Origin of the sequence: Pseudomonas sp. HY2-MNA-CIBAN-0224 (assembly GCF_040310285.1) — a bacterium.
GTDB lineage: Bacteria > Pseudomonadota > Gammaproteobacteria > Pseudomonadales > Pseudomonadaceae > Aquipseudomonas > Aquipseudomonas helleri.
This window is the reverse complement of sequence record NZ_JBEOPQ010000033.1, coordinates 1-55,515: the sequence shown is the minus strand read 5'-3', so window position 1 is coordinate 55,515 and position 55,515 is coordinate 1. Positions and strand designations below refer to the sequence as shown.

Annotated in this window: 50 protein-coding genes; 15 read left to right on the top strand and 35 right to left on the bottom strand. The window is 58.2% G+C overall.

Annotated elements, in window-relative coordinates; translation table 11 throughout:
* Positions 1 to 77 precede the first annotated feature (77 nt).
* The 5 genes from AAEZ03_RS15835 to AAEZ03_RS15815 all read right to left on the bottom strand — a co-directional run bounded on the left by AAEZ03_RS15835 (position 78) and on the right by AAEZ03_RS15815 (position 6,891).
* Positions 78 to 1,502, bottom strand: coding sequence for a gamma-aminobutyraldehyde dehydrogenase (locus AAEZ03_RS15835; protein ID WP_350579842.1), 1,425 nt, complete (start codon positions 1,500 to 1,502; stop codon positions 78 to 80).
* 111 nt (positions 1,503 to 1,613) lie between these two features.
* The gene (locus tag AAEZ03_RS15830; protein ID WP_123751431.1) at positions 1,614 to 2,945 is read right to left on the bottom strand and encodes an APC family permease; all 1,332 of its coding nucleotides are present in this window, start codon (positions 2,943 to 2,945) and stop codon (positions 1,614 to 1,616) included.
* A 10-nt stretch (positions 2,946 to 2,955) separates the two neighbouring features.
* Positions 2,956 to 4,113, bottom strand: coding sequence for an iron-containing alcohol dehydrogenase (locus tag AAEZ03_RS15825; RefSeq protein WP_350579839.1), 1,158 nt, complete (start codon positions 4,111 to 4,113; stop codon positions 2,956 to 2,958).
* 288 nt (positions 4,114 to 4,401) lie between these two features.
* The gene (locus AAEZ03_RS15820; RefSeq protein WP_350579836.1) at positions 4,402 to 5,859 is read right to left on the bottom strand and encodes a gamma-aminobutyraldehyde dehydrogenase; all 1,458 of its coding nucleotides are present in this window, start codon (positions 5,857 to 5,859) and stop codon (positions 4,402 to 4,404) included.
* 117 nt (positions 5,860 to 5,976) lie between these two features.
* Complete coding sequence (locus AAEZ03_RS15815; protein ID WP_278938929.1) at positions 5,977 to 6,891, bottom strand: LysR family transcriptional regulator; 915 nt, start codon at positions 6,889 to 6,891, stop codon at positions 5,977 to 5,979.
* Between the two features lie 182 nt (positions 6,892 to 7,073).
* Between AAEZ03_RS15815 and AAEZ03_RS15810 the strand changes: the two genes are divergently transcribed.
* From AAEZ03_RS15810 to AAEZ03_RS15780, 7 genes are all read left to right on the top strand, one after another.
* Positions 7,074 to 8,570, top strand: a complete 1,497-nt coding sequence (locus tag AAEZ03_RS15810; RefSeq protein WP_278938926.1) for an MFS transporter — start codon at positions 7,074 to 7,076, stop codon at positions 8,568 to 8,570.
* A gap of 254 nt (positions 8,571 to 8,824) precedes the next feature.
* Positions 8,825 to 9,247, top strand: coding sequence for a nuclear transport factor 2 family protein (locus AAEZ03_RS15805; RefSeq protein WP_350579833.1), 423 nt, complete (start codon positions 8,825 to 8,827; stop codon positions 9,245 to 9,247).
* The gene (locus AAEZ03_RS15800) at positions 9,244 to 10,005 is read left to right on the top strand and encodes an SDR family NAD(P)-dependent oxidoreductase (protein ID WP_350579831.1); all 762 of its coding nucleotides are present in this window, start codon (positions 9,244 to 9,246) and stop codon (positions 10,003 to 10,005) included. The genes AAEZ03_RS15805 and AAEZ03_RS15800 overlap by 4 nt, the downstream gene beginning before the upstream one ends.
* Positions 10,002 to 11,249: an NAD(P)/FAD-dependent oxidoreductase gene (locus AAEZ03_RS15795; protein ID WP_350579830.1), complete on the top strand. Its 1,248-nt coding sequence runs from the start codon at positions 10,002 to 10,004 to the stop codon at positions 11,247 to 11,249. Before AAEZ03_RS15800 ends, AAEZ03_RS15795 begins: the two co-directional genes overlap by 4 nt.
* Positions 11,246 to 12,037: a DUF1365 domain-containing protein gene (locus AAEZ03_RS15790; protein WP_123751424.1), complete on the top strand. Its 792-nt coding sequence runs from the start codon at positions 11,246 to 11,248 to the stop codon at positions 12,035 to 12,037. The genes AAEZ03_RS15795 and AAEZ03_RS15790 overlap by 4 nt, the downstream gene beginning before the upstream one ends.
* Positions 12,024 to 13,292, top strand: coding sequence for an SAM-dependent methyltransferase (locus tag AAEZ03_RS15785; protein WP_278938917.1), 1,269 nt, complete (start codon positions 12,024 to 12,026; stop codon positions 13,290 to 13,292). Before AAEZ03_RS15790 ends, AAEZ03_RS15785 begins: the two co-directional genes overlap by 14 nt.
* Positions 13,289 to 13,801: a DUF2878 domain-containing protein gene (locus AAEZ03_RS15780; RefSeq protein WP_350579851.1), complete on the top strand. Its 513-nt coding sequence runs from the start codon at positions 13,289 to 13,291 to the stop codon at positions 13,799 to 13,801. Before AAEZ03_RS15785 ends, AAEZ03_RS15780 begins: the two co-directional genes overlap by 4 nt.
* A 31-nt stretch (positions 13,802 to 13,832) precedes the next feature.
* Here the strand turns inward: AAEZ03_RS15780 and AAEZ03_RS15775 are convergent, their stop codons facing one another.
* Together AAEZ03_RS15775 and AAEZ03_RS15770 are read right to left on the bottom strand one after the other, a co-directional pair.
* The gene (locus tag AAEZ03_RS15775) at positions 13,833 to 14,366 is read right to left on the bottom strand and encodes a chalcone isomerase family protein (protein ID WP_350579848.1); all 534 of its coding nucleotides are present in this window, start codon (positions 14,364 to 14,366) and stop codon (positions 13,833 to 13,835) included.
* 161 nt (positions 14,367 to 14,527) lie between these two features.
* Positions 14,528 to 15,085, bottom strand: a complete 558-nt coding sequence (locus AAEZ03_RS15770) for a putative periplasmic lipoprotein (protein ID WP_123751422.1) — start codon at positions 15,083 to 15,085, stop codon at positions 14,528 to 14,530.
* A 117-nt stretch (positions 15,086 to 15,202) separates the two neighbouring features.
* On the opposite strand from AAEZ03_RS15770, the gene AAEZ03_RS15765 reads away from it, so the two are divergent.
* Complete coding sequence (locus AAEZ03_RS15765) at positions 15,203 to 15,514, top strand: hypothetical protein (RefSeq protein WP_123751421.1); 312 nt, start codon at positions 15,203 to 15,205, stop codon at positions 15,512 to 15,514.
* A gap of 29 nt (positions 15,515 to 15,543) precedes the next feature.
* On the opposite strand, the gene AAEZ03_RS15760 is transcribed toward AAEZ03_RS15765, so the two are convergent.
* Together AAEZ03_RS15760 and lldD are read right to left on the bottom strand one after the other, a co-directional pair.
* Positions 15,544 to 16,572 (bottom strand): FUSC family protein, encoded by a 1,029-nt coding sequence (locus AAEZ03_RS15760; RefSeq protein WP_123751420.1) that lies wholly within the window; start codon positions 16,570 to 16,572, stop codon positions 15,544 to 15,546.
* Positions 16,573 to 16,585: 13 nt separating this feature from the next.
* A complete protein-coding gene (gene lldD / locus AAEZ03_RS15755; protein ID WP_350579824.1) occupies positions 16,586 to 17,725 on the bottom strand; it encodes an FMN-dependent L-lactate dehydrogenase LldD in 1,140 nt (379 codons plus the stop codon).
* A gap of 132 nt (positions 17,726 to 17,857) precedes the next feature.
* Between lldD and AAEZ03_RS15750 the strand changes: the two genes are divergently transcribed.
* The gene (locus AAEZ03_RS15750) at positions 17,858 to 18,733 is read left to right on the top strand and encodes a LysR family transcriptional regulator (protein ID WP_350579821.1); all 876 of its coding nucleotides are present in this window, start codon (positions 17,858 to 17,860) and stop codon (positions 18,731 to 18,733) included.
* A 161-nt stretch (positions 18,734 to 18,894) separates the two neighbouring features.
* A complete protein-coding gene (locus AAEZ03_RS15745) occupies positions 18,895 to 21,306 on the top strand; it encodes a TonB-dependent siderophore receptor (RefSeq protein WP_350579818.1) in 2,412 nt (803 codons plus the stop codon).
* Positions 21,307 to 21,596: 290 nt separating this feature from the next.
* Here AAEZ03_RS15745 and guaA read toward each other — a convergent pair whose 3' ends face one another.
* The 4 genes from guaA to AAEZ03_RS15725 form a co-directional block, all read right to left on the bottom strand.
* Complete coding sequence (gene guaA, locus AAEZ03_RS15740) at positions 21,597 to 23,174, bottom strand: glutamine-hydrolyzing GMP synthase (protein ID WP_048367063.1); 1,578 nt, start codon at positions 23,172 to 23,174, stop codon at positions 21,597 to 21,599.
* Positions 23,175 to 23,277: 103 nt separating this feature from the next.
* The gene (guaB, locus tag AAEZ03_RS15735) at positions 23,278 to 24,747 is read right to left on the bottom strand and encodes an IMP dehydrogenase (RefSeq protein WP_048367064.1); all 1,470 of its coding nucleotides are present in this window, start codon (positions 24,745 to 24,747) and stop codon (positions 23,278 to 23,280) included.
* Between the two features lie 131 nt (positions 24,748 to 24,878).
* A complete protein-coding gene (locus AAEZ03_RS15730; RefSeq protein WP_123751416.1) occupies positions 24,879 to 25,427 on the bottom strand; it encodes a sugar ABC transporter ATPase in 549 nt (182 codons plus the stop codon).
* A 150-nt stretch (positions 25,428 to 25,577) separates the two neighbouring features.
* On the bottom strand, positions 25,578 to 26,324 hold the full coding sequence (locus tag AAEZ03_RS15725) for a sulfite exporter TauE/SafE family protein (RefSeq protein WP_123751415.1): 747 nt from the start codon (positions 26,322 to 26,324) through the stop codon (positions 25,578 to 25,580).
* Positions 26,325 to 26,403: 79 nt separating this feature from the next.
* Here AAEZ03_RS15725 and xseA point away from each other — a divergent pair, with 79 nt between their 5' ends.
* The 4 genes from xseA to leuA all read left to right on the top strand — a co-directional run bounded on the left by xseA (position 26,404) and on the right by leuA (position 35,029).
* Entirely contained in the window at positions 26,404 to 27,783 is a 1,380-nt protein-coding gene (gene xseA, locus AAEZ03_RS15720) for an exodeoxyribonuclease VII large subunit (protein WP_350579813.1), read from the top strand.
* A gap of 4 nt (positions 27,784 to 27,787) precedes the next feature.
* The gene (locus AAEZ03_RS15715; RefSeq protein WP_350579811.1) at positions 27,788 to 28,612 is read left to right on the top strand and encodes a peptidoglycan DD-metalloendopeptidase family protein; all 825 of its coding nucleotides are present in this window, start codon (positions 27,788 to 27,790) and stop codon (positions 28,610 to 28,612) included.
* Between the two features lie 119 nt (positions 28,613 to 28,731).
* On the top strand, positions 28,732 to 32,967 hold the full coding sequence (locus AAEZ03_RS15710) for a dermonecrotic toxin domain-containing protein (RefSeq protein ID WP_350579808.1): 4,236 nt from the start codon (positions 28,732 to 28,734) through the stop codon (positions 32,965 to 32,967).
* 382 nt (positions 32,968 to 33,349) lie between these two features.
* A complete protein-coding gene (gene leuA, locus AAEZ03_RS15705) occupies positions 33,350 to 35,029 on the top strand; it encodes a 2-isopropylmalate synthase (RefSeq protein ID WP_350579805.1) in 1,680 nt (559 codons plus the stop codon).
* A gap of 241 nt (positions 35,030 to 35,270) precedes the next feature.
* Here leuA and AAEZ03_RS15700 read toward each other — a convergent pair whose 3' ends face one another.
* The 21 genes from AAEZ03_RS15700 to trmJ all read right to left on the bottom strand — a co-directional run bounded on the left by AAEZ03_RS15700 (position 35,271) and on the right by trmJ (position 54,181).
* On the bottom strand, positions 35,271 to 36,065 hold the full coding sequence (locus AAEZ03_RS15700) for an amidohydrolase (RefSeq protein ID WP_350579802.1): 795 nt from the start codon (positions 36,063 to 36,065) through the stop codon (positions 35,271 to 35,273).
* Entirely contained in the window at positions 36,053 to 37,201 is a 1,149-nt protein-coding gene (locus AAEZ03_RS15695; RefSeq protein ID WP_123751405.1) for a pyridoxal phosphate-dependent aminotransferase, read from the bottom strand. Before AAEZ03_RS15695 ends, AAEZ03_RS15700 begins: the two co-directional genes overlap by 13 nt.
* 232 nt (positions 37,202 to 37,433) lie before the next feature.
* Positions 37,434 to 38,903, bottom strand: a complete 1,470-nt coding sequence (gene der / locus AAEZ03_RS15690; RefSeq protein WP_153336030.1) for a ribosome biogenesis GTPase Der — start codon at positions 38,901 to 38,903, stop codon at positions 37,434 to 37,436.
* A gap of 138 nt (positions 38,904 to 39,041) precedes the next feature.
* Entirely contained in the window at positions 39,042 to 40,193 is a 1,152-nt protein-coding gene (bamB, locus tag AAEZ03_RS15685) for an outer membrane protein assembly factor BamB (RefSeq protein WP_350579845.1), read from the bottom strand.
* Positions 40,186 to 40,827, bottom strand: coding sequence for a tetratricopeptide repeat protein (locus tag AAEZ03_RS15680; protein WP_350579798.1), 642 nt, complete (start codon positions 40,825 to 40,827; stop codon positions 40,186 to 40,188). The genes bamB and AAEZ03_RS15680 overlap by 8 nt, the downstream gene beginning before the upstream one ends.
* 40 nt (positions 40,828 to 40,867) lie before the next feature.
* Positions 40,868 to 42,157 (bottom strand): histidine--tRNA ligase, encoded by a 1,290-nt coding sequence (hisS, locus tag AAEZ03_RS15675; protein WP_123751403.1) that lies wholly within the window; start codon positions 42,155 to 42,157, stop codon positions 40,868 to 40,870.
* A 22-nt stretch (positions 42,158 to 42,179) separates the two neighbouring features.
* Complete coding sequence (ispG, locus tag AAEZ03_RS15670; protein ID WP_019408672.1) at positions 42,180 to 43,289, bottom strand: flavodoxin-dependent (E)-4-hydroxy-3-methylbut-2-enyl-diphosphate synthase; 1,110 nt, start codon at positions 43,287 to 43,289, stop codon at positions 42,180 to 42,182.
* Between the two features lie 3 nt (positions 43,290 to 43,292).
* Entirely contained in the window at positions 43,293 to 44,276 is a 984-nt protein-coding gene (locus AAEZ03_RS15665) for a RodZ domain-containing protein (protein WP_350579794.1), read from the bottom strand.
* On the bottom strand, positions 44,276 to 45,034 hold the full coding sequence (gene pilW / locus AAEZ03_RS15660; RefSeq protein WP_350579791.1) for a type IV pilus biogenesis/stability protein PilW: 759 nt from the start codon (positions 45,032 to 45,034) through the stop codon (positions 44,276 to 44,278). The genes AAEZ03_RS15665 and pilW overlap by 1 nt, the downstream gene beginning before the upstream one ends.
* 12 nt (positions 45,035 to 45,046) lie before the next feature.
* Positions 45,047 to 46,195, bottom strand: coding sequence for a dual-specificity RNA methyltransferase RlmN (gene rlmN, locus AAEZ03_RS15655; protein WP_048367086.1), 1,149 nt, complete (start codon positions 46,193 to 46,195; stop codon positions 45,047 to 45,049).
* A 28-nt stretch (positions 46,196 to 46,223) separates the two neighbouring features.
* Complete coding sequence (ndk, locus tag AAEZ03_RS15650) at positions 46,224 to 46,649, bottom strand: nucleoside-diphosphate kinase (protein ID WP_048367087.1); 426 nt, start codon at positions 46,647 to 46,649, stop codon at positions 46,224 to 46,226.
* A 94-nt stretch (positions 46,650 to 46,743) separates the two neighbouring features.
* Positions 46,744 to 46,944 carry a Fe-S cluster assembly protein IscX gene (gene iscX, locus AAEZ03_RS15645; RefSeq protein WP_048385877.1) on the bottom strand — a complete coding sequence of 67 codons (201 nt, stop codon included), beginning with the start codon at positions 46,942 to 46,944 and terminating at the stop codon, positions 46,744 to 46,746.
* Between the two features lie 14 nt (positions 46,945 to 46,958).
* Positions 46,959 to 47,300: an ISC system 2Fe-2S type ferredoxin gene (gene fdx, locus AAEZ03_RS15640; RefSeq protein WP_048367090.1), complete on the bottom strand. Its 342-nt coding sequence runs from the start codon at positions 47,298 to 47,300 to the stop codon at positions 46,959 to 46,961.
* A gap of 2 nt (positions 47,301 to 47,302) precedes the next feature.
* A complete protein-coding gene (gene hscA / locus AAEZ03_RS15635; RefSeq protein WP_350579786.1) occupies positions 47,303 to 49,165 on the bottom strand; it encodes a Fe-S protein assembly chaperone HscA in 1,863 nt (620 codons plus the stop codon).
* Positions 49,166 to 49,216: 51 nt separating this feature from the next.
* Positions 49,217 to 49,738, bottom strand: coding sequence for a co-chaperone HscB (hscB, locus tag AAEZ03_RS15630; RefSeq protein ID WP_123751400.1), 522 nt, complete (start codon positions 49,736 to 49,738; stop codon positions 49,217 to 49,219).
* A gap of 8 nt (positions 49,739 to 49,746) precedes the next feature.
* Positions 49,747 to 50,070, bottom strand: coding sequence for an iron-sulfur cluster assembly protein IscA (gene iscA / locus AAEZ03_RS15625; RefSeq protein WP_048367093.1), 324 nt, complete (start codon positions 50,068 to 50,070; stop codon positions 49,747 to 49,749).
* 66 nt (positions 50,071 to 50,136) lie between these two features.
* Positions 50,137 to 50,523 (bottom strand): Fe-S cluster assembly scaffold IscU, encoded by a 387-nt coding sequence (iscU, locus tag AAEZ03_RS15620; RefSeq protein WP_003443374.1) that lies wholly within the window; start codon positions 50,521 to 50,523, stop codon positions 50,137 to 50,139.
* A gap of 94 nt (positions 50,524 to 50,617) precedes the next feature.
* Positions 50,618 to 51,832: an IscS subfamily cysteine desulfurase gene (locus AAEZ03_RS15615; protein WP_048367095.1), complete on the bottom strand. Its 1,215-nt coding sequence runs from the start codon at positions 51,830 to 51,832 to the stop codon at positions 50,618 to 50,620.
* 49 nt (positions 51,833 to 51,881) lie between these two features.
* Complete coding sequence (gene iscR, locus AAEZ03_RS15610; RefSeq protein ID WP_047273839.1) at positions 51,882 to 52,373, bottom strand: Fe-S cluster assembly transcriptional regulator IscR; 492 nt, start codon at positions 52,371 to 52,373, stop codon at positions 51,882 to 51,884.
* 258 nt (positions 52,374 to 52,631) lie between these two features.
* Complete coding sequence (gene cysE / locus AAEZ03_RS15605; RefSeq protein ID WP_048385870.1) at positions 52,632 to 53,408, bottom strand: serine O-acetyltransferase; 777 nt, start codon at positions 53,406 to 53,408, stop codon at positions 52,632 to 52,634.
* A 2-nt stretch (positions 53,409 to 53,410) separates the two neighbouring features.
* Complete coding sequence (gene trmJ / locus AAEZ03_RS15600; RefSeq protein WP_350579778.1) at positions 53,411 to 54,181, bottom strand: tRNA (cytosine(32)/uridine(32)-2'-O)-methyltransferase TrmJ; 771 nt, start codon at positions 54,179 to 54,181, stop codon at positions 53,411 to 53,413.
* A 143-nt stretch (positions 54,182 to 54,324) separates the two neighbouring features.
* Between trmJ and suhB the strand changes: the two genes are divergently transcribed.
* Positions 54,325 to 55,140 carry a type III secretion system regulator SuhB gene (gene suhB, locus AAEZ03_RS15595; RefSeq protein WP_047273836.1) on the top strand — a complete coding sequence of 272 codons (816 nt, stop codon included), beginning with the start codon at positions 54,325 to 54,327 and terminating at the stop codon, positions 55,138 to 55,140.
* 177 nt (positions 55,141 to 55,317) lie between these two features.
* Here the strand turns inward: suhB and AAEZ03_RS15590 are convergent.
* The coding region (locus AAEZ03_RS15590) for an IS3 family transposase (protein WP_350579775.1) at positions 55,318 to 55,515 on the bottom strand (198 nt) is incomplete at its 5' end.

Here is a 55,515-nt window from a genome sequence, read left to right as displayed (position 1 = left end):
GAGCTTGCCTCGCGATCTTTTGACCTTTTAAAAGATCGCGAGGCAAGCTCGCTCCTACCGGTTTTATTTAAACGCTATCAGTGCTTGAACATCACATGCCGAATGGTGGTGTAGTCCTCCAGGCCGTACATCGACATGTCCTTGCCATAGCCCGAGAGCTTGGCGCCGCCGTGGGGCATTTCGCTGACCAGCATGAAGTGCGTGTTGACCCAGGTGCAGCCGTATTGCAGGCGGGCCGCCAACCGATGGGCGCGGCCGACATCGTGAGTCCACACTGAAGACGCAAGGCCATAGTCGGAGTCGTTGGCATACTGCAAAGCCTGCGCTTCGTCGTCGAATTCGGTGACAGATACCACCGGCCCGAAGATCTCATGGCGCACCACTTCATCGTCCTGCCGCGCACCCGCCAAAACGGTCGGTTCAAAGAAGAACCCCGGCCCCGCTACGCGCTTGCCGCCCGTCACCACTTCAATGTGCGACTGCTCACGGGCACGCTGGACAAAGCCCTCGACCCGCTCCAAGTGTTGCAAGGTAATCAACGGCCCGAGTTCTGTCTCAGGGTCGTCCTGCAACCCATGGCGAATAGTGGATACAGCCTCACCGAGTTTTCTTACAAACTCGTGGTACACGCCCTTCTGCACATAAATACGGCAGGCGGCGGTGCAGTCCTGGCCGGCGTTGTAAAAGCCGAAGGTACGGATGCCTTCAACCGCCGCGTCGATGTCGGCATCGTCAAACACGATCACCGGGGCTTTGCCGCCCAGTTCCATGTGCATGCGTTTAACGCTGTCGGCCGTACCGGCGATGATCCGGCTGCCGGTTGCGACCGAACCGGTCAGCGACACCATGCGCACTTTAGGATGACTGGTCAGCGGTTTGCCGACACTTGGGCCACGACCAAAGACCACATTAATGACGCCCGCAGGGAATATCTCCGCCATCAACTGCGCCAGTTTCAACGTGCTCAACGGAGTCTGTTCAGACGGCTTGATCACCACGGTATTACCGGCGGCCAGCGCTGGGGCGAGCTTCCAGGCGGCCATCATCAACGGGTAGTTCCAGGGCGCAATGGACGCCACCACGCCCACCGGATCGCGACGGATCATCGAGGTATGCCCCGCCAGGTATTCGCCTGCTGCACTGCCTTGCAGGCAACGGCTGGCGCCCGCGAAAAAGCGGAACACATCGGCAACGCCGGGCAGTTCGTCGTTGAGCGCGGCGGTGAAGGGTTTGCCGCAGTTATCCGATTCCAGGCGTGCCAGCTCCGGGGCATGGGCGTCGATGGTGTCGGCCAGTTTCAGCAGCAATTGCGAGCGGTCCTTGGGCGTGGTCTGTGACCAGGCGTCGAACGCCGCGTCGGCCGCGCACACTGCTGCATCGACCTGCGCCAGGCTGGCCTCGGGGATTTCTACCAACGTGGCGCCCAACGACGGGTTGAGCACCGGGAGTTTTTCGCCTTCACCGGCGATGAGTTGACCATTGATCAGCAGGCGGGTTTGCATGGTTTCTCCTGTGGGTGGCGTGGGCCACCCCATCAAAAAGGCGCAACCTCCCCGCATGCGCGCAATCAATGCGCACAGGGGGTAGTTACAAGGGCTAAGGGGTCGGGTGCGTCAGAGCGCGGGTTCAGGCACGGCGGTGCTGAACATGCGGGTACGGAAGGCCAGGTACACCAGCCCCAGCACGACCCAGCATGAGCCGAGGATCAGCGCGTCGGCGTCCAGGCTGATGAGCATCCAGCCCGAGGTAATGGCCCCGATCAACGGGAACAACATCCCGCGCAGCACACCGGCTTTGTCGCCCAGCGCACGGTCGAAGGTCAGTTTCAGCGCGCACAGGTTGACGGCGGTAAAGGCCAGGAATGCGCCGAAGTTAACCAAGGACGTAGCGGTGGCGATGGTCAGGCCAAAGCCGACAAAACCAAAGGCACCACACAGCACGATGTTGAACACCGGGGTCTTGTAGCGCGGGTTGAGCACGCCAAACAGCTTTTGCGGCAATTGGTTGTCACGGCCCAGGGCATACAGCAGGCGCCCGACACTGGCCTGGAACGACAGGCCAGCAGCAAAGTGGGCAATGATGATGCCGGTCAGAACCACTGCAAAAAACAGGTCGCCGCCGATGGTCTTGGCGATTTCAAACGCCGCGCCGTCGATGTTTTCGAATACGCCCACCGGATGCGCCAGGTACATGAAGTACGAGGAGCCGACATACAGGCTGCCGCCGATCAAAGCCACCAGCAAAATGGCCCGCGGGATGGTGCGTTCCGGCTCAACGGTTTCTTCGCTCAAAGTCGACAGGGCGTCGAAGCCAAGGAACGAATAAGCGGCAATGGCAGCACCGGCCATGGTCGCCGAGAACGGTACGTCGGCATTGAAGAACGGTTTGACCGACAACAATCCGCCCGGACCATTGATCGCGCTGACGTAGTGCCAGCACAGGGCGATGAACACGGTGATGATGGTGAGCTGGATCAGCATCAAGATGATGTTGAAACGGTTAGCCACCTGGATCCCGAGGATGTTGAGCAACGAGGTGGACACGATAAAGCCGGTGATCCAGACCCACTGCGGTACATCCGGGAACGCCAGGCTCAGGTAGCTCGCCCCCAGCAGCCAGATCAGCATCGGAATAAAGAAGTAATCGAGCAGCGCCGCCCAACCGACCATAAAGCCGATGTTGGGGTTAAGCATTTTACGGGTGTAGGTATAAGCCGAACCCGCTGTCGGAAACACCCGCACCAGTCGCCCGTAGCTCAACGCGGTAAAGATGACGCCGATGGACGCCACCACATAAGACAACGCCACGGTGTTTTGGCTGGCCTGGGCGATCACGCCGTAGGTACCAAACACAATCAGTGGCGCAATAAAGGCAAGACCGAACAGCAACACAGACACCGGACCCAAGGTACGGCGCAGATGCGGAGTCGAAATCGATGCGCTCATGACGATGCCCTCAAGCTGAGTAGTGGTAGGCGGCACGAATCACATCGAGGTAGCTCTCGACGGTCATGTCTTTGATGTTGCTGGCATCGGAAATATTGCTCTTGGACTTCTGCGCGATGGCCGTGAAGTCTTCTTCGCGCACCCCGGCCACGTCGGCGAAACGCGGGATGCCCAGCTCGCGGTTCATGCGAAACAGTTGATCGACGCCCGCTTGGGCCGCGTCCACAGCGCTCAGATTGGGGTCGATCCCCAGGGCATACGCCACATCGGCGTGGCGGCGCAGGTCGGCGTCGCGGTTATGGCTGAACACAAATGGCAGGAAGATCGCGTTGCCGATGCCGTGCGGGGTGTCGTACATGCCGCCGATGGCTTCGGAAATACAGTGCACGCTGGCGATGTCGGCATTACCGAAGGCCATGCCGGCAATCAGGCTGGCAATCAGCATCTGTTCGCGGGCTTCACGATTGTCTGGTTCTTGCACGGCGGGCTTGAGGTGTTGCGCGATCAAACGGATCGCGTGCAGCGCCAGGCCGTCACTGATCGGGTTGGCGGGTTTGCCGGTATAGGCCTCAATGGCGTGGGTCAGCGCGTCCATCCCGGTGGCAGCAGCAATGTGCGGCGGCAACGTGGCGGTGATGTCTGAGTCGAGCAGCGCCAGCACCGGGCCGATGCGGTAGTCGAGCAGGCTCATTTTGAATTGGCGACGGGTGTCGGTGATCACCGAGAAAAAGGTCACTTCACTGCCGGTGCCGGCGGTGGTCGGAATCGCCACAATCGGCAGTACCGCATTTTTGAGGGTAAACGCGCCTTCGTAGTCTTCAACGATGCCGTCATGGGTCAGCAAAACGCTGATGGCCTTGGCGGCGTCCATTGCACTGCCGCCGCCGACCGCCAGTACGCCGTCGATGCCTTTACCGCGATACAGTTGCGCGGCACGGTTAACGTCTTCGCTGCGCGGGTTGGGTTTGACGTCGGCTATTTCGTCATAGCGAATGCCGGCCTGTTCCAGGCTGGCATAGATGCTGTCGAGCAAACCGGCGTTCTTCACGCCCGGGTCGGTGACCAGCAGCACGTGGCTCAAGCCCAGGCCGAGCAGGTGTTCGCCGGTACGCTGGCGCAGGCCAGGTTCCATGACGATTTTGGTGGGTAATAGAAACTGGAATTGCATGGGGACGTTCCTCTCGCTCTGTGGCGCTTTGCAATGTTGTAGTTATGGCAGACGAGTCAGGGAGCCGCAGGGGCGGCCACTATCGGTTTTTATTGTTGAAGGTGCCGCATGGCGGTATGGGTCGAAACACTAAGACACAGGTAGCAGATCAACAAATACTTAAAACTCAAGGGAGCATTCGATTAAATCGAACGCTCTGCGACCACCTGTAGCAGTTGACGAGCCTGCGAGGCTACGATCGATTGCGAAGCGATCGTAAATCCTGAAAAGCAGGTTTGGTGTCGACGATTACAAATGCTGGCCGTGGCGGGCCATGATGTGGCGCACCACGCTGTAGTCCTGCAGCGAATCGCTGGACAGGTCTTTGCCATAGCCCGAACGCTTCAGGCCGCCGTGGGGCATTTCGCTGACCAGCATGAAGTGGCTGTTGATCCAGGTGCAGCCGTACTGCAAGCGCGCTGCCACTTGCATGGCCTTGTCGAGGTTTTGCGTCCAGATCGACGAGGCCAGGCCGTATTCAGAGTCGTTGGCCCAGTCCACGACCTGCGCCAATTCATCAAAACGGGTCACGGTCACCACCGGCCCAAACACTTCGCGCTGGACGATTTCATCGCTTTGTTTACAACCGGCCAGCAGCGTCGGCTGGTAATAGAAGCCCGCTCCCGGATGCGCAGCGCCCCCCGTCACACACTCAATGTGCGGCTGGCCCAGCGCCCGCTCGACAAAACTGGACACGCGATCACGCTGACGGGTGCTGATCAGCGGGCCGATCTCGTTGTCGGCATCGCGCTTGCCGGCAAAGCGGATACGGCTCACGGAATCACCCAGCGCCGCCACCAACTTGTCGTAAATGCCGGCCTGCGCATACACCCGGCACGCCGAGGTGCAATCCTGCCCCGCGTTGTAATAGCCATACGTGCGCACCCCTTCGACTACGGCCTCAAGGTCGGCATCGTCGCAGACGATCACCGGCGCTTTGCCGCCCAGTTCAAGGTGGGTGCGCTTGAGGGTTTTGGCCGCGGTGGAGAGGATTTTCTGCCCGGTGACGATATCGCCGGTCAATGACACCATGCGCACTTTCGGGTGGCTGACCAGATGGCTGCCGACGTTTTCACCGCCGCCACAAATGATGTTCAGCACCCCGCGCGGCAGGATTTCGGCCAGCATCGGCGCCAGGGCCAGAATCGACAGCGGTGTGTGCTCGGAAGGTTTGAACACCAACGTGTTGCCCGCCGCCAGCGCCGGGGCGATTTTCCAGGCGGCCATCATGATCGGGTAGTTCCACGGCGCAATCGAGGCCACCACGCCGATCGGGTCACGCCGCACCATGCTGGTGTAGCCGGGCAGGTATTCGCCACTGAGCTGGCCGGTCTGGCAACGCACGGCACCCGCAAAAAAACGGAACACATCCACCGTGGCACTCAAGTCGTCTTTGCGCGCCAGATGCAGCGGCTTGCCGCAGTTCAGCGCTTCGAGACGAGCGAGGTAGTCGGCGTTTTTTTCAATCGCACTGGCGATTTCCAGCAGCAGGTTAGACCGTTGCTGCGGCGTGGTCCTAGCCCAGCCGTCGAAGGCCCGGTGTGCGGCAAGGATCGCGGCCTCGGTCTGCTCGGCGCTGGCCTCGGCGATCGACGCCAGCACCTCACCCGTGGTCGGGTTAATGATGGGTTCGACAATGCCCTGCCCGGCGACTGATTCACCGTCGATCAACAGTGCGGTGAACAATGGTGTCTGCGCGGCGGGCATGGTAGGGCTCTCTTGTGTGGTGCGGTCGTGGTGCGCCCCGCTCTGTGGGCTGGACCGTTTTATAGAGGCTGCAAGATTAGTCTTGGCGCAGCGCGAACGACAAACACTAAATCCAGATTAAATCGTCAGCTTGCGCCCGCCATGGGGCTGCTCGCGGGCGACGGTCAAAAACGGATCGACTAACGGCGGCCGCGCGGTCCCCCGGCGCCAGGCCAGGCCGACGTCGAGTGTCTGGTTAAGGTCGGCAATGGGCCGGGCCTCGATGATGTCGCCTTCCAGCGACCAGGGCCGGTAGGTCATGTCCGGCTGGATCGAGATCCCCAGCCCCGCCGCGACCAGGCTGCGCACCGCTTCGGTCGATGCCGTGCGCAAGGTAATGCTCGGTTGCAACCCCGCCTGCGCCCACAAGCGCTGGGCATTGCTGTCCATCTCATCGACATTAAGCTGGATCAACGATTCTTTGGCCACGTCGGCCAGGTTGATGCTGTCCAGTTCCAGCAAGGGATGCTGGGCCGGCAGCCACACACGGTGCGGCGAGTGGGTCAGCACCTCGGACTGCAAGGCGTGGCGATCTTCAAGATTGGAAAGGATCAACACCCCGACATCAATCTCGCCACTGACCAGCAAATGCTCGATGTACGGGCGTTCGTCTTCCATCACGCGGATTTCGACGTTGGGGTAGGCGCGCTGAAAACGGGTGAGCAAATCCGCGAGGTAATAACCCGCCACCAGGCTGGTCACGCCGACGATCAACTGCCCGGCTACCTGATCGGTACTCTGCTGCAAGCTGCGCTTGGCGTTGTCCACCGTGGCCAGAATCAAATGCGCCTGGCGCAAAAACTGATGGCCCTGGTGGGTCAGGGTCATGCCCTTGGCGTGGCGATTGAACAGGCTGACGCCGATTTCCTGCTCCAGTTGCTGGATCGCCAGGGTCAAGGTCGATTGAGAGATGTACACCGCTTGGGCGGCAGCCGAGATGGAGCCCGTCTCGGCCACGGCGATGAAGTGACGGATCTGACGCAACGTCATCATGAAAACACCCCTCCAGCGGACTGATTTTTTGTGATGGGCGAGTGTATATCTTTTTTATCGATAGCTCGGCACAAACCTCAGCGCTGCTTTACTGACCGTTACCCTTATTCACATTTGCTTACGACAGTCGCAGGCAGGGATCGCAGTATCATCCTGACACCTGACCACCGAGAACTTTAGTCATGCCCACTGCTGCCTCCAAACGCTGGCTGATCCTGATCGCCGTGATGCTGGCCTTTGTGCCCATCGTGATTGATATGACCATTCTGCATATTGCTGTGCCGTCGCTGACGCTGGCGTTGGGCGCGTCAGGGGCGCAGGTCTTGTGGATCATCGATATCTACCCGCTGCTGATGGCCGGTTTGCTGGTGCCCATGGGCACCCTTGCCGACCGCGTCGGTCATCGGCGCATCCTGCTATATGGCCTGAGCGTGTTCTGGGTGGCTTCGTTGCTCGCCGCGTTCGCGCCGACGCCGGCCATGCTCATCGGTGCGCGGGTGCTGTTGGCGCTGGGCGGCGCGATGATCATGCCGTGTGTGCTGGGCATTATTCGCCGCACGTTCGAGGACGAAAAGGAACGCGCTCTGGCCCTCGGCCTGTGGGGCACCGTCGGCGCGGCGGGCGCCGCGGTGGGCCCGCTGATCGGTGGCGCGCTGCTTGAGCACTTCTGGTGGGGGTCGGTATTTTTGATCAATGTCCCGATCATGGCGGTGGTGATCCCGGTGGTGTTCGTGCTGTTGCCACGCGTCGAGCACACCACACCCGGCAAGTGGGCCGTCGGCCAAGCGCTGGTGCTGATTGCCGGAATCATCGGCGTGGTTTATGGCATCAAGGCCAGCATCGGCGCCACGCAATCGCTGGTGTTCGCCATGCTGGTGCTGATTGCCGGGCTTGCGCTGCTGGTGCTGTTCGCTCGCCAGCAACTGCGCTCTGCCACGCCGATGCTGGACCTGTCGCTGTTCGCCCACCCGGCGCTGCTGGGCGGCATGATCATGGCGCTGGTAACCATCGGCGCGCTGGCAGGTGTGGAACTGACCCTGGCCATGGAGCTGCAATACGTGCTGGACAAGACGCCGTTGCAGGCGGGGATCTTCCTGATCCCGATCATGGCCGCCGCCGCGCTGGGCGGCCCGGTTGCGGGGTATCTGTCCAACCGCTTTGGCTTGCGCGGGGTCGCCAGCCTGTCACTGGCCACGTCTGCCGGGGCGTTGGGGTTTCTGGCTTTTGCCGATTTCAATGCCGCCGGCATTGCGGTGCCGGCCATGCTGGCGGTGTTGGGCTTGGCACTGAGTATCGGCCTGACCGCTTCGTCGATAGCCATCATGGGCTCGGTTGACGCCAGCAAGGGCGGCGCCGCCGGTTCACTGGAAGCCACCGCTTATGAGCTGGGCACCGGCCTGGGCATCACCGTGTTCGGGGTGTTCATGTCCAAAGTGTTTGGCAGCACTCTGTCGCTGCCCGCTGAACTGGCGCCAGCGCAGGCCGAACGGGCCGCCAGATCCATCGGCGACAGTTACGTGGTGGCCGGTGAACTGCCTGCCGCCCAGGGCAATGCCTTGATTGAAGCGGCCAAGCTGGCGTTTTCGAGTACCCACTCGGTCCTGCTCACCACATCGGCCGTGGTCATCGCGCTGCTGGCGGTGGTGGTGTTTGTGCTTTTTGGGCGGCAACGGGGCTAATATCACTGAGCTTTGTAGCCGCTGACGAGGCACGAAGGCTGCGATGGGTTGCGTAGCGACCCTCCCCACCGCACAAATAGTTGTACAAATTAATTGACTTGTACAACACGCTCCCTATTCTCTAAAAACCTGTACAAGATATTTTCTTTGTACAAGAAAAGGAGGGAGTCAGATGCTCGATGCCGCAGACAACGCCCCACTCGGGATCAGCCGCTTAGCCCGGCACGGCAACCTATCGGGTTGCGGGAGGCACTGTGTCTGACTTCCTGCACGATTTCGCCCGCCGTTTTGCCGCACTGGATGCGAGCAATCTGCACACGCTCCAGGAACTGTACAGCGACGATATTCAGTTTCGGGATCCGCTGCATGAGATCCACGGCCTGGCAGCACTGCAAGCCTATTTTGCGCAGCTCTACGCCAACGTCAGCGAGCTGGGCTTCACCTTTCACGGTTATGACCAGGTGCAGGACGGTAGCGGGTATCTGCGCTGGAACTTGCACTATCGGCACCCGCGCCTGAGCCGTGGCCAACGCATAGACGTGGCTGGCTGCTCGCATCTGTTATGGCACGAGAAGGTCTACCAGCATCGCGACTATTTTGATGCGGGCGCCCTGCTCTATGAGCACCTGCCGCTGATGGGCCCCGCGATTGGCTGGTTGAAAGGGAGGCTGGCATGAAGCGTATCTGGCTCACCGGCGCCAGCAGCGGCATTGGCGCTGCTCTGGCAGAGATCCTGTTGAAGCAGGGCCATTTGCTGGCCGTGAGCGCGCGCAATGCCCAGGCCCTGGAGACTTTGCACGCGGCGTTCCCGCAACAGGTCCTTGCGCTACCCGGCGACCTGACGGATCCGCTCCAGGTTCAGGCCATCGGCGAACAGATCGGGCAGGCCTGGGGTTATCTGGATCAGGTCATCTTGAATGCCGGCACTTGCGAATACCTGGACGCAGGCCACTTCGAGGCCAACATGATTGAGCGCGTGATGCGCGCCAATGTGTTCTCTGCGGTCTATTGCGTAGAAGCCGCCCTGCCGCTGTTGCGCAAGGCCAAACGCCCGCATTTGGTGGCCGTGTGCAGCTCGGTGACCTACTTGCCGCTGCCCCGCGCCGAGGCGTATGGCGCCTCCAAGGCGGCGATGCGCTATCTGTTTCAGTCGTTGCGCATCGACGTGGCCCACGAGGGTATCGACGTCACTGTCGTCAGCCCGGGCTTCGTCGATACGCCACTGACCCAACACAATGACTTCCCGATGCCGATGCGCTGGCCAGTGAATAAAGCGGCCACTTACATCGCCACCCGCCTCGACAAACGACCGCTGGAAATCGCCTTCCCCGGCCCCTTTATCGCTGTGCTTCGCTTACTGGCGGCTTTGCCTCAGCGCCTGCAATTGGCCCTGGGCAAACGCATGGCGCGTCCTGACACAGAAGAATCTTCATGAAAATAGCCATCATCGGCAGCGGTATTTCCGGCCTGACCTGCGCCTATCTGCTCAACCGCCAGCACGACATCACTGTGTTCGAGGCCAGTGACTGGGTGGGCGGCCACAGCCACACGGTTGACGTTGAAGTGAAGGGCGAACGCTTTGCCATAGACACCGGTTTTATTGTGTTCAACGACTGGACCTACCCCAATTTCATCCGCCTGCTGGATCAACTGGGCGTGGCCTCACAACCCACCGAGATGAGTTTCTCGGTTCGCGATCCAAAGTCGGGCACCGAATACAACGGCAACAACCTCAACAGCCTGTTTGCCCAGCGGCGCAACCTGCTGTCGCCGGGCTTCTGGGGCATGTTGCGCGACATTTTGCGCTTCAACCGCGAAGCCCTGCGCGACCTGCACGAACAGCGCATCGCCGCCGACACCACCCTCGGCGACTACCTGCAACAGAAGGGCTACGGGCAGCGCTTTATCGATCACTACATCGTCCCGATGGGGTCGGCGATCTGGTCGATGTCGTTGGCCGACATGCAGGGTTTTCCGCTGCAGTTCTTTGTGCGTTTTTTTAAGAATCACGGGTTGCTGTCAGCGACCAACCGCCCGCAATGGCGTGTGGTCTGCGGGGGCTCGCGCAGTTATGTGACGGCGCTGAGCGCCAGCTTTGCCGAGCGCATCCGCCTGAACTGCCCGGTGCAGCGGGTAGAGCGCGACGCGACCGGTGTCACCCTGCACAGCGGCGCAGGCACTGAACGTTTTGACAGCGTGGTGTTCGCCTGCCACAGCGATCAGGCCCTGAGCCTGCTGGCGGCGCCCAACCAGGCCGAGCGCGAGATACTCGGAGCGCTGCACTACGCCGACAACGACGTGGTGCTGCACAGCGACACCCGTGTGTTGCCGAACCGCCGTCTGGCGTGGGCCAGTTGGAACTACCGTCTCGGCGGCTCAACCCGGCAACCCGCCGCGCTCACCTACAACATGAACATCCTGCAAGGGCTGCAGAGCGACACGACCTTCTGCGTCAGCCTCAATCAGAACGAGGCGATTGACCCAAGCACCATCCTCGGCCGCTACCGCTACGCCCACCCGCAATACACCTTGGCAGGCGTAGAGGCGCAGGCACGCTGGGCAGAACTGCAAGGGGTGCAACACAGCTACTTCTGCGGGGCCTACTGGGCCAACGGTTTCCATGAGGACGGCGTGGTCAGCGGCTTGCGCGTGGCTGCGGCGTTCGGAGAACAGCTATGAACAGCGCGCTTTACCGCGGCTGGGTCAGCCACCGTCGGTTGCTGCCGCGCGCCCACGCATTTCGCTATCGCATGGGCATGCTCTACCTCGACCTTGCCGAGCAAGCGCAAGTCCTGGCCCTGTCGCGGCTGGCCGGGCGATCGCGCTGGGGCGCTTTTACCTTCCGCGAAACAGACTACTTGCCCCACGCCACGCGCCAGGGCGTGACGCTCAGCAATGCCGTGCGCGCGGTTGTCGAGAAGGCCTTGGGCCACGCCCCGCAAGGGCGCATCTGCCTGCTCACGCAGCCGCGCAGTTGGGGCTTGTCGTTCAACCCCATCAGCCTGTTTTACTGCTTCGAAGCTGATGGCAGCCTGGCCGCCATCCTCTGCGAAGTCAGCAACACCCCGTGGCGAGAACGCTACCACTACGTGCTGCCGACCCATCCTAGCGGTGAGTCACGCCATCGAGTGGCCAAGAGTTTTCATGTCTCGCCCTTTCTGCCTCGCGACCTGGAGTACCGCATGCGTTTCTCTGCGCCGGAGCAACAGCTGAACGTGACCATGCAGGACTGGCAGGGCGAACAAAAAGTCTTTGAGGCGGGCATGGGCCTGGAGCGCATCGAACTCACGCGCCACAGCCTGCATCGCCACCTGCTGGAGTTCCCCTGGATCACCGGCAAAACCGTACTTGCCATTTACTGGCAGGCCCTGCGCCTGCTGCTCAAACGCACGCCCGTGTTTTCCCATGAAGCCGCCAACGGTGAACAGCGCACCGCCCATTTGGAGTCTCGCCATGACAAACCCTAGTCTGAACCCCACCAGTACCGGTGATTCTGCAGCCAATGGACTAGGCGCACGTCTGCTCAAAAAAGGCGTGTTGCGCAAATTGGCCCAACTGCGCCACGGGCATTTGCTGGTCACGGTCGACGGTGAGCCCCTGAGCTTTGGTCAACCCGGCGCTGAGCTGCACGGCGCACTCGAGGTGCATGACGCGGCCTTCTGGCCCATGGTGGCCTTGAATGGCTCCATCGGTGCGGGCGAGGCGTATATCCATGGGTATTGGAGCAGCCCCGACCTGACGGCGGTGATCCGCATTTTCGTGGCCAACCTTGACGTGCTGGATGACATGGAGCGCGGCCTGGCATTGCTACGCCGCCCGGTGGCAAAAGCCCTGCACTGGCTCAACCGCAACACGCGCCAAGGCTCGCAACGCAACATTTCAGCGCACTACGACTTGGGCAACGCGCTGTTCGAAAAACTGCTCGACCCGACCATGATGTATTCCGCAGCCATGTTCCGCTCCGCCAGCGACACCCTCGAACAGGCCCAACTGAACAAGCTGGCCTGCATCTGCGAAAAACTCGACCTCAAACCCACCGACCACCTGCTGGAAATCGGCACAGGCTGGGGCAGCATGGCCTTGTACGCGGCCACCCACTACGGCTGCAAAGTCACCACCACGACCCTGTCCCATGAGCAGTTTGCGTATACCCAGAACCGGATTGCCGAACTGGGCCTGCAAGACCGCGTCACCCTGCTGTTGCAGGACTACCGTGATCTGACGGGTACCTACGACAAGCTGGTTTCCATCGAGATGATCGAGGCCGTCGGCCACCGCTTCCTGCCCACCTATTTCAAACAGTGCGCCCACCTGCTCAACGATGACGGGCTGATGCTGTTGCAAGCCATCACCATTCGGGACCAGCGCTACGAGCAGGCTAAAAAAACCGTCGACTTTATCCAGCGCTACATTTTCCCCGGTGGCGCGCTGCCTTCGGTGACCGCCATGCTGAGCACCATCAGCCGCGACACCGACCTGAACCTGCATCACATGGAAGACTTCGGGCTGGATTACGCCCGCACGCTGCGCCTGTGGCACGACAACCTGCGCAGCAACCAGCACAGCCTGGAAGCGCTGGGCTACGACCAGACGTTTTATCGCCTGTGGGAGTTTTACCTGTGCTACTGCGAAGGCGGCTTTCTGGAGCGCAGCATTGGCACCGCACATCTGCTGCTCGCCAAACCTGGGGCCAGGCCGCAGCCCTATGGGCTAAAAGCCTGAACGGGCGTAGCCGGCTGTTTCTGAATGCCGGGCTTTTCCAACTGGGATGGTTCGCGTGTGTGTGGGGCGCTCAACGCCCGTGGTTGTTGCTGATTGCCATCGTCTGCCTGGCGCTGCAACTGGGGTGGGTGGCAAAGGCTTTTAATGAATGGCGCAGCGTGCTGCGGGTGGCAGCCTGCGGTTGGCTGCTGGACAGCGCGCTGATGCACCTCGGGTTGTTCACCTTTGCCGGTAGCACCGTGGTGCTGCCGTTATGGCTGACGCTGCTTTGGCTGCTTTTCGCCAGCACTTTGAACTACAGCCTGAACTGGACAAAACATCCATGGTGGCTGGGCAGCCTGCTGGGCGCTGTCGCGGGGCCGCTCTCGTATTGGGGCGGCGCGACGTTGGCCGGTGTAGGCCTGCCGCTGGGTATTTGGCCCAGCCTTGTAGTGCTCGCATTCATTTGGGCGATGCTGATGCCCGCGCTGCACTGGGTGGCCGGGCACCCGGCCCGTTGTAGTCGCTGACGAGGCACGAAGGCTGCGATGCGGGCCCATCTCAAGGTTTGGCCTCGCCCAGCAATTGGGCACGCAACTGCGGGTTGCGGGTTCGCGGGTCCAGCCAGATCGCAAAGAAGGCTTTGGCGAACGCATCATCTTTCACCACGTGCTGCAGCGTGTCGCCGACGTAAAAGCGCACGCCCTCGCCAGGCCTGTACACACCGGTGATGCGGTCACCGGGGCGTACATCGACAAACGCTTGCTGCATTTCCCGCTCCCAGCGCGCCGCCAGCTCCGGGCTCAGAGAACCCGGGGTGAGACGGCGTATTTCCTTGAGGCTGGCCTCGACCAAATCATCGCGACTGATCGCACGGCTGTAGGTCAGCTCCAGCGCAAAAGGCGTGTCGGCACCCAAGGGTTGGCGCGGGCTCCAGAAACGCGCGTTGTAAATCGAGAAACCGAACATGCGCATCTCCCCGCTACCCAGAAGGTGAGCATCGGGTAAAGCCTCACGCCAATTCGCCAGCAGTTCTGCACTCTGAAGCAGCACAGCAAGGCAGATCACGCAGCGGGTCAAGCGGTCCATCGGCATAACCATGCGAGACCTCCAGAGCACTCAATGGACGTCTTGAAAACTTATACGAATTTATTGATTTGTACAGGTTATGTATGAAAGGAGGATAAAAGAGCGCGACGCCGGAAAGCAAAACCCCGCAATTAAGCGGGCTTTGACGTGGTTGCATCACGGAGCGATTACTTGGCAGTGGCAGCTTTAGCCGGAACACCAACGGCTTTGCGTTCACCAGTTGTAGACACTTCATACACGCTCGTAACCCAAGTGTCGGCGATCACGGTTTCTACCACGTAACTCTTCTGGGCTTGTGGTGTGAATTGCTGCGCAACGGGCTGTTCTTTGTCGAACGGTGTCGGCATGGGGATACCGTTGAAGGTGAACTGCTTGGCCTTGACCTGCCCTTCTACGTATAACGGTTTGTCAGCCTCGACCAGCTTGCTGATGCTGTCAGTGCCACCGGCCATTCGCTTTAGATACGCCGGTATGCGCTTGAAGTAAGCCGTGTCATAAACCCGGTCACCCGCGCTATCAATACCAATATTGGTATACCCGTACATGTAACTGACCGGGTGATCGCCCTCACCGCCGATGGTGCGGAACGTCACGCTGGCTTGATGATCATTCATGACCAGTGGCACCACCGGCGCTGACGTAAGATCACCCGCCTTGCGGCTACTGCAACCGGTCATCGCAACAGCGAGTGCGATGGCTAACGGAAATGCCAGATAAGTTTTCATTCGATCCTTGAACACGTTAAGAGAAGGACCGTATTGAACCATTTGCTGAAGGAAAGTTCCCTGTACGCTGTGGGAGCTTCACACCTTATCCGAGCCAACCCCTAAAGGATTAGCGCCATGAGCACGAAGTACCTGTTGCTGAGTTTTTGCGCTGTGTTACTGGTTGGCTGTACGGGAAGGGGCTTTCAACCGCCGCCCGGAGCCTACACACAGTGGTACAAAAAGGGCGTCACCCAAGCAGGCGTCGACAACGCCATGCGTGCTTGCGGTTATACCAACCTTGATGGCGTGGGCGACACCTCGCCAATTGATGTTGTGCTGACGCGGTTCTACTGCATGAAGGACGCAGGGTTCAAGCGCAGGGACAACCTGGACCTGTGCAAGCAAGGCCGCATTGGCGAGTCACCGGTGTGTGAAGGTCGGCGGTAGCGCAATGGCAAAAGAGACGGCACGTTCCTTTACGGTTCAGCCGTTTGCCAGCGAGGAAAAATCACAAGCGAAGCAATGATCGCTAAAAGTGCACCACCGGTGCTGTAGAGCATCCGTAAAAATACCAAATCGAGCTCCGATCCTCCTGACTGGCCAATCTGCGCGACCAGAATGAAATGGGGAGTGAGGAACATTAAATAGCTGATGTGGCTCACAGAGCGCCCAGCCAGGGTGCCAATAGAGACAGGCAGTATCAGTGCAGCCAACAAAACCGGATCATGGATTACGTAACCAAGAACGGCAGCAATGGCTCCCCCCAAAAAGGTGCCACCGACGCGCTCCAGAGACATCTTCAACGTTGAAGACATGTAGGGCTGCATGATCAGAAACACCGTGAGGGTCATCCAGTAGCCGTAATGCAACGACCACAATTGAACCATCCAGACTGACAGGGCTCCCGACAGCGCTACGCGAAGACCATGCAGAAAGAGGTTAGATTTGGGTGTGAAATTTTCTCTGAGGGCCGACCATAAAACTGGCGGCTTAACAGCATCAGAATGATCGTTCTGACACCATTGGAACAGTAATGCGGAGCCTGTAGCCCATAAGCTGCCGTAGAGAAAGTAACGTGCATAATCCAGTCCCTGGGCAAAGTCCTTTGCCGGGAATGCAGTGGATACCGCAAATGCCGTCGCTGTCAGCAAAGCAGGAATGCTGATGCGCGCGCCGCAAACCTGGGCGTAAGCACCCGCAAACGCGAAGAGGGCCGACAGCACTATCGCCAGCGGCGGCCATTCCATCGTCCAGGCACCTAGCCCTGACGCCACGGCGCCGGTCATGCCGAAAACCAGGCCGACAATACAATCTTTTGCGGACTTATTGCCCGGAATCGACAGATAGCTCCAGAATGCGGCAATCGCTGACCAACAGAACAAAGGGTTGTGCAAGCGAGCCGCGAGGAGCGCCGGCACAGTACAGACAATCCCACCACACACTACGTAGCCAATGGGCACATTGCGTACCGCTTGCAACATCTTAACGGTCAGTGATTGCGACATGATCGAACCTTCACTACTCAACTGAAACCAGTGCGGTTCGATCGATCTTGTCAATCGAGGTCACCCCCGTGAGCGTCATTGCCACGCGCATTTCTTTCGAGAAGATATCCAGCATATTCTCGACCCCGCGCTGTCCGTCGGCGGCCAGAGCGTAAACCGTCGAACGCCCCAGCAGGCACGCCTTGGCGCCTAACGCGAGCATACGCACAACATCCAGCCCGGAACGAATGCCGGAGTCCACCAGCACCGTCAGGTCATCGCCCACCACGTCGGCAATGGGAGGCAAAGCCTTGGCGGTGGACAGCACACCGTCCAATTGGCGACCGCCGTGATTGGAGACCACGATGCCATCAGCGCCAAAACTGACTGCGTCCCTGGCGTCCTGTGGATCAAGGATGCCCTTGATAATCATCGGGCCCTTCCAAAACTCGCGGATCCACTCCAAATCCTTCCAACTGATGGAGGGGTCGAAGTTATTGCCTAACCAGCCAACATAATCTTCCAGGGTGGTGGCTTTGCCCATGTACTTGGAGATGTTGCCCAAATCATGCGGGCGACCGAGGATACCGACATTCAACGCCCAATCCGGCCGAGTAGTGGCTTGCAGGATGCGCCGTGTAGCTGCGAATGGACCGGACATGCCCGAGTGGGCATCACGGTAACGAGCGCCTGGTGTCGGCATGTCTACGGTAAACACCAGCGTGGTAACGCCAGCTGCTTGAGCGCGCTCCAGGGCATTACGCATAAACCCGCGATCCTTGAGCACATAGAGTTGAAACCAGATCGATTGCGGACTCTGGGAAGCAACCTCTTCAATCGAGCAGACCGATACTGTGGACAGGCAAAAGGGGATGCCTTTCGTGGCCGCAGCCTTGGCCGCTTGCACTTCACCACGACGGGCGTACATACCGGTCAGTCCAACGGGGCTGAGGATGATCGGCAGACTCTGTTCCTTCCCGAATAGCGTCGTCTTGAGACTCAGGCTGTCAACATTTCTCAAAATGCGTTGACGCAAGCTGATGCTGGCAAGGTCAGAGCTATTGGCCCGCAGTGTGTGTTCGGCATAGGCGCCGCCGTCGATGTAGTCGAATAGAAATCGCGGCAACTTGCGTCTGGCAGCTTCGCGATAGTCGGACGCCGATGAAATAATCATTCTCTACAACTCCTATGTGTCTAGAAAATTTCAGCGACGCAGGAGGTTGCTGAATGGATTTCACGATAAGGGTTTGTTGATCATGATAAAAACAACTTTTCCTACTCAAAATAAGTCGCTATTGGAATACACATGAATCTCAGAACGCTGCGAGTGTTTGTAGAAGTGGTGCGCCAGGGAGGGTTCTCACAAGCCGCTGAGGTGGTGTCTTTGACTCAGTCTTCAGTCAGCAAGGCGGTCAGAACGCTCGAGGATGAACTGGGAACGCCACTCTTGAACCGTATCGGCCATAAAAGCGAGTTGACGGCCGCCGGTGAGATTGCCTTTCGACGCGCACTGGTTTTACTCGCAGAGCGCAACGATCTGATCGCAGAGATCAATGATCTGCGGGATCTGAAGGGCGGTACGCTGCGGATCGGCTTACCCCCTGTAGGCTGCGGGGTGTTGTTCGCTCAGATGTTTGCCACTTATCGCAGCCGTTATCCGAGGGTGAATATAGAACTGATAGAGCATGGGAGTAAGAAACTGCGTGAGTGCCTGGAGGCCGGAGAGGTGGACCTGGCTGCGCTACTGATTCCGGTCGATGAAACGTTCGCTTATCAGCAAGTGCGTAACGAGCCTTTAGTGGCTGTACTGCCTGGCGCCCATTCGCTTTCGCGACGCAAGCGGATCAACTTCAGTGATCTGGCGGATTCACCATTCATCCTCTTTGAGGAAGGGTTTGCACTTAACGCATTAATAATGGCCGCATGTGATCGAAGAGCGATTGTGCCCCGAGTGACAGCCCGCAGCGGGCAAATTGATTTCATCGCCGACCTGGTAGCTGCTGGTTTGGGGGTAGCATTTTTACCGCGAATGCTTGCGCAAAAACATAAACATGCGGGCATCGCTCTGGTACCTCTTGATGAGCCAGATACGGATTGGAACATCGCACTGGCTTGGCGTGCCGGTGCGCATTTGCCTCCGGCTGCAATAGCCTGGTTAGAGCTGGCCAAAGAGCTGAGATAGTCCAACAAGATCCAATACCCCAAAGCGAACGACCGCGATGGGCGTTTAAGAGCGCCATTGCGAAGGGTTCGACGCAATTTAAATTTTTTGTAAAAGATTCCCATTGGCAATTCGTCTTCTCTCTATGGATCACATAATTACCCCTAGACAGGAGCCAATGGATGTCCGCTTGTACCTCTACCCCGCCTTTCAGTCTGCGCAGTGTCGCGCTGGCATTTAGCCTTTCCGGCTCGCTATTGGCCACTAGCGGCGCGTGGGCCGAACCCGTCAGTTACATGATTTCGGCAGGATCTCTCACCAATGCGATCAACACGTTTTCCGCTGCAAGCGGGGTGACAGTGAGCTTTAGCAGCGAAGAAACGGCTGGCTTGAGCACGGCGGGGTTGCAGGGGCATTACGAGCCGGAGCAGGGCCTTGCCCTACTGCTGCAAGGCAGCGGTCTGAAGTTCCAGCAAGTGGGAGACAAGCGATACGTGCTGGCGCGATCTAACGCGTCTGATTCAATGGAGCTGGCGGCAACGACCGTCTCCGGCGCGGGGTTGGGCGTCACGACCGAAGGGACAGACAGTTATGCCACGGGCTCGGCAAGCACCGCGACCGGTCTGCGTCTGTCCGCACGCGAGACGCCGCAATCGATCAGCGTGGTGACACGTCAGTTGATTGAAGACTTGAACTTGAACGATGTGACCCAGGTACTTGAGCAGACCCCAGGCGTGGTGGTCGAGAGCATGGGGCCCGCCGGTAGCGACTCTAATCACATTTATGTGCGGGGCTTTGAAATCAGCAATATTCAGGTTGACGGGGTTAATCGACCTGACACATTCGGGTTCAGTGATGACCTTTCTGACACTGTCACCTATGACCGGATCGAGGTGGTACGCGGCGCGACGGGGCTGATGTCGGGGACCGGGGACCCGGGCGCCACCGTAAACTTGATTCGCAAAAAACCGACGCTTGAAACCAAGCGCACGCTCACGCTTAAGGCGGGTTCTTGGGATGACTACCGTGCTGAGCTGGACATTTCCGGCAAATTGTCCGAAAGCGGCAATGTACGTGGACGTTTCGTCGCGTCGAGCAGTGATAGCCGCAGTTACATTGACCGCCAGACCCTGGAACGGCAGGTGGCATATGGAGTGCTGGAATGGGACGTCACCGATGACACGATGCTGACAGTCGGTGCGGAATATCAGGACATGGACAACAAAGGAGCCGGCAATCACGGTTTTCCGATGTTTACCTCCGATGGCGGTCACTTCAGCCCGTCTCGCTCGTTCAACTCGGGCGCAGACTGGGGCTATCACAAGCGTCGGACCAAGACGCTGTTCACCACCCTGGATCACGAACTGGATAACGGCTGGCATCTCAAGTTCAACGCCGAACACAGTCGCCGCAGCTATGACGACGCCTTCGCCACGGCCGCAAGCGGCACTGTGAAGCCAGATGGCAGTGGTATCAGTACGTGGACCGGGCGTTGGTCCGGTGAGCCTCGCCAAACCACATTCGACGTGTCGGCGACCGGCCCTTTTGAGCTGTTCACTCGCGAGCACCAACTGTATCTTGGGGCCAGCCACTCCAAGTCGTATTACCGAAATGATGGCTACCCACTGTGGTCGTTTCAAGACATCGACAACATCTACACATGGGATGGCTCACTGGCTATACCCGATGCCATCTACACCAAATCTTCACGTGATGCGCTGGATGAAAAACAGGATGGTTTAGTCGCTTCGGTTCGCTGGAGCCTGGCCGACGATCTGTCGTTGATCACTGGGGCACGGGTGATTGACTGGAGACGCGATGAAGCCGCCACCACCCTGTCCACCGGCACTATCAAACGAACTTCGCGCACTGAAAACGGGATTGTGACGCCTTACTTGGGTTTGGTGTATGACATCGACGATCACTGGTCGGCCTATGCCAGCTACACCACGATTTTCCAACCGCAGAACTACAAAGACGTCAATGGCAGCTATTTGGACCCTAAAGAAGGCGTGAACTACGAGCTGGGCATCAAGAGCGAGTTCTGGGACAAGCGCTTGACCGCGGCACTGAGCGTCTTTGAGGTACACCAAGACAACCTTGCGGTGGCTGATGGCAACCAATTGGCGCCGGACGGCAATCAAGCCTACCGCGCCGAGTCCGGCACCAAAACCCGAGGCTTTGAGATGGAAATGGCGGGTGAAATTCTGCCCGATTGGCAGGTCTTGGCCAGCTATACCTATGCCGAGGTAAAAGACTCGGATGATAAGCGCCTCTTGACTGAAGTGCCTCGCGACACGATGAAGCTGTTTACCAGCTATCGCCTTGGCTCACTCCCGCAATTGAAAGTGGGCGGTGGTGTGCGCTGGCAAGGCACCGAATACTACAAAGGTGCCGGGCCTAACAATGAGACGTTCTCACAGGGCGCTTACAGTGTGGTCGACCTGATGGCGCAATACGCCGTCACCCCGCAAACCAGCGTTTCGCTAAACCTCAACAACGTGCTGGACAAGAGCTACTACACCGCGATTGGCTCTCGTGGCTGGTATGGCGCCCCACGTAGCGCAACGGCCACCTTGGTCTACGCCTTCTAAACGTCAGAAGCCCCCCTTATCAGCGCCCCACATGTAAGCGTGAGCTTGCTCGCGAGTTATTGATGGTGAGGGCGTGCCGAGCCACAGCGAGGCACCGAGGGGTTGGGGCGAAAAGCGCTTGGTTACTTTGCGCTTTCAAAGTGACGCGCCGTACCAAGCCACACCAACACGGTGCTTGGCGATGCACAGAGCTGCCAGAATTTGCCAGACCCAAAAAGCCGAAAGCCCGCAATTACGCGGGCTTAAGGGTGTTTCTTGCTAATTGGTGCCGGTCAGTGCCGGACGCCCAATCATTCCCACTCAATCGTCGCCGGTGGCTTGCTCGATACGTCGTAGGTAACGCGCGAGATGCCTTCGATTTCGTTGATGATGCGACCACTCACGGTTTCGAGCAGTTCGTAAGGCAGGTGAGCCCAACGCGCGGTCATGAAGTCGATGGTTTCTACGGCACGCAGGGCAACTACCCAGGCGTAACGGCGGCCATCGCCTACCACGCCAACCGATTTAACCGGCTGGAACACAACGAAGGCCTGGCTGACTTTGTGGTACCAGTCGGCTTTGCGCAGTTCTTCGATGAAGATGTGGTCAGCACGACGCAGCAGGTCGGCGTATTCCTTTTTCACTTCACCCAGAATACGCACGCCCAGGCCCGGGCCCGGGAATGGGTGGCGGTAGACCATGTCGTACGGCAGGCCGAGTTCCAGGCCCAGACGGCGGACTTCGTCTTTGAACAGCTCGCGCAGGGGTTCTACCAGCTTGAGGTTCATTTCTTCCGGCAAGCCACCTACGTTGTGGTGAGACTTGATGACGTGGGCTTTGCCGCTTTTGGCGCCAGCCGATTCGATCACGTCCGGGTAGATGGTGCCCTGCGCCAGGTACTTGATGTTGTCCAGTTTGTTGGACTCGGCATCAAATACGTCGATGAAGGTGCGACCGATGATTTTGCGCTTTTTCTCCGGGTCGTTTTCGCCAGCCAGGTTATTCAGGAACTGGTCGGCAGCGTTGGCACGGATCACTTTAACGCCCATGTTCTCTGCGAACATGGCCATCACCTGGTCACCTTCGTGCAGGCGCAACAGGCCGTTGTCGACGAAGACGCAGGTCAGTTGGTCGCCGATGGCCTTGTGCAGCAACGCTGCTACTACCGAAGAGTCAACACCGCCGGACAAGCCCAGCAGGACGTTGTCGGTGCCAACTTGAGCACGGATGGTGGCGATGGCGTCTTCCGCGATTTTCGACGGCGTCCACAGGGCATCACAGCCGCAGATGTCGAGGATGAAGCGCGACAGGATGCGACCGCCCTGCTTGGTGTGGGTCACTTCCGGGTGGAACTGCACGCCGTAGTAAGCACGTTCGTCGTTGAACATGCCGGCAATCGGGCAGCTCGGGGTGCTGGCCAGAACGTGGAAGTCGGATGGCATTTTGGTGACTTTGTCACCGTGGCTCATCCACACGTCCAGACCGAACAGGCCGTCAGCGTCGATGTGGTCTTCAATGCCGTCGAGCAGGCGGCTTTTGCCGACCACGTCTACGCGGGCATAACCGAATTCACGCAGCTCGGAACCTTCAACCTTGCCACCCAGCTGTTCAGCCATGGTCTGCATGCCGTAGCAGATACCGAAAACCGGCACGCCGAGGTCAAATACCGCTTGCGGGGCACGCGGGCTGTTGGCTTCGTGTACAGACTCCGGGCCACCGGCCAGGATGATGCCTTTAGGGGCAAATTCGCGGATCGCTGCGTCGTCCATGTCGAACGGGTGCAGTTCGCAGTAAACACCGATTTCACGAACGCGACGGGCGATCAACTGGGTGTACTGAGAACCGAAGTCCAGAATCAGGATGCGGTGAGCGTGAATGTCAAGGGACATGACTAAATCTCGATAAATTTCAGAAACGACACGGGGCTGAATCAAACAGCCCCGGTGATTTAATTCGTATCGCACCCGGGTTGGAGCCCGGGTGCGACCACTATCAACCTACGCGATAGTTAGGTGCTTCTTTGGTGATCTGCACGTCGTGGACGTGGGATTCAGCCATGCCAGCGCCGGTGATGCGCACAAACTCAGGCTTGGTACGCATTTGCTCGATGTCGGCGCTGCCGGTGTAACCCATCGAGGAACGCAGACCGCCCATCAGTTGGTGAATGATCGCGGTGAGCGACCCTTTGTACGGTACGCGACCTTCGATGCCTTCCGGCACCAGCTTCTCGGCACCCGCAGAGGAGTCCTGGAAGTAACGGTCGGAAGAACCCTGGGACTGCGACATCGCACCCAGCGAACCCATGCCGCGATAAGCCTTGTACGAACGGCCCTGGAACAGTTCGATTTCGCCCGGTGCTTCTTCAGTACCGGCAAACATCGAACCCATCATGACGCAGGAAGCACCGGCCACGATGGCCTTGGACAGGTCACCCGAGAAACGGATGCCGCCGTCGGCGATCAACGGTACACCCGAGCCTTCAAGGGCTGCGGCCACGTTGGCAATCGCGCTGATTTGCGGAACGCCAACACCGGCTACGATACGGGTGGTGCAGATCGAGCCTGGGCCGATACCGACTTTAACGGCGTCAGCGCCAGCTTCTGCCAGGGCCAAAGCCGCAGCACCAGTGGCGATGTTGCCGCCAATGACCTGTACCTCAGGGAAGTTCTGCTTGACCCAACGTACGCGGTCGATCACGCCTTTGGAGTGACCGTGGGCGGTGTCGACTACTACCACGTCAACGCCAGCAGCCACCAGGGCTGTGACGCGATCTTCGGTGTCTTTGCCAGTACCGACAGCAGCGCCTACACGCAGACGACCTTGGTCATCCTTGCTGGCCAGCGGGTATGCCTTGGCTTTTTCGATGTCGTTGACGGTCATCATGCCTTTGAGGGCAAAGCTGTCGTCGACGATCAGCACGCGCTCGATGCGGTGCTTGTGCAGCAGTTCACGGGCTTCGTCCTTGTCGGCGCCTTCCTTGACCGTGACCAGACGCTCTTTAGGCGTCATCACTTCACGAACGGTGGCTTCCAGACGGCTTTCGAAGCGCACGTCACGGGAGGTCACGATGCCAACCAGGTCGCCATTGTGCAGTACCGGAACGCCGGAGATATTGTGCTGGCGGGTCAATTCGAACAGTTCACGAACCGTGGCGTCAGCTTCGATAGTGATGGGCTCTTTAACCACACCGGCTTCGTAGCGTTTGACCTTGCGCACTTCGTGAGCTTGCTGCTCGATGGTCATGTTCTTGTGGATGATGCCGATGCCGCCTTCCTGAGCCATGGCGATTGCCAGACGGGCTTCAGTGACGGTGTCCATTGCGGCGGAAACCAGAGGAATATTCAGTTCAATGCCACGGGTCAAACGAGTCTTTAGACTGACTTCGTTCGGAAGAACCTCGGAATAACCGGGAACGAGAAGGATGTCATCGAAGGTGAGTGCTTCTTGGCTGATACGCAGCATCGCTGGGGCTCCCGAGCGGGAAAATGGAAGCGCGCCATTGTACTCAAAACACCTGTGGCTCTCAACGGAAACCTTTAGAGAGTTTTGCGCTAAAAGCCATGATTTATTGACCCGCGAGGCAGAAAAAGCCCTTACAACTCGACTTTGACCCACGCCACCGGCTGATCCAGCCAGTCGGCAAACTCGTCGAGGAAGCTTTGCTTGAACCCCGCCTCGGCCCAGTTATTGAAAATAAACCCCAGGTTGGAGAAGCCGCACGGCTGCAAAAACAAGAAGCCGTTGATGTCGTCTTCATGGCCACACAGAGGGCAAACAAAGTTGTCCGTGTGCCCTGGCATCCATTCTTCGAGGCTGTCGAACAGCGCTTCGCCGACTTCCTTGCGGCACTCGGCGCAGCCTGCTTCTTCCAGAAAACCTTTGACCGGCGTGTAGATGCAACGCTTGGTGACGATCTCCAGACCGTTGATCGGCTGGCCGAACGGCAGCGCTTCAGGGTGCAGCACCACACTGGAGGCACCCGGCGCGATGGCATAGGCCATGGCGCTGCCATTGCGCCCGCACGTGCTGAGTTCTTCTTCAATGATGTTTTTACGCACCAGCCAGCGCACGATCGCGCGGGCACGCGGCTCGTGGACCGGCAAGGTGGAGATTTTAGGAACGATGATGCTTTGCGAATTCATGGGTACGGCACATATAAGAAAAAAGAAATCTATCACCCGTGGGAGCGGGCTTGCTCGCGATGGAATCTGCGCGGTGGGCCTGACTAACCGAGTTGTCTACATCGCGAGCAAGCCCGCTCCCACAGGGTGTCGGAAAGGATAATTCTGTGGTCAAGCGCTCAAATAGCGCGCAATCAGCGCAACGCCGCTGGCCAGCACCAGCCAGGTCACCAGCCGGACAAACGCCTCGCGGGACAATTTGATCGCCAGTTTACGCCCTATCCACAGCCCCAGCGCCATGGCCGGTAACAGAAAGGCGGCCAACCACAACAATTCGCCGTCGGTGTACACACCCGCGATCACGAACAGACTCAAACGCACCACGGTGCTGCAACTGATCAACGCACTTTGCGTGGCCCGCGCCGCGTCCTTGTTCAGCCGTGCATTCAGGTACAGCGCGTATAAAAAGCCGCCGCTGCCAAATAGCGCACCGAATAACCCGCCTATGACCCCGGTCGGCACCGCCCACCCCGCCGCCACTTGGCTGGGCCGAACTTTTACCGCCAGGCTGTACAGCGCATAGGCGCTAACAAACACGCCCATCAACAGCAGCAACAGGTCCGATTGCAGGTTAAGCAAGAACACCACGCCGATGATGCAACCCACGGCCATGCACGGTAGCAAGCGCAGCAACTCCGCACGCGCCACGTCACGACGGGCGGGCAACCAGTTGCCAAAGGCGGCGACAAAATCCAGCAGCACCAGCAGCGGGATAATCTTCGACAGCGGCAGGCACAGGATCAAAATGGGCCCGGCCACCAGTGCCGTACCAAACCCCGCCACACCAAACACGATGTAAGCCAGCGCTACGGCCAGCTCAATCAACACCCATTCACCGCCGGTAAAAGGCAAATCCATTGCTGCGCTTCCTTATTTTTGGAGCGCGGACTTTAACCAGCAGGTGCAGTCAAAACAATCCGCCCTTATGATGGCCGGCATGATTAAAGATCCCTTTGCACGACTCAATCTCGACCGGGAAGTCCTGACCGTCAGCCAGCTCAACGGCCGCGCGCGGGTCTTGCTCGAAGACGTGTTCAGTAATATCTGGGTCGAGGGCGAAATCTCCAACCTCGCCCGCCCGGCGTCTGGGCACATTTACTTCACCCTTAAAGACAGCGGTGCCCAAGTGCGCTGTGCGTTGTTTCGCAACAACGCTGCACGGGTGCGCCAGGCGCTGAAAGACGGCCTGGCGGTCAAAGTACGCGGCAAGGTGTCGCTGTTTGAGGGGCGCGGCGATTACCAGTTGATCCTCGATACCGTCGAGCCTGCCGGTGACGGTGCATTGCGCCTGGCCTTTGATGCCCTTAAAGAGAAACTCAGCGCCGAAGGCTTGTTCAGTGCCGAGCGCAAAGTCCCGCTGCCGGCTCACCCGCAGCGCATTGGCATCATCAGTTCGCCAACCGGGGCGGTGATCCGCGACATCATCAGCGTGTTCCGCCGCCGTGCACCGCAAGTAGAACTGACCTTGATCCCCACCGCCGTGCAGGGCCGTGAAGCTACCGCGCAAATTGTCCGAGCGCTAAAGCTGGCCGATGCAAGGGGCTTTGATGCCTTGATTCTGGCCCGGGGTGGCGGCTCGCTCGAAGACCTCTGGTGCTTTAACGAAGAAGCTGTTGCGCGGGCGGTGGACGCCTGTGTGACGCCGATCGTCAGTGCCATCGGGCACGAAACCGATGTGTCGATCAGTGACTTTGTTGCCGACGTGCGGGCGCCGACGCCGTCTGCTGCGGCCGAATTGCTGGCGCCGGACGCCAGCGACCTGCAACGCCGCGTCGACAGCCTGCAGCGCCGACTGGTCATGCGTATCCGCGATCGCCTGATGCGCGACCGCCTGCGCCTCGATGGGCTGGCCCGGCGCCTGCGCAATCCGGGTGAACGACTGCGCCAGCAGGCACAGCGCCTCGACGATCTGGACATGCGCATGCGCCGCGCGTTTGAGCGCAGCCTCAATACCCGCCGTGAGCGCTTGATACGTCTCGAAACACGCCTGTCAGCGCAACATCCGGGTCGTCAACTAGCCTTACTCCGCCAGCGCCTGGACAGCCTTGCTGAACGCTTGCCACGGGCGATGCGCGAAGGCCTCAAGGCCCGTCGCCTGACGCTGCACAGCCAGATGCAAACCCTGCACGTGGTCAGCCCGCTGGCCACCTTGGGTCGCGGCTACAGCATTTTGCTAGATGAGCGCGGCAACGCTATTCGCAGCGCCGAACAGACCCATAATGGCCAGCGCCTGAAGGCACGACTGGGCGAAGGCGAATTGCAGGTGCGGGTTGAAGACAACCACCTGACACCCGTGACCCTTTCTTTACTGGATTGAGCTGATGCCACGCTTTTTAACTGCTGCTTTATTGCTGTGCCTTGCTTTCAATGCCTCGGCCGCCGACAGCTACATCACCCGACTGCTCAACAAGCCGGTACCGGGTGGCGTGGCAGTGATCGAGCTGGGCACCGGCGCGCAACGCCCAGAGGCCAAATACGACGGCAAACCGGTGCTGGTAGTCAAAGAGCAAGACACCTGGCGCGCCATTGTCGGCATCCCGCTGACCGTCAAGCCGGGTACGCAAACACTGAATGCCAACGGCCGAAGCCTGAGCTTCAACGTGGGCAACAAAAAGTACCCCGAGCAGCACATCACCCTGAAAAACCAGCGTCAGGTCAACCCCAACCCGGACGACCTCAAACGCATCGACAACGAACTGGCGGTGCAGATCAAGGCGTACCGCACCTTCAGCCCGAACACGCCCAGCAACTTGCTGCTGGACAAACCCGTCAACGGCCCGCTGTCGAGCAAGTTTGGCGTGCGCCGCTTCTTCAATGGCGAAGAGCGCAACCCCCATGCGGGCCTCGACTTCGCCGTGCCCGCAGGCACACCGATCAAAACCCCGGCAGCGGGCAAAGTCATCTTGATCGGCAATTACTTCTTTAACGGCAACACCGTGTTTGTCGACCATGGCCAGGGCTTTATCAGCATGTTCTGCCACATGTCGAAAATCGACGCCAAGCTTGGCCAGCAACTGGCGCGTGGCGATGTGGTTGGCAAAGTCGGCTCAACCGGCCGCGCCACCGGGCCGCACATGCACTGGAACGTCAGCTTGAACGACGCCCGCGTAGACCCGGCGATCTTTATTGGAGCCTTTCAGCCTTAGCGAAAACGCAGGGCTTTGGCCACTGCTCGTGAGCAAACCTCCCCGCACTAGTTATGTATGTCAGGCGCGATTGAACCTTGGCAGATACTCCTCGCAACTTTCTCCGCGAGGCGTACCCCATGAGTGATGTATTCCATTTATCGCAAGACTTGAGCGCCGACTTGATTGCGGTCAGCGCCCAAGACGAACAAGACCGTGTCAAAAAATGGGTGCAGATCGATACTCAGATCCAGACCCTGCTGGCTGAGCAACCCACCCTCCAATCATTTATACACAGCGAGTTGAAGGCCACCTTCTCCCATGCCAAGCAGTCACTTGATCCTGAGCATTTGCTGATCAGCGAAGAGGGCGATACGCAACTCTCAAGTGTGCTCGATATCCTGCTACAGGCGCTGTGTGACGGGCATGCTCCGGAATACAACCTGCTGAAGGCCACGCTTAAGGTTGTGGATGATTCATCGCCCGTCACTGTGAAAGTGGGCGACTTGCAGAGCTTTATATCCAGAGCGCGACGTTTTTTTGCCAGTGACTGCAAGACCCACACGGCGCAGTTTTGGCAGGATAAAAGCAGCCAAACCGGCACTCAATCGCGCAAATCCTGGCTGCTCGACAAGCTCAAAGACGTGCTCAAGGCTGAAACCGAACTGCTGTCCCACGATGCCACGCTGACACCGGGCCAGGTGCAACTGATCAATGATGTGGTGCGTTACCCGTCGCTGAGCACCCGGGCTGCGCTCCCGGTCAGTTCGCGCCCGGCTATTTATGCCCTGACACTGAAGGACGAATCAAAAGAGCCGCCGATTGCGTTTGCGGGAGCTTGGGTCATGACCGCACGCGACGGCTCCGCAACCGTTGACGCTTCAGGCATAACCCGCCTTTCTGACAAAACGACAGAAGCAGAGATCAATGCCAAAGCCAATGCCGGTGAGGCCGTGTTGTACACCCCTTCAGGCGGTTTGCAGGGCTTTGCTTCCTTGCAGGCTTTAGAGGTCGAGCTGAACCGCCGTCACACGCAAATCACCGAGTTCGAGTCAATGCTGGAGCTCTTGTCACCCACTGATCTGATGCGGGTCAGGGCACTGACCGAACAGGCTGTGGCATCGCTTGAATTTACCTTCAAGGAGATTCATGAGTCAGTGTTCGACTATTGGTTCAGGGTGCATGACGAACAGCGTCAAGCCAATCTGGAACATGCATTGTCGCTAGCCAAAACAGTCTCGCCCGCCCAGTTGAGTGAACACCTGGAGCATGTGCTGGACTATATTCCACGCTTCAAACAGGCTAACGCCCTCACTGCGCGCATCGCCAAATGTATGGGCAACAAAACTCGGGAATGGCTGCGCAAAGCCAACGATACTGACCGTCAGGCCTGGTTTGAAGCGTCTGCGCATTACCGCACTATCAGCCTCATTGCCCACGCTAACGGCGAGCCTTCAGCCCATCAATACGGCGACAAAGCGTTTTTGCTGCGCTACGCCCACGATCAGTTACAGGACTATATCCAGGCTGAATACGGCCTGTTCATTGACCCTGACACCGTGTTTATCACCACAACGGCAGCTGAGCGTGGCGCTGGCCCGACGATCCCGATCAGCCCCTACGCCACGTCTTCCTACACGGCCGTGAACAGTCTTTCCCGCACAGGTCCGTCCATCAGGCTGGTGAGTACATCGCGAACACTGTCGCAGTTGGCTCTGGAGAACGTCGGGAGCCTGGACATTGACTATGCATTGACCGCCTCTGTGACAACAGGCAGCCCGGGTGGCCCACGGATGAACGACCTGAGCGCCGCGCAAATCAAGCACATTGTTCGCACAGTCAATATCGGTGACAACTATGCGGCCTTCTTGCGGGACCGATTCATTGACTCGCCGCAAGCCATTTCACGTCGTGACACTGCCGCCCAACTGCTGGTTGCGCAGATGCGCGTAGATGCGCTGGAAGCGAAGATCTCCGGTGACTTCTCGCCAGACCGCCTGGACCGTGGTTATCGCTGGGTCGAGGCCGTTCTCAATGAGGTTGATAACCCTGAACAACCCGCCATCGTTGAAGGGCACCGTCTGAAGGTGCATCAATTGCTGATCGGTGAGGCGACGGTGCGCGGGGTGCTCATCATCCTGGCCCCGCCTTCAGGGGCATTTGAGCCTGACCCCTTGAATTTGAACCTCATCACACCTCAACCGCTGCCGCCCGTCAGTGCCATGGTCGTCTATACCCCTGAAGCGCCTGACGGCAAGCGATTTCGCGAGTATGAAAATCGCGCGCACATGGCCAATAAGTTCCTCAATGCCCCTGCATTGGCCAGCTATTTGATTGGGCGAGTCAGCGAAGGCGCTAAAGCCCGAGTCCAGCAGCTTGTGACTGAAGGGCTAAGAGCGGCCAACGTGCGAGACACAGAAATTACTGGCAACTTCATAGAAAAAACGTGTTTGGCCGAGATCGAGTACGCTCTGGCCAACGCAGATGCATTGAGCCTGTCGACAACTGAAAGCAACCGCCTGGCCGTGTGGAGCGGCATTCAAACAGCGGTGGATATCGTCACGATTATCCTGCCATTTAAAGTCACGGCCATGATTGCCCTGGGACGCAGTTTGACCGAGATGTGGCATGGTTTTGATGCGCTGAAACGGGGCAATCAGAGTGAAGCGATTGGGCATTTTGTCGGCATGATTGAACGCTGGGTGGATGCGGGGGTGGACATTGGAACCGCTCTCATCAAATTGCCCGCGAAAGGGACCTTGGCCTTGCATCCGAAAATGGCCTACAAACAGGGCGTCGAAGGGCTGACCAAACGCACAGATGGTGCCTATGCGGGTATCTATGAAAGGCCGCCGAAGCAGGGTGGGTTTTCCCAATACTTTATCCATCAGCAAGCGCACTGGTTTCAGGTGGTGTATGACACTGACCGCCTTACCTGGCGAGTGATGGATATGCGTCGCCCGCGCGCTTGGTACCGTGATCCGATTCGTCTGGGCACAGATGGTCTATGGCGTATCGGTACACCGGAGTTGAGCTTGCTGGGGGGCGGAAAATATTCGTTGGCCACGTTCCGGGTGCGCGAGGCCTTCCCACGCTTGAGCTTGGATGAAGCCAAAAAACTGCTCGATCAGTACCAGTTTCCTGCCCCTCGTCGAGACCAGATGGAGCTTTCTCTGGCCGAGTTCCTAGTCGCACATAAAGAGATACCTCGATGGGCCCAGCACTTTCTCAAAGGAGGCCTGGACGGTACCCCGGCGCAAAGTCTTCCCGCCGTGCCCGGCACCTCACGCGCGGCCCCATTGAGCAACAAGCGCAAGCGCCCCATTGTGGATGATGAGCCGGTACAACCTAGACCGCCTCAACCGGTTCCCTCCAGCGGCACTAACGCACCGAGCACCGTCAGCAGCAGCGAATGGCAAAACTGGGCTCGAACCTCTCCCGGCGAAACTTACATCCCGGTCAGCCTGAATCCGCCCATTTATGAAGTCAGTAGCAGCTCCAATCTTCGAGTGATTAAAAAAGACAGCAAGTGGTTCGATATTTTGCCTCAGGGCAACGTGCCACTGGATATACAGGTGTACCTGAAAAAACCTGGTCAGGTGATTTCGACCTATGAGCAACTGGAAAAGCTTCTCTTGAAAAACAAGTACTTGCAACCGCGCCTGGCCGAACTTGAGGGAGGAGCGTGGGCGATCAAGGAGCCGCTGCTGCAAAAACCGATCTGGCATTACGTCCTCAAGTCTCTGCCGGGCCTGACGACAGAATCTGCACAGGTAGTGGCCAAGCGTCTTTTTATGTTGTCCGACAGCACCACTGGGTTGCTCACACAAACCCGCATGCGCACATTGACCGAAACGTTGTATGGCTGGTTTTCCGGCCATCTGCCACAAAGCTCTGGAGCATTGCGCGATCCCTTGAGCCTCTTGACGCCAACCCTAAACATTCGCCCTAAAACGTTGCTGGTTCGAACACGTGCCACGCCGACCTGGTTTGACCGGATCGACGTGTCATTGAAAGCCGGCGATTTATTAAAACTGAGCACTGCCAATGGACTCAATGAAGTCATGCGTAGCCTGCTTCAGCGGCTCGGCTACACCATTTATGCGGACATCCCCGGGGTCAGTGAATTGGTGTTCAAACGAACAGGCACGCAAACCATCAACTTCATGCAGTTGCACAGAGCAGCAGGAGCGGAACTGGCGCTAGTCACCGAACTGGACGATGCAGTCACCCTTATGATCAATAAGAACCCGTTGTCCCCCTTATCCCTGGCGCTCACCAATGCACGGGCCGAGGGCAAACTCATGACCTTTGTGGGTGGCGTACAGGACGCACCGCCGTACGGTCTTACACAAGGCTTTATTTGCCGGACGTAGAGCGGTCACCGGCCAGTGCGTTAGCTGGCCGGGTTTTGACAATCAGCTAAATAGTTATGCAGCACAAGATGAATGCCATACGCCTAATCTGAACAATTTTTCTAAATGTTTATAGTTTAAGGCGCCATATAAATTCGATTTTTTGCTTTAAACACGCAATTCTCCTAATGTTTTTCAGGCCGCTTGCCAACCTCTGGCGCAATGGTTAGGGTTGAGCCTATGAAAACACCTCATACCCTCATTCAATTACGCCAGCACCGAAGCCTCTGCCTCGTCAGTGCACGACTGCAAAGCTGAAACGCGCTGCCTCGTCCTCCCCTGCTTTGTATTTCTTCAGCGAGCCACTTTTTTCTATACGGCCCGCACATTAAAGGATTGCCTGATGACCATGCTCAAAGACCCATCGTCCAAATACCGCGCCTTCCCGGTCATTGATTTGCCTGACCGCACCTGGCCATCGAAAACCATCACCCAAGCGCCTATCTGGTGCAGCTCGGACTTGCGCGACGGCAACCAGTCGCTGATCGAGCCGATGGATTCGGTGAAAAAACTGCGTTTTTGGAAGACCCTGGTCAGCGTTGGCGTAAAAGAAATTGAGGCGTCGTTCCCGGCGGCTTCGCAGACCGACTTTGACTTCGTGCGTACGTTGATCGAAGACGGCCACATCCCGGACGACACCACCATTCAGGTGTTGACCCAAGGCCGTGAAGACCTGATCGCACGGACATTCGAATCGCTGCGCGGCGCGAAAAAAGCCATCGTGCACTTGTACAACGCGACTTCGCCATCGTTCCGCCGCATCGTCTTCAACCAGGACAAGGACGGCATCAAGGAAATCGCTGTCAGCGCGGCCAAGCTGTTCGTCAAATACGCCGCTCAACAGCCAGAAACCCAGTGGACTTTCGAATACTCCCCAGAGACCTTCAGCGCCACAGAACTGGAGTTCGCCAAGGAGGTGTGTGACGCGGTGATCGAGGTCTGGAACCCGACGCCTGAGCACAAAGTGATCCTCAACTTGCCTGCCACCGTTGAGTGCGCCACCCCGAACATCTATGCCGACCAGATTGAATGGTTCGGTCGCCACATCAACCGCCGTGACAGCGTGATCATCAGCCTGCACACCCACAACGACCGTGGCACCGGTGTTGCCGCCACCGAGTTGGGCTTGATGGCCGGCGCAGACCGCGTTGAAGGCTGCCTGTTCGGTAACGGCGAGCGTACCGGCAACGTGGACCTGGTGACCGTGGCCCTGAACATGTACACCCAAGGCCTCGACCCGCAGCTGGACTTCTCTGACATCGACGGCGTGCGTAAAGTCGTTGAAGAATGCAACCAGATCCCGGTTCACCCTCGCCACCCGTATGTGGGTGACCTGGTCCACACCGCGTTTTCGGGCTCGCACCAGGACGCCATCCGCAAAGGTTTCGCACAACAGAAGCCCGACGCACTGTGGGAAGTGCCGTACTTGCCGATTGACCCGGCAGACATTGGCCGTAGCTATGAGGCCGTGATTCGGGTGAACAGCCAGTCCGGTAAAGGCGGGATCGCTTACCTGCTGGAGCAGGAATACGGCATCAGCTTGCCACGCCGCATGCAGATCGAATTCAGCCAGGTGGTTCAGCGCGAGACCGACCGTCTTGGCCTTGAAATGACCGCGCAGCAGATCCACAGCTTGTTGCACAGCGAGTATCTGCAGGCCAACACCCCGTACGCGCTGGTCAGCCATCGCCTGCAGGAAGAAAACGGCCACAGCGCGGTTGAAGTTGAAGTGTCGGCCAAAGGCGCTGGCGAGACCAACCTGCGCTGGAACGGCAAAGGCAATGGCGCCCTGGAAGCCTTGGTTGCCGGCCTGCCGGTCAAAGCTGAAATCATGGATTACAACGAGCATGCCATCGGTGCTGGCACCAACGCCAAGGCCGCTGCTTACATCGAACTGCGGGTGAATGGTGAGCGTGCTGTGCACGGCGTGGGCATTGATGAAAACATCACCACCGCCAGCTTCAAGGCCCTGTTCAGCGCCCTGAACCGCTCATTGAGCGAAGCCGACGCTAAAGCTGCCTAAACGTCTGCTGAAACGCAAAAAGGCCCTGAGGTGCGAACCTCAGGGCCTTTTTTGTTGAGGCTTTTGTAGGAGCGAGCTTGCTCGCGATCTTTTGATCTTTCGCAGCCTTCGTGCCTCATCAGCGACTACAGCCGGACGTAGCCTCGCAAAGCTCGTCAACTGCTACGGGCGTACGCAATTCCCCTGTAGGAGCGAGCTTGCCTCGCGATCTTTTGATCTTTTAAAAGATCGCGAGTGTGTATCAGTACTTCAGATTGAAGTTGTCAGCATCCATGTATGCCGGGAAGCGTTCACGGTAGGCACCCAATTCGCTCGCGCGCAGGCTGACCTGGAACACGCCGTCGGCCTCGCCCGCACTGAGCAAGGTTTCGCCCTGGAAGTCGAGTATCTGGCTGTCGCCACTGTAGACCAACCCTTTGCCATCGGTACCAACGCGGTTTACCGCGCCGACGTAGCAGAGGTTTTCAATCGCTCGGGCCGGTAGCAAGCGGTTCCAGTGCAAACGGCGCGCACCCGGCCAGTTGGCCGTGTAGAGCAGCAGGTCAGTGTCGTGGGGATCGCTGCTCCACACCGGGAAGCGCAAGTCGTAGCAAATCAACGGGCGGACACGCCAGCCTTTGACCTCAAACTGAACCTGCCGCTCGCCCGGCGTAAAGTGTTCGTGCTCGCCAGCCATCCGGAACAAATGGCGTTTGTCGTAGTGCAGCACTTCACCATCCGGCCGCGCCCACAGCAGGCGGTTGCGGTGGCTGCCGTCTGCCGCCTGGACGATGACACTGCCGGTCACCACCGCATTGAGTTTTGCCGCCTGGGCTCGCAACCACTTTGTGGCCGGCCCGTCTTCTGGCTCGGCAAGGGACTCGGATTCCATGCTGAAACCGGTGGTGAACATTTCTGTCAACACCACCAGGTCTGCGCCACGCGCCTGTTCAAGCAACTCCTCGAAGTGCTCGAAATTGGCCTGACGGTCGTGCCACACCAAAGTGGTTTGCACCAGCGCCAGGGTTAAATCGGGTAAACCACTTAGATCACGCATAGTTTCTCTGCTGCTTCGCGCAGCGTCTCCTCGCGTTTGGCAAAACACAGACGGACCAGCCGCTGCCCTTCGGGCGGGGTCTGGTAGAACACCGACACCGGAATGGTCGCCACACCGTGTTCACGGGTCAGCCATACGGCCATGTCGACGTCATTGAGGTCCGGACGAATGTGAGCGTAGTCGACCAACTGGAAGTACGTACCTGCTACCGGTGTGAAGGTAAAACGCGATGGCTTTAACAGATCACAGAACAGATCACGCTTGGCCTGGTAAAACCCGGGCAGTTCTTCAACGTGCTCGGGGCTGGCCGCCATGTAGTCGGCCAATGCGTACTGCAACGGCGTCACACCGCAAAAACTCACGTATTGGTGCACCTTGCGCAACTCGGCGGTCAACGCGGGCGGCGCCACCACATAACCGGTTTTCCAGCCCGTCACGTGGTAGGTTTTGCCGAACGAGCTGACAACGAAAGCACGATGGTACAGCTCGGGGTGTGACAAAACACTGACGTGAGGCACGCCGTCGTACACCAGATGCTCGTACACCTCATCGCTGATCAGATAGATGTCGCGATCGGCGATCAAGGCCGCCAACTGGTCCAGCTCTGCACGGCTGATCAACGCGCCGCTTGGGTTGTGCGGGGTATTCAGGATGATCATGCGGGTGCGCGGCGTTAGCGCGTCGGTGAGTTTTTGCCAGTCGATGGAGAAGTCGTCGAGCCCCAACTGCACATGCACGCAACGACCGCCGGCCAACTCGACCGAAGGTTCATAGCTGTCGTAGCACGGGTCGAACACGATGACTTCGTCGCCGGCGTGAATCACCGCCTGGATGGCACAGAAGATCGCTTGGGTAGCGCCCGGGGTGATGGTCACCTCGGTATCGGCATCCACGTGCACGCCATAACTACGGGCAATTTTGGCCGCCACTTGTGTACGCAAGGCGGGCAATCCGGTCATGGGCGAATATTGGTTGTGGCCACTGGCAATGTGCTGGCCGACGGCATCGCGCAACGCTTGCGGGCCATCAAAGTCAGGGAAACCCTGAGACAAGTTGAGCGCGCCGGTTTCAGCCGCGAGTTGCGACATGCGCGTGAAGATGGTGGTGCCGACATTCGGCAACTTGCTGATAATCATGGCCGTTCCCTGATGAGTTCCCGGCTCTGACTACGGCACAGGACCTAGCGAGAATAGCCCAAACGCCAGACACGAAAAAGGGCTCCTAAAGGTGGGATGCCCGTCAGTGCAGACACCTGCAATCTGAACTGTAGGAGCGAGCTCGTCTCGCGATCTTTCAAACGTTCAAAAGATCGCGAGACAAGCTAGCTCCTACAAGCAGCATTCCCCCAAAGGAACCCTCTTCAGCGCGTTAGCGCTTGTCTCTACGCTTTTTGTCGGCCTTTTTGTGGTGCGACATCATGCGGCGCTTCTTGTTGACCTGGCGGTCGGTCAAGGAGTTCTTGTTGGCTTCGTACGGGTTCTCGCCACCTTTGAACTCGATGCGGATCGGTGTACCGACCAGCTTCAAGACACGACGGTAGGTGTTTTCAAGGTAACGCACGTAAGACTTCGGAACCTTCTCAACCTGGTTACCGTGGATCACGATAATCGGCGGGTTGGCACCACCCAAGTGGGCGTAACGCAGCTTGATCCGGCGGCTGTTGACCATCGGTGGCGCGTGTTCGCTGACCGCGTCTTCAAGGATCTGGGTCAGACGGTTGGTCGGCCAGCGCGTAACAGCCGACTTGAAGGAGTTCTGCACCGATTGGTACAAGTTACCCACGCCAGTGCCGTGCAAGGCCGAGATGAAATGGATGTCAGCAAAGTCAACGAAGAACAGACGACGGGTCAGTTCGACCTTCACGAACTCGCGCTCGCTTGGGGTCATGCCGTCCCACTTGTTGACGGCGATCACCAGTGCACGACCGGCTTCCAGGGCGAAGCCCAGCAGGTTCAGGTCGTGGTCAACCACGCCTTCACGGGCGTCCATCACAAAGATCACCACGTTGGCGTCTTTGATCGCTTGCAGGGTTTTGACCACGGAGAACTTTTCAACTTCTTCGTGAATCTTGCCGCGTTTGCGCACACCGGCGGTGTCGATCAGCGTGTACTTCTCGTCATTACGCTCGAACGGGATGTAGATACTGTCGCGTGTAGTGCCGGGCTGGTCATACACAATGACGCGGTCTTCACCGAGCATGCGGTTGACCAGCGTCGATTTACCGACGTTAGGACGACCGATGATGGCGATCTTGATACCGTCTTTTTCGCTTGGGCCAGGAATGCGCTTGGCTTCCTCACCTTCGAGAACGACTTCTTCTTCGCCTTCTTCTGGCTCTTCAGAATCACGCGGGAAATCACCCAGGGCAATTTCCAGCAATTGCGTAATACCACGGCCATGTGCGCCAGCGATCGGGATCGCGTCGCCCATACCCAAAGGTGCGAACTCGGCACGCGCCATGTCCGGGTCGATGTTGTCGACCTTGTTGGCCACGACATAAGAGCGCTTGTTACGTTTGCGAAGGTGCTCGCCGATCATCTGGTCAGCGGCAGTGAAACCCGCTTTGGCATCTACCAGGAACAGAACGACATCAGCTTCTTCGATGGCCAGCAGCGACTGCTCGGCCATTTTTTCGTCCATACCGTGCTCGTCACCGGAGATACCGCCGGTGTCGACCAAAATGTAGGAACGCCCTTGCCACTTGGCCTCACCGTATTGGCGATCACGGGTCAGACCGGACAAGTCGCCGACGATGGCGTCGCGAGTCCTGGTCAGGCGGTTGAACAAGGTGGACTTGCCGACATTGGGTCGGCCCACCAGGGCGATTACGGGAACCATGCGGCTCTCCACTTCGTTATTTCAGAAAATACAAAAGCCGCTGCAAGGCAGCGGCCAGAGTTCGGAACAGCACAAATGTGCCGCAAACCTTGCAAGAGCAAGGCTGCTTGAGACTCTAGAGCCTCAAGCATAGACGCCTTAGCGAATGGTCAGGGCTTCCAGTTTGCCGCTGTTACCAAACACGTAAATCATGTCACCGACCACCAGCGGGCGCGCCCGAAGACCGTCGCTGTCAATGCGGGTACGGCCAACAAAGCGGCCATCAACCTGGCTCAACAGGTGCAGATAGCCTTCGAAGTCACCGACGGCGACATAGCTGGAGAAGACTTCTGGTGCCGACAATTGACGGCGGGCCAGTGCATCGTTGCTCCACAGGACGGTGGTCGAACGTTCGTCAACGCCTTCTACGGTGCCGGAAGCCATGCTGATGTAGACGTTGCCAAAACCTTGGGCGACACCCGCGTAGCTGGAAGCATCACGCTGCCACAGCACACGGCCGCTTTCCAGTTCCAGTGCCGCCATGCGGCCCTGATAGCTGGCGACGTACAAGGTGCCACCGGACAACAGCAGACCACCGTCAATATCGACGATGCGCTCCAGTTCCGAACGGCCTTGTGGTACAGCCACACGGCTTTCCCATACCGGCACGCCGTTTTGGGTATCCAGAGCAACGACTTTACCGGTCGAAAGACCTGCAATTGCCAGATGATTGGTCACCAACGGTGCGCCCGTACCACGCAGGGTCAGAACACCCGGCGTGCTGTCGTAGATCCAGCGCTGATTGCCGGTGGACGCATCCAGGCCAATCAGGTGGTCGTCCTGGGTCTGAACCACCACAACGTCACCGTTGTTGGCAGGTGGTGCAAGCACTTCGCTGTTAACGCGAGCGCGCCACTTTTCTTCGCCGGTGCTGGCGTCGAGGGCAATCACTTCACCCTGCAGGGTGCCGAGCATGAGCAAGCCATAGCCAACACCCACTGCGCCGAAAACAGGCAGTTCGAGGTCTTTCTTCCACTGAACGTCGCCGTTCATGCGGTCGAGGGACATCACGATACCGTTCACGTCAGCGGCGTAGATGGTATTCCCTTCAACCGCTGGCGTCAGCATGTTGTAGGTTTTACCCTGGCCGTCACCGATCGAACGGTCCCACTGCTTTTGCAGAACGACTTCTTCTTTGAAGTCCGTCAGCTCAGCTGGCGGAAGTTCTTTTTTGCTGTTGCTGCTGCAACCCGCGGCCAAAACGACCAGAGCCAGCAATGCCGCATGTTTCCAACGCATCACTTCACGCATCCCCTTTGGCCAGGTCATCGAGCTTGATTTGTAAGCCACCTACTGCTGCCTCATCAGACAGTGCAGCCTTGGCTTTTTCGTAGGCAGCGCGTGCGTCATCGGTACGGCCTTGCTGTACCAGCAGGTCGCCTTTGAGTTCTTCACGGCTGGCCAGGAATGCTTTGTCCGAGTCGCCGTCCAGCAATTTCAAGGCCTCGTCTGCCTTGCCTTGTGCTGCCAACACCTGAGCCAGACGCTGACGCGCCACTTCAGCCAGGGTCGGGTTTGCCGGTTTGTCGACAATGGCCTTGAGCTCGGTGGCCGCGTCATCCAGCTTGCCGGTGTCTACGGCCACTTTGGCCACAAACAGACCGCCAAACTGCGCGTAGGCAGAACCGCCGTACTCACTGCTCAACTTGTTGGCCAACTCGGCCACGCGGCCCGCATCTGGCTGCCCGGTAGGCGTCAGTGCGGTTTCAAGCAATTGTTGGTAGAGAATCGACGCACCCTGCGACTGGTTCGTCTGATATTTGTGCCAAGCCTGCCAGCCGAACACCACCACCAGCGCCAGCAAGCCGCCAGTGACCAGGGGTTTGCCGTTGCGCTGCCACCAGTCTTTCAACTCGCCCAGCTGATCATCATCGTTACTCGACACCCCAACACTCCTTATTCGATAAATCGGCTGTTAACCCGCTTCAACCCTGCACGATGCAGGTGGCCAAGTGCTCGGAAAGAGCATCCCAGGCAATAGTTTGTTGTTCGCCCTGGCCACGCAGGGGTTTGACACCTACCACCTGCCGGGCCAATTCGTCTTCACCCAGAATCAGTGCAAACAGCGCACCGCTCTTGTCAGCCTTTTTGAACTGGCTCTTGAAGCTGCCAGCACCGGCATTGATTTGCAGGCGCAGGTTTGGCAACTGGTCACGAACGCGTTCGCTCAAGGCCAAGGCAGCCAGTTCAGCGGCCTCACCGAAAGCGCACAGGTAAACATCCACCTGCCGCGCAATTTCTTCAGGGATTTGCTCCAGGGTTTCGAGCAGCAGAATCAGACGCTCGATACCCATCGCGAAGCCAACACCCGGTGTTGGCTTGCCACCCATTTGTTCAACCAGACCGTCATAGCGACCACCGGCACATACCGTGCCTTGGGCACCGAGCTTGTCGGTAACCCACTCAAACACGGTTTTGCTGTAGTAATCGAGGCCACGCACCAGCTTGGGATTGATCACGTACGGAATACCGGCAGCATCCAGGCGAGCCTTCAGGCCCTCAAAGTGCACACGGGATTCTTCGTCGAGGTAATCGACCAGTTTCGGCGCGTCGACCAACACGGCTTGAGTGTCGGCATTTTTGGTGTCGAGCACACGAAGCGGGTTGGTTTTCAGGCGGCGCTGGCTGTCTTCGTCAAGCTCGCTCAGGCGCGAGGACAGGTAATCAACCAGAGCGGCACGGTAGCGCCCACGGGCTTCGCTGGTGCCCAGGCTATTGAGCTCAAGCTTGACCGCATCACGGATCCCCAGTTCGCCCCACAGGCGCCAGGTCAGCAGGATCAACTCGGCATCGATGTCCGGACCATCAAGGTTGAACACTTCAACCCCAATCTGATGGAACTGGCGATAACGGCCTTTTTGTGGACGCTCGTGACGGAACATCGGGCCGATGTACCAGAGTTTTTGCACCTGACCGCCGCCGGTGATGCCGTGCTCAAGCACAGCACGTACGCAGGCAGCCGTGCCTTCGGGGCGCAAGGTCAGCGAATCGCCGTTGCGGTCTTCGAAGGTGTACATCTCTTTTTCGACGATGTCGGTGACTTCACCAATCGAGCGCTTGAACAGCTCGGTGAACTCGACGATCGGCATACGGATTTGCTTGTAACCGTAGTTATCCAGCAAACGCGCAACCGTGCCTTCGAAGTAGCGCCACAGCGGCGTCTGCTCGGGCAGGATGTCATTCATGCCACGAATGGCTTGCAGAGACTTGCTCACAAAAAATCCTTAATCCGTTTGGTTAGCCGCGCGCGATAACGGCTGCGTCAGCTTCGACCTTGTCGGCCGCCTTCTGCCGGATCAGCTTTTCAAGCTGGTCCACCAGGTTTTCATTCGTCAATTTTTGCGACGGCTTGCCGTCGATGTAAATCAGGTTGGGCGTACCGCCGGTCAACCCTACGTGAGCTTCTTTGGCTTCGCCGGGACCGTTGACCACACAACCGATCACCGCCACATCCAGCGGCACCAGCAAGTCTTCAAGGCGTACTTCCAGTTCGTTCATGGTTTTCACCACGTCGAAATTCTGCCGGGAACAGCTTGGGCATGCGATGAAATTTATGCCACGTGAACGTAAATGCAGGGACTTGAGGATGTCGTAGCCGACTTTTACTTCCTCGACCGGGTCTGCTGCCAACGAGATGCGAATAGTATCGCCAATCCCCTCGGCGAGCAGCATACCTAGGCCCACGGCAGATTTCACTGTGCCCGAGCGTAAACCACCGGCTTCGGTGATGCCCAAGTGCAGTGGCTGGACGATTTCTTTGGCCAGCAGGCGGTAGGCTTCAACGGCCATAAACACGTCGGAGGCCTTTACGCTGACTTTGAAGTCCTTGAAATTCAGGCGTTCAAGATGCTCTACGTGACGCAGGGCCGACTCAACCAATGCGGCCGGTGTCGGCTCGCCATATTTTTTTTGCAGGTCTTTTTCGAGCGAACCGGCGTTAACGCCGATACGGATCGGAATACCACGATCGCGGGCGGCATCGACCACAGCACGTACGCGGTCTTCACGACCGATATTGCCCGGGTTGATCCGCAGGCAATCTACGCCCAACTCCGCCACGCGCAGCGCGATGCGGTAGTCGAAGTGGATGTCGGCGACCAACGGTACTTTGACCAACTGTTTGATACGGCCAAACGCTTCAGCGGCGTCCATGTCCGGCACAGAAACCCGGACGATATCGACGCCCGCAGCTTCCAGGCGGTTAATTTGCGCCACCGTTGCAGCCACATCATTGGTGTCGCTGTTGGTCATGCTCTGTACGGCAATAGGGGCATCGCCGCCTACCGGTACCGAGCCAACCCAGATTTTGCGCGATTCGCGACGTTTAATTGGTGATTCGCCGTGCATGACTTATTGACCTAACTTCAGGCGAGCGGTCTCGCCACTGGTGAAAGGAGCCACATCCACAACCTGACCGTTGTAGGTCACCTGCGCGCCGCGGGCATAGCCCAGGCGGACGCTGAAAGGCGGCTTGCCGGTCACATCAAGCGTGTCACCCTTGCGTTTAAGACCACTGAACAGCACTTTGCCGTTGCCATCAGTGACTTGAGACCAGCAATCAGCGACATAGTTGATATTGACCTTGCCGGCACCCGCAACGGGCGCGGTGCTGGCGGCTTGTGGGGTAGCGGGTACGGCAGCCGGAGCAACGGGCGTGGCAGCGGCTGGAGCCGCTGGCTGCACAGGGGCCACTGAAGTGGCTGGCGCTGCTGGCGTTGAAGCAGCCCCGGTAGCAGGCAATGGCAGGTCAGTGCTGGCAGCTTGCTCTGTCGACGGTTGCGGCGCGGCTTCGCCTTCTACATTGGCCTGGGGCACCGCTTGGTCTTCCGGCTCATCGAGCGGGTGGATCTGGGTGGTGCCATCGGCGCCTTCAACTTCTACGTGCTCGGGGGCCAGACCAATCAGGTCCTTGGCGCGCATGGACGTTTGGTCCTGCCACCAGAAAAAACCACCGCCCAGGACGGCAATGAGCAGTAACAAACTAATGATGCGCAAAATGGTATGTGACACGCGCACGGGCTCTTCAATACGCCCCAGGCTGTGCACATTGCTGCCATTGGCATCGGTGCCGGTGTACACGTCGAACTCATGCACCAGGCTGGCCTGATCCATACCAAGCAATTTGGCATAGGCGCGGATGTAACCGCGGGCAAAGGTATGGCCCGGCAGTTTGTCGAACGCTCCCGTCTCAAGGTTGCTCAAGGAACTGGCCGTGAGATTGAGTTTCAGGGCGACTTCAGCCAGGGTCCATCCATTGTTTTCACGGGCCAGACGCAAGGTCTCACCGGGATTGACACGAGTCGCTGCTAGAACTTCGGGTTGCGCCGCTTTCATCATTGCTCCGACAGGTATTGCTGATATTCCGGCGTGCCGGGATAGAGTCGTTGTAGTTGCTGGCCATAGTTGGCTGTGGAGGTGCGCTCATCGAAAACACTCGCCAGTCGCGCACCGAGCAATAGACTACGTGCATTTTGCCCGCTAAGCAGGCTAAAACGATCGTAATAGTCACGTGCTGGCACATAATGCCTGTCTTCGTAAGACATCTCAGCCATTTCGAGCAGTGCACGGGGTTGCTGACGGTTCAGGCGCAAGGCTTTTTCAAGCTGCTGGCGCCCCACCTCACGCCGCCCCAGCATGAGCGAAGTGACCCCAAGGTTCTCGTAAACACGCGAACGCTCAGGGTACAGGCTATCTGCCGAGGCTTTTAGAAACTGGCTGTAAGCGTCCTGATAGCGCTGTTGCTCAAACAGGAAGCTGCCGTAGTTGTTGATGATTCGCGTGTCATTCGGCCGCCCGCTTAGCGCTGTCTGGAACGCCCGCTCTGCAAGCGCAGGCTCCATTTCGTACTGAAACACCAAGGCCAGTGCGGCGTTGGTGTCCGGGTCCGTCTTGTTAAGATCGAGGGCTTTGCTGAGGGGGACTTTGGCTTGTTCGGCCATCCCTTGCTGGAGATAACCAAGCCCGAGCTGAACATAGGCCTGACGCGCTTCTTCACGCCCCTTGTCGCTACTCAACGGGTTTGAATCACCCGATGAGACACAGCCAGCCAAGAGGCCGGCCATGAGGACAGGGAGCGCAGCGCGCAAGATCATAGGTTTCCTCTCTCAGGGCTGAGCCGCAGCGTTTTGCGCCAGATCAGTCTCAGCATTGAGTTCGCGTGCGGCGATCAGGCGCGAGCTACGGCGGGTACGATCATTGACCTGACCCACCAACTGCCCGCAGGCCGCGTCGATGTCTTCACCACGGGTGGTGCGCACAGTCACGTTGTAACCCGCTTGCTGGAGCAGTTCCTGGAAACGGCGAATGGCGTTGTTGCTTGGACGCTCATACCCCGAATGCGGGAACGGGTTAAACGGGATCAGGTTGATCTTGCACGGGGTGTCCTTGAGCAGTTCGATCATTTGCACCGCGTGATCGACGTGGTCATTGACGCCTTTGAGCAGGGTGTATTCAACGGTCAGAACACGCTTTTCGCCCAGGCTCGACATGTAGTTGCGGCAGGACTCAAGCAGCATTTTGAGCGGGTATTTCTTGTTGATCGGCACCAACTGACTGCGCAGTTCGTCGTTTGGTGCGTGCAGCGACAACGCCAGGGACACGTCGATGTGCTTGGACAGCTCATCGATCATGGGCACCACGCCCGAGGTGGACAGGGTCACCCGGCGCTTGGAGATGCCATAGCCCAGGTCATCCATCATCAGATGCATGGCGGCGATCACGTTGTCGAAGTTCAGCAGCGGCTCACCCATGCCCATCATCACCACGTTGGTGATGGCACGGTCGATGGTTGCCGGGACGCTGCCAAAGGATTTGTTGGCAATCCACACCTGGCCAATCACTTCGGCTACGGTGAGGTTGCTATTGAAGCCTTGCTTGCCGGTGGAGCAGAAACTGCAATCCAGGGCACAGCCTGCCTGGGACGAAACGCACAAAGTGCCGCGTTTGCCCTGGGGAATATAAACGGTCTCGACGCAGCTGCCGGACTCAACGCGTACCACCCACTTACGGGTGCCATCGCTGGAGATGTCCTCGCTGACGACTTCAGGTCCACGAACCTCAGCAATAGCCTTGAGCTTGTCGCGCAAGGCTTTGCTGACGTTAGTCATGGCGTCGAAATCATCGACGCCAAAGTGGTGAATCCACTTCATGACCTGACCGGCACGGAAACGCTTCTCCCCGATTGAGTCGAAGAATTTCTCCATTTCCGGCTGAGTCAGACCCAACAGGTTAGTTTTGCCAGTCGTTGCAATCATGTCTTCACCCTCACTCACAAGCCAATGCTTAGCGAGTGGTTACTTCAGTAGCTGCGAAAAAGTAAGCGATTTCGCGTGCAGCGGCTGCTTCCGAGTCGGAACCGTGAACAGCGTTAGCGTCGATGGATTCAGCGAAGTCAGCACGGATGGTGCCAGCAGCGGCTTCTTTAGGGTTGGTAGCGCCCATCAGCTCACGGTTCAGAGCGATAGCGTTTTCGCCTTCCAGAACCTGAACAACAACTGGACCGGAGATCATGAAAGCAACCAGGTCGGCGAAGAAGCCGCGCTCGCTGTGCTCAGCGTAGAAGCCTTCAGCTTCTGCTTTGGACAGTTGCTTCAGTTTGGAAGCTACAACCTTCAGGCCAGCGTCTTCGAAACGGGTAACGATCTTGCCGATAACGTTTTTAGCAACGGCGTCAGGCTTGATGATGGAGAAAGTACGTTGAACAGCCATGGTGTAACTCCAGAAACAGTGATTTAAGCGAAAAATTAAACCCGCGAATTATACGCGGGTTCTTGGGTATTGCATAATTACGAACGTTGCGGGCTTAGTCAGCCTCTTCGATCCACAAACCCTGAATGGCTTCGAGGACTTTCTCCCCGCCGCGATCCGGGATGTCGTCAAAGTCAGGCAACGCCATAACCAGGTTACGCAGCTTGACGAAGTTCACCGTCAGCGGATCAACATCCGGGTGAGCCTCAGCCAGCTGTATAGCAATTTCTTGTACATCAACCCATTTCAGACTCATGACAATTCCTTGAATCAGTGCGGCGCTTCGGCAGCATGGTTGAGTGAGTATTTCGGGATTTCGACGGTCAGGTCTTCTTCACCGACAAGCGCCTGGCACGCCAGACGCGAGTGCGCTTCCAGACCCCAGGCTTTGTCCAGATAGTCTTCTTCGAGCTCATCGGCTTCTTCGAGCGAGTCGAAACCTTCGCGAATGATGCAATGGCACGTGGTGCAGGCACAGACGCCGCCACAGGCGCTTTCCATCTCGATGTGGTGCTCATGCGCCAACTCAAGGATCGAAGTGCCGGGCTCAGCCTCTACAACCAGGCCATCCGGACAGAACTTCTCATGGGGCAGAAAAATGACCTGCGGCATTGTTATTCCTCAATCTCATTCAGGTTGCGCCCCGCCAGAGCGGCTTTGACGGTCAAATCCATACGGCGGGCAGCAAAAGCATCGGTCACTTGCGACAGACGCTTGGTCTGTTGCTCGATAGCATAGCCATCGGTGCCTTCTAATAATTCGGATAATTCCTGCATTTGCAGCTCGATGACCATGCGCTCTTCGGCATCCAGCAAACGCTCGCCATCGACCTCAAGGGCAGCTTGCACGGCCTCGATCAGGCGCCGGGCATCGACTTGCTGCTCGCGCAGGACACGGGCAACCTTGTCGTCACCGGCGTATTGGAACGAATCTTTGAGCATTTTGGCGATTTCGCCATCGGTCAGCCCGTACGACGGCTTGACCTGAATGCTGGCCTCAACACCCGAGCCCAATTCACGGGCCGAGACACTGAGCAAGCCATCGGCGTCGACCTGGAAGGTCACGCGGATTTTCGCAGCACCCGCCACCATCGGCGGAATACCACGCAGTTCAAAGCGCGCCAGTGAGCGACAATCGCTGATCAGCTCGCGCTCGCCTTGCAGCACATGCACCATCATGGCCGTCTGGCCATCTTTGTAGGTGGTGAAGTCTTGCGCACGGGCCACCGGGATCGTGGTGTTACGCGGAATGACTTTTTCCATCAGGCCGCCCATGGTCTCCAGACCCAGCGACAAGGGAATCACGTCAAGCAGCAGCAACTCGCCACCATCGCGCTTGTTACCCGCCAGGGTATCTGCCTGAATCGCAGCACCGATGGCAACCACTTGGTCCGGATCGATGTCCGTCAGCGGCTCACGACCAAACATCTCAGCCACAGCCTCGCGAACACGCGGCACGCGGGTCGAACCACCGACCATCACCACCGCCTGAACATCTTCAAGCTCAATATTGGCATCACGCACGGCACGGCGGCAGGCTTTGAGGCTGCGCGCAACCATCGGCTCGATCAGCGCATTGAAGGCATCACGAGTCAGCACTGCCTGCCAATCGCCAAAGCTGACCGGCACCGAGGACGCATCGGTCAGCGCCTCTTTAGCCGCACAGGCCATTTGCAACAACTGGCGCTGAGCCCCCGGATCAAGGTCCGCCGACAAACCGGCCTGCTCGACGATCCAGCTCGCAATGGCGTGGTCAAAGTCGTCGCCGCCCAGAGCGCTGTCGCCCCCCGTGGCCAAGACTTCAAACACACCACCGGTCAAACGCAGGATAGAGATATCGAACGTACCGCCACCCAGGTCATAGATCGCAACAACGCCTTCTGCCTGCTGATCCAGACCGTAAGCCACTGCCGCAGCCGTCGGCTCGTTGAGCAGGCGCAACACGTTCAGCCCGGCCAGACGCGCAGCATCTTTGGTGGCCTGCCGTTGAGCATCGTCAAAATAGGCGGGAACGGTAATCACCGCCCCGACCAATTCACCGCCCAGAGTCTTTTCGGCGCGCTCGCGCAACACCTTCAAGATGTCCGCCGACACTTCTACCGGGCTTTTTGGGCCTTGCACGGTGTCAATGAACGGCATGTGCGACTCACCGCCGACAAAGCGGTAAGGCAACTGCTCGCCCAATTGTTTGACGTCGGACAGACCACGACCCATCAAACGCTTGACTGACAACACGGTGTTGTAAGGGTCACTGGAGGCCGCCAGGCGTGCGGATTCACCTACCTCGACGCGGTCTGCGTGATAACGCACCGCAGAAGGCAGGATGATTCGACCTTCGGCATCAGCCAGCGGCTCGGAAAGACCACTGCGCAATGCAGCGACCAGCGAATTGGTAGTACCCAAGTCGATACCCACAGCCAGACGACGCTGGTGCGGTTGAGGACTTTGGCCGGGTTCGGCGATCTGCAGTAGGGCCATTGTGATCAGGACTTATCTGTATATCAGGCGTGCAACCTTGGCGGCACTGGGTTAATCGTCGAGGCGCTCTTCTAACTGGCGCACTTCGTAGGTGAGCTTGTCGAGGAACTGCATGCGGCGCATCAGGCGTTCAGCCTGTTCACGCTGTGCAGCATCATCCCAACAGGCAGCGAAGCTTTCGTTCAATTGGTTCTGAGCGGCTTTAAGACGACGCTTGAATGCGGCAACACCCGCTATATCGGCATCGTCTTGAAGGTCCTCAAGCTCTTCGCGCCATTGCATCTGCTGCATCAGAAACTCGGGGTCATGCACCGTGACTTCAAGGGGCATGTCGCCACCACTCATCGCGAGCAAGTAACGCGCACGTTTAGAGGGGCTTTTGAGTGTCTGATACGCCTCATTGAGGCTGGCGGATTGCTCCAGCGCCAGACGCTGCTCACGCTCGGAAGCATCAGCAAAGCGGTCCGGGTGCACACCACGCGCCAACTCACGGTAACGCGCGGCCAACTGATCGAGGTCCAGATTGAAGCTCGGCTGCAGTTCAAACAAAGCAAAATGACAAGGAGTACCCACGACTGGCCTCAGATGTTGAAGCTCTCGCCGCAGCCACATTCGCCGCGCACGTTGGGGTTATTGAACTTGAAGCCTTCGTTGAGGCCTTCCTTGACGAAATCAAGCTCGGTGCCGTCAAGGTAGGTCAGGCTTTTAGGATCAATGATCACTTTTTCGCCATGGGTTTCGAAGACTTGATCGTCTGCGCCCACTTCATCGACAAACTCCAGCACATAGGCAAGACCGGAACAGCCCGTGGTGCGAACACCCAGACGAATCCCCTCACCTTTGCCGCGCCCATCAAGGGAGCGGCGAATATGCTTGGCCGCCGCCTCTGTCATGCTGATAGCCATCGTGACTCCTTACCTCTCGCCAGTATCATCACCGACCCTTGCCCTTTCAGGCACGGGCCATTCGGGTCAGATCAAACCTTTCTTCTGCTTGTAGTCGCGAACAGCCGCCTTGATGGCGTCTTCAGCGAGTACCGAGCAGTGAATTTTTACAGGTGGCAAGGCCAGTTCTTCAGCCAGCTGAGTGTTCTTGATGGTCTCTGCTTCATCCAGAGTCTTGCCCTTCATCCACTCGGTTGCCAGGGAGCTGGAAGCAATTGCCGAACCGCAACCATAGGTCTTGAACTTGGCATCTTCAATGATGCCCTGCTCGTTCACCTTGATCTGCAGACGCATGACGTCGCCGCAGGCCGGTGCACCCACCATGCCGGTACCGACATCTGGGTCTTCCGCGTCCATCTTGCCGACGTTGCGCGGGTTTTCGTAGTGGTCAATGACCTTTTCGCTGTAAGCCATGGTACTAATCCTCACTCATCAGAGTCGCTCTTCAGACGCTGTAAAACTGCTATTCGCTGCGTTCTGCAGCGTCTGCTTGCGGCGACTTAAGTTATTAGTGCGCCGCCCATTCGATTTTCGAAATGTCGATGCCGTCTTTGTACATGTCCCACAGCGGCGACAGGGCGCGCAGCTTGGTAACAGCCTCGCAAACTTTCTGCGCGGCGTAGTCGATTTCTTCTTCAGTGGTGAAACGACCGAAGGTGAAACGGATCGAGCTGTGTGCCAGTTCGTCATTGCGGCCCAGGGCGCGCAATACATAGGACGGCTCAAGGGAAGCAGAGGTGCACGCCGAACCGGACGATACCGCCAGATCCTTGAGCGCCATGATCAGCGACTCGCCTTCAACGTAGTTGAAGCTCAGGTTCAGGTTGTGCGGAACGCGGGCGGTCATGCTGCCGTTGACGTACAGCTCTTCAAGGTGTTCAACCTGCTTGAAGAAACGGTCGCTCAAGGCTTTGATACGGACGTTTTCAGCGGCCATTTCTTCTTTGGCGATCTGGAACGCTTCACCCATGCCCACGATCTGGTGGGTGGCCAAGGTGCCCGAGCGCATGCCGCGCTCGTGACCGCCACCGTGCATGGCCGCTTCGATACGCACGCGAGGCTTGCGGCTTACGTACAGTGCGCCGATGCCTTTAGGGCCGTAGGTTTTGTGAGCCGAGAAGGACATCAGGTCCACCTTCAGCTTGGCCAGGTCGATTTCAACCTTGCCGGTCGACTGGGCAGCGTCCACATGGAACAACACGCCGCGCGAGCGAGTCAGCTCGCCAATGGCTGCGATGTCGTTGATGGTGCCGATTTCGTTGTTGACGTGCATGATCGACACCAGAATGGTGTCTTCACGCAGTGCGGCTTCAACCATGGCCGGGGTGACCAGACCATCTTCACCTGGCTCGATGTAAGTCACTTCAAAGCCTTCACGCTCCAGCTGACGCATGGTGTCGAGAACGGCTTTGTGTTCAATTTTGTCGGTGATCAGGTGCTTGCCCTTGGAGGCATAGAAGTGTGCTGCACCTTTGATTGCCAGGTTGTTCGCTTCGGTCGCACCGGAGGTCCAGACAATTTCACGCGGGTCTGCGTTAACCAGATCAGCAACCTGACGGCGAGCGTTTTCTACCGCTTCTTCAGCTTTCCAGCCAAAGACGTGAGAGCGCGAAGCCGGGTTACCGAAGTTCCCGTCAACCAGCAGGCAGTCGCTCATTTTTTGAGCAACGCGCGGATCAACCGGGGTGGTGGCTGAGTAATCAAGGTAAATCGGCAATTTCATGGACTATCTCCTAAATCAGGCTGGCTGGCGCACCGTCGTTTTTATGCAATCACTCGACGGCGGACGCTTCGATCTTATCCAGGTGCGGCGCTTTGCCATTACAGCGGCGCTGATCCTGACGCTGGGCTACTTCTTGTACCTCACGGCGAGTAACAAGATCAGCCAAGCTGATACCACTGAGAAATTCGTGGATTTGCAGGCTCAAATCGCACCACAGGTGGTGGGTCAGGCACGTGTCGCCGGCATGGCAATCGCCAAGGCCCTGGCAGCGCGTGGCGTCGACCGATTCGTTCACTGCATCAATCACCTGGGCAACCTGAATACCTTGCATGTCGCGCGACAGCTGATAGCCGCCGCCAGGGCCACGAACGCTGGAGACCAGGCTGCTGCGGCGCAATTTGGCGAACAGTTGCTCAAGGTAGGAAAGAGAGATGCCCTGACGCTCGGAAATATCAGCCAGGGACACCGGCCCGTGCTGTGCGTGCAACGCTAAATCGAGCATTGCAGTTACGGCGTAGCGGCCTTTTGTAGTCAGTCTCATGGACAGGTACCACGGAATTCGGAATGGAGGCGAGTATGCTATTCCCGACTGTTTAAGTCAACTATTAGACCTAGTACTTTAGTCGGGATTACCCGCAAAGAGCGGCGGCATTGTAGCAGGGTCTGCGGCGTAATGGCACACGCGCAACTTTGTAGTCGCTGCCGCAGGCTGTGATCGAGCGCGAAGCGGTCGCGCTTTTAAGACCCAAGAAAAGTCCTACGGCCTTTATCGCAGCTTTCGGCAGCGACTACAGGCCAATTACACCGCTTTGCTTTCGTCCTTGCCCTGGACGCAGGCGAAGTCTTCTTCGCGCAGTTCTGGCAGTTCTTTGGCGCAATAAGGGCTGCCCAAGTCTTTCAAGGCCCCGCACATGCCGTCCAGCTTGCCGTCAACCGCCTGCAAGTGGTCCAGCAACTGGGCAATGGCACGCGCCACCGGGTCTGGCATGTCTTCGCTCACACCATAAGCATCAAAGCCGATTTTCTCGGCCATGGCTTTGCGCTTCGCCTCGGCCTCATCATCACTTTTGACGATGATCCGGCCCGGAATGCCGACCACGGTCGCGCCCGCAGGCACCGCCTTGGTCACCACCGCATTGGAGCCTACTTTAGCCCCCGCACCGACAGTAAACGGGCCCAGTACCTTGGCGCCCGCGCCCACCACCACACCGTTTTCCAGTGTCGGGTGGCGCTTGCCTTTGTTCCAACTGGTGCCACCCAGCGTCACGCCCTGATACAGGGTTACGTCATCACCGATTTCAGCGGTCTCACCGATCACAATGCCCATGCCATGATCGATAAAAAAACGACGACCGACCTTGGCCCCCGGATGAATTTCAATCCCGGTCAGCCAGCGGCCAAAGTTCGACACCAGGCGCGCAAGCCACTTCCAGCCGGCACCCCAGAGCATGCCTGAGAGGCGATGGATCCAGATCGCATGCATGCCCGGGTAGCACGTCAACACTTCGAAAGCATTGCGCGCCGCCGGGTCACGATGGAAAACGCTTTGAATATCTTCACGCAGACGCTCGAACATCATTAATCCTTGCGCTTTAGCAGCTCGCCACGGGCCGCTTTTTGGGTTTCGGTGAGAATGCCACGCAAAATGTTCATTTCCGCACGACTGACCGAGCTGCGACCGTACAGCCTGCGCAGGCGCGCCATCAGATGACGCGGTTTTTCCGGATCGAGGAATTCGATAGCCACCAATGTCTGCTCCAGATGCTCGTAAAAGCGCTCCAGCTCATCCATGGTCGCCAGCTCAGTGCTTTTAGTGGAGGCGACTTCTTCTTTTTCAATCTTGCTCGACTGACCTTGCGCGGCCAGCCAGGCCATGCGGATCTCGTAGCTCAACACCTGCACGGCTGCGCCCAGGTTCAGGGAACTGAACTCAGGGTCGGACGGGATGTGCACGTGATAATGACAGCGCTGCAGCTCTTCGTTGGTCAGGCCGGAGTCTTCACGACCGAACACCAACGCGATTTCAGCGCCCCGCCCTGCCTCTTCGACGACTTTTTGCCCACATTCGCGCGGGTCCAGCAGCGGCCAAGGGATACGGCGGTCACGGGCACTGGTACCCAGCACCAGATTGCAGCCTACCAGCGCGTCTTCCAATGAGGCGACGACTTGCGCATTTTCAAGAATATCGCCCGCGCCGGACGCCCGAGCATCGGCCTCGTGGTGCGGAAAGACCCTTGGCTCGACCAGCACCAAACGCGACAACCCCATGTTTTTCATGGCTCGCGCAGCACCGCCGATGTTGCCGGGATGGCTGGTATTGACCAGAACGACACGAATATTAGACAGCAATGGGAGCGCTCACAGACCGGTAAAAGGGAGCAAATCTTACCTAAGCCCATCACCTTAAGCTACGTAAGCAAACGCAAACCTTCATCTGCCAAAATTTTCTGTTAGAATGTCCGGCTTTCTTTAACGACCTAGGTGAAACGTCCATGCAGCCCATGCTGAATATCGCGCTGCGCGCCGCCCGCAGCGCCAGTGAATTGATTTTCCGCTCCATCGAGCGCCTGGATACCATCAAGGTTGACGAAAAAGACGCCAAGGATTACGTCTCTGAAGTCGATCGTGCTGCTGAACAGAAAATTATCGACGCCTTGCGTAAGGCCTACCCGACGCACGGCATTCTCGGTGAAGAAACCGGCCTGCACGCAGGCAGCGGCGAAGGTGCAGACTACCTCTGGATCATCGACCCACTGGATGGCACCACCAACTTCCTGCGCGGCGTACCTCACTTCGCTGTCAGCATCGCCTGTAAATACCGTGGCCGCCTGGAGCACGCCGTTGTTCTCGACCCGGTTCGCCAAGAAGAATTCACTGCCAGCCGTGGCCGTGGCGCCCAACTGAACGGTCGCCGTCTGCGCGTCAGCGGTCGCACCAGCCTTGAAGGCGCCCTGCTGGGTACCGGCTTCCCGTTCCGCGACAACCAAATGGACAACCTGGATAACTACCTGGGCATGTTCCGCAGCCTGGTCGGCCAAACTGCAGGCATCCGCCGCGCAGGCGCTGCCAGCCTGGACCTGGCCTACGTGGCCGCCGGTCGTTTTGACGCATTCTGGGAGTCGGGCCTGTCCGAGTGGGACATGGCAGCAGGCGCACTGCTGATCCAGGAAGCTGGCGGCCTCGTCAGCGATTTCACCGGTAGCCACGACTTCCTTGAAAAAGGCCACATCGTTGCCGGCAACACCAAGTGCTTCAAAGCTGTGCTGACTGCAATTCAGCCACACCTGCCGGCCTCGCTGAAACGCTAAGCGAACGCCGCGCACAAAAAAAGCACCTTTCGAGGTGCTTTTTTTTGGTCTTTAGATCAAAAGGCCTGTAGGAGCAGCCGGTCGACGCTCGATTGCCTCGCGATCTTTTGATCTTTTAAAAGATCGCGAGGCAAGCTCGCTCCTACAGATTGAACTGCCCCCCAAAAGTTGGACAGATTAACTAGCGCCCTGTGCAGCCTGAGTCCTGTATCCCACAGGGCTTAGGCTGTTGAGCGTTAGTTTGATGCGGTCATGGTTGTAATAATGGATGTATTCATCCAGCCCCGTCTTCAGCGCTTCAACGCTTTCAAATCGCTTCAAGTAGAAAAACTCGGATTTCAGCGTACCAAAGAAACTTTCCATCGCGGCATTGTC

Coding starts and splice junctions, on each gene's coding strand:
- AAEZ03_RS15815 (WP_278938929.1), bottom strand. CDS start 6,891: ATGATGACGTTGCGTCAGATCCGTCACTTCATCGCCGTGGCCGAGACG.
- AAEZ03_RS15820 (WP_350579836.1), bottom strand. CDS start 5,859: ATGCCCGCCGCGCAGACACCATTGTTCACCGCACTGTTGATCGACGGT.
- hscA (WP_350579786.1), bottom strand. CDS start 49,165: ATGGCCCTACTGCAGATCGCCGAACCCGGCCAAAGTCCTCAACCGCAC.
- ndk (WP_048367087.1), bottom strand. CDS start 46,649: ATGGCTGTTCAACGTACTTTCTCCATCATCAAGCCTGACGCCGTTGCT.
- AAEZ03_RS15810 (WP_278938926.1), top strand. CDS start 7,074: ATGCCCACTGCTGCCTCCAAACGCTGGCTGATCCTGATCGCCGTGATG.
- ispG (WP_019408672.1), bottom strand. CDS start 43,289: ATGCACGGCGAATCACCAATTAAACGTCGCGAATCGCGCAAAATCTGG.
- suhB (WP_047273836.1), top strand. CDS start 54,325: ATGCAGCCCATGCTGAATATCGCGCTGCGCGCCGCCCGCAGCGCCAGT.
- leuA (WP_350579805.1), top strand. CDS start 33,350: ATGACCATGCTCAAAGACCCATCGTCCAAATACCGCGCCTTCCCGGTC.
- cysE (WP_048385870.1), bottom strand. CDS start 53,408: ATGTTCGAGCGTCTGCGTGAAGATATTCAAAGCGTTTTCCATCGTGAC.
- AAEZ03_RS15615 (WP_048367095.1), bottom strand. CDS start 51,832: ATGAAATTGCCGATTTACCTTGATTACTCAGCCACCACCCCGGTTGAT.
- der (WP_153336030.1), bottom strand. CDS start 38,903: ATGGTTCCCGTAATCGCCCTGGTGGGCCGACCCAATGTCGGCAAGTCC.
- AAEZ03_RS15795 (WP_350579830.1), top strand. CDS start 10,002: ATGAAAATAGCCATCATCGGCAGCGGTATTTCCGGCCTGACCTGCGCC.
- iscX (WP_048385877.1), bottom strand. CDS start 46,944: ATGAGTCTGAAATGGGTTGATGTACAAGAAATTGCTATACAGCTGGCT.
- lldD (WP_350579824.1), bottom strand. CDS start 17,725: ATGATTATTTCATCGGCGTCCGACTATCGCGAAGCTGCCAGACGCAAG.
- AAEZ03_RS15775 (WP_350579848.1), bottom strand. CDS start 14,366: ATGCCGATGGACCGCTTGACCCGCTGCGTGATCTGCCTTGCTGTGCTG.
- AAEZ03_RS15765 (WP_123751421.1), top strand. CDS start 15,203: ATGAGCACGAAGTACCTGTTGCTGAGTTTTTGCGCTGTGTTACTGGTT.
- AAEZ03_RS15770 (WP_123751422.1), bottom strand. CDS start 15,085: ATGAAAACTTATCTGGCATTTCCGTTAGCCATCGCACTCGCTGTTGCG.
- AAEZ03_RS15800 (WP_350579831.1), top strand. CDS start 9,244: ATGAAGCGTATCTGGCTCACCGGCGCCAGCAGCGGCATTGGCGCTGCT.
- AAEZ03_RS15785 (WP_278938917.1), top strand. CDS start 12,024: ATGACAAACCCTAGTCTGAACCCCACCAGTACCGGTGATTCTGCAGCC.
- AAEZ03_RS15835 (WP_350579842.1), bottom strand. CDS start 1,502: ATGCAAACCCGCCTGCTGATCAATGGTCAACTCATCGCCGGTGAAGGC.
- AAEZ03_RS15825 (WP_350579839.1), bottom strand. CDS start 4,113: ATGCAATTCCAGTTTCTATTACCCACCAAAATCGTCATGGAACCTGGC.
- AAEZ03_RS15745 (WP_350579818.1), top strand. CDS start 18,895: ATGTCCGCTTGTACCTCTACCCCGCCTTTCAGTCTGCGCAGTGTCGCG.
- AAEZ03_RS15715 (WP_350579811.1), top strand. CDS start 27,788: ATGCCACGCTTTTTAACTGCTGCTTTATTGCTGTGCCTTGCTTTCAAT.
- AAEZ03_RS15695 (WP_123751405.1), bottom strand. CDS start 37,201: ATGATTATCAGCAAGTTGCCGAATGTCGGCACCACCATCTTCACGCGC.
- pilW (WP_350579791.1), bottom strand. CDS start 45,034: ATGATCTTGCGCGCTGCGCTCCCTGTCCTCATGGCCGGCCTCTTGGCT.
- AAEZ03_RS15830 (WP_123751431.1), bottom strand. CDS start 2,945: ATGAGCGCATCGATTTCGACTCCGCATCTGCGCCGTACCTTGGGTCCG.
- iscU (WP_003443374.1), bottom strand. CDS start 50,523: ATGGCTTACAGCGAAAAGGTCATTGACCACTACGAAAACCCGCGCAAC.
- bamB (WP_350579845.1), bottom strand. CDS start 40,193: ATGCGTGAAGTGATGCGTTGGAAACATGCGGCATTGCTGGCTCTGGTC.
- AAEZ03_RS15700 (WP_350579802.1), bottom strand. CDS start 36,065: ATGCGTGATCTAAGTGGTTTACCCGATTTAACCCTGGCGCTGGTGCAA.
- AAEZ03_RS15710 (WP_350579808.1), top strand. CDS start 28,732: ATGAGTGATGTATTCCATTTATCGCAAGACTTGAGCGCCGACTTGATT.
- AAEZ03_RS15730 (WP_123751416.1), bottom strand. CDS start 25,427: ATGAATTCGCAAAGCATCATCGTTCCTAAAATCTCCACCTTGCCGGTC.
- AAEZ03_RS15725 (WP_123751415.1), bottom strand. CDS start 26,324: ATGGATTTGCCTTTTACCGGCGGTGAATGGGTGTTGATTGAGCTGGCC.
- AAEZ03_RS15750 (WP_350579821.1), top strand. CDS start 17,858: ATGAATCTCAGAACGCTGCGAGTGTTTGTAGAAGTGGTGCGCCAGGGA.
- fdx (WP_048367090.1), bottom strand. CDS start 47,300: ATGCCGCAGGTCATTTTTCTGCCCCATGAGAAGTTCTGTCCGGATGGC.
- AAEZ03_RS15760 (WP_123751420.1), bottom strand. CDS start 16,572: ATGTCGCAATCACTGACCGTTAAGATGTTGCAAGCGGTACGCAATGTG.
- xseA (WP_350579813.1), top strand. CDS start 26,404: ATGATTAAAGATCCCTTTGCACGACTCAATCTCGACCGGGAAGTCCTG.
- AAEZ03_RS15665 (WP_350579794.1), bottom strand. CDS start 44,276: ATGAAAGCGGCGCAACCCGAAGTTCTAGCAGCGACTCGTGTCAATCCC.
- iscR (WP_047273839.1), bottom strand. CDS start 52,373: ATGAGACTGACTACAAAAGGCCGCTACGCCGTAACTGCAATGCTCGAT.
- guaB (WP_048367064.1), bottom strand. CDS start 24,747: ATGCTGCGTATCAGCCAAGAAGCACTCACCTTCGATGACATCCTTCTC.
- guaA (WP_048367063.1), bottom strand. CDS start 23,174: ATGTCCCTTGACATTCACGCTCACCGCATCCTGATTCTGGACTTCGGT.
- AAEZ03_RS15790 (WP_123751424.1), top strand. CDS start 11,246: ATGAACAGCGCGCTTTACCGCGGCTGGGTCAGCCACCGTCGGTTGCTG.
- iscA (WP_048367093.1), bottom strand. CDS start 50,070: ATGGCTATCAGCATGACAGAGGCGGCGGCCAAGCATATTCGCCGCTCC.
- rlmN (WP_048367086.1), bottom strand. CDS start 46,195: ATGATTGCAACGACTGGCAAAACTAACCTGTTGGGTCTGACTCAGCCG.